The sequence below is a fragment of the Endozoicomonas sp. SCSIO W0465 genome, from assembly GCF_023716865.1.
GTDB lineage: Bacteria > Pseudomonadota > Gammaproteobacteria > Pseudomonadales > Endozoicomonadaceae > Endozoicomonas.
In genome coordinates this window covers 4183885-4241555 of record NZ_CP092417.1, presented here as the reverse complement: position 1 = coordinate 4241555, position 57671 = coordinate 4183885, and the positions used below count along the sequence as shown (strand labels likewise).

The window sequence follows — 57671 nt, the reverse complement described above, 5'->3', positions numbered from 1 at the left end:
CAAGTTCTGAAAATTCGATGTCAGGAAGGTGCTTCTGATGCACAGATTGATCAGGCATTTGCTCGTTTCAATAAATTTGATTACCAAAATAAGTTGGCGCATAAGTGTCTGTCAGTTGTTGCCAGAACCGTCAGGACCCACCATCCATCCATTGTCACTGCCTTTAATTATGTCAAAACAATGCCAATTCCCGGGACGCTCAAAAGTGAGTTAAAGGAGGTTTTGGAATCCTGGTTTTATCCCTGAGGTTAGGAAATGGAATACCTTTGGTTAGCTCACCGCAGCAAAGTCGCTTAGCATTGGGGCCGAAAGTTGAACAAATGGCGCCAGTCAATTACTCCCTGATCCCATGCAATAAAAGCTGTCAAAACCCTCTCAGTGGGTCCAGTTTTAAAAAAGTGCCAGTTGGGGTTAATCATCTTCAAAATCCTGAACAAAGGGTGCTGTCAGACCTATCAGTGAATCCCAGACTACACCAACACCCCAACCAAAATAATAGAATTATTTCCAATCAAGCAGAAACTCAATGGATCTCTCAAATAAGTTAACTTCATTCGATCCTTTCATTTCTGATTATTGCGCTGGCTCATTGGATTTATTAGAACAAACGTATGATTGTTGCTTAAGCGAACCCTGCATGACCTATAAGGGGTTGTCTGCACAGGCGTTGAACACTCCTGTTTCTGTTTACCATAACCAATCAGATAAGCTCGAAGATAACGATCATCCGTTTAATTTATTGCATGAATATGATGTCGAACCCCTAACACTTCCTGATACAGCAAACTTTTTCAGTACTGATATTCCTGACATGCCAAAATCAGTTCTTGATGAATATGTACCCTGGAGTTCTTGTGATGAATCCGTCGATGACGCGCTATCAATAATACCAGGCATTCCTTTTATTCAGCCGGTACGCTTATCAGGAAGCGAGCCTGAGATTAGCGAGCCCACACCAGCATACCATCAGAATCCAGGTGGTCAGTTAACTAATCTTACTGGCAGAATTTCTGACCCGGAAAATTACCGGACAGTTTCAGTAGTTAACCCACCAAACCTGCACCAAACGTCAAGTGATGTTCAAACGACTCCGGCAGAAGAAACAGTTGAAGGTAATTGTTCACGTTTTGGATACAAAAGAGAGCAATATAATGAAAAAAAACAAGACTTCGAAAAAAGAAAACTGATAAATCAGCACCGAAGGGAGCGTTATCGTGAAAGGATGAAAGATCCAGAGTAACTGTTCAGCACCCCCACATAAATCTGGAATTTTCTGATTTTTATACCATCCTCTTAAGCACCATTTTTCCACAATATTCGCCAGCATGATTCCAGAACTACCCGCAACTATGTCGGCTGAGATTCTCTTGAAAGAGAATGCAGAGCTGCGGATGAGAGTTGCCTGTCTGGAAGAGCGATGTCGAGAATTGGAAGAAAAGGTTGGCAAGAACAGTCAAAACAGCAGCAAGCCGCCATCGTCTGATGGTTATCAAAAACCTTGTAAAAACAGTAATTCTCCAGATCATTCTGACGACCTTTCCGCAGATAAAGGTACCGATCCATCGGATGAAAAACCCAATCCTAAAAGTCTGAGACAGTCTTCTGGTAATAAAGCCGGTGGAAAGAAAGGGCATCAGGGCACTTGTCTTAAACAGGTCGATATCCCTGACTATATTGAGTACCTTCCGGTTAAAGAATGCAATAAATGTCAGGCGTCTCTTCTTGATACTCGACTTTAGAGTCTGTATAAAACGATAATTCGGTCAGCTTTTTATAGTGAAGCAAGCCGAAATCAGTGAACTGTTTTTCCAAGTTCGTTATTACTTCCGTTTTTTGCCTAAAAGCCTTTAGTTATGCTGCTTCTGAATTATCCGGTATTAACTGGTCGATCAGATCGCGAAAATTGAACTCATATTTTTGCTTATATCTGTTCCAGCCCTTGCGAATAGAGAACCTCGGAATAATTCCTGAAAGAGCAATTTTCATCATGCCTGCAGTGGTTGTATCCGGGCTTCTCCAGGGTATCCGAGAAATATTCAGACATGCCTGATTTTTACAAACGGTTAATAACTGCAATAATGCATAGCCTGCCATTTTCAAATGCATCCATCGAAGCAGTGTTCGCAATTTCTGCTGCCATAAATGGCAACAGCCAAAAGCATGTTTGAGTTGGTGAAACATTGGCTCTACCGGCCATCTCCGGGAATAGGCACGAAGCACCTCCAGTCCCTCAAGTTCCGGATTGGTCGAGATGAATATTCTGCTTTCGGTCAGACCTTTGTCATTTTCAAAGCGACTCCAGACGACGCGTACTTCACGACCTTTAAGGAATCTGGCGCGACAGATCAGGGTACGATAACGTATTTTGCGAAATTTGCCGTACATCCATACTGTTGCTTTTTCTTCCGGCAGTTTCTTAACCTGTTCTGTCGTCATCTTGATGCCGTACTTTTTTGGGCGCCCTCGCTTCTTTACGGTGGGTGCTGGCGGCAAAGCATAGAGGGCCCGATTTGAAGGTATCTGACCAACAACTTCTATGTTCATTTCCAGAGCTGGCTTTATCAGTGTCCAGTTCATATACCAGCAATCGGTTAGCAGGCGTAGCACTCGATCCTTCACTTCATTGCGTACCACCCTGAGCATGGCCACGGCAATTTTCAGTTTGCTGGTGTTACCTGAAGCTGGTGTCGGAAATGAGATCACCGGTATGGCGGTAAATACTTCATCTGCAGCCCGCTCAAATATGATGGCCAGGGAAACCCAACACTGCCCCCAGATGTACGTCGGCCGATTGCGTTTCTTGCTGTGTTGATGATGTGTACGACAAGCAGGGGCTTTGTCGGAAAACCGTTCGATTACCCAGTCATCAAGCCCCAGGACCACAGGTTGATTCTCAGGAGCTTTGGAGCAGACCAGACGGATCAAGTGGCGTGCCAAGTTCTTCCATTGCCACTTGCCCTGAGATAGCCAGTGGTGGTAGCTGCTCCACACACAATGAAAATCAATTGTTAACAACGCCTGTGTAACAAAGCCGTCGGCTGAAAGCATGCAACCGAACAGCAGTTCGCAGAACGTTGGTACTGCAGTTGATGATAGCGCTCCAGCAAGAAAGGTTGTATATGAAGCGAGCTCCCTGAGGATTACTTGATGATCTGAAGTGAGCATGGCAACCATCTCGAATTTCGTCATTGGGGATGGTTGCTTTTAGCAGATTATGCGCCGGAACTATTGTGCTCTTAAAACTCTAAAGTCGAGATCCTGAAAACCCTTTAAATTTAAACTTTTTTCCAAAAGTTGGAAACTTATTAGCTTATTTCAATGCCCTTATGGATAATCTGATTGCTATTGTTATCATTTATGCACGTGGAAAACGTTTAAATCCTGAGTTTCACTACAAAAACCCGTTAGCTGTTGAAAATGTACAAGAATTTATAAAAGATATTCTGAAACATTTTATACAAGGGTATTATTCAACAACTGCGATAAGCTTACAGCAAGCACTCGGGTTAGATGATATAGATTTCGAGCGGTGGCTGCATAGAACGTCATTAGAGATACTCTATTGGTTGGCTATACAGCCATATGAAATGACTGATGCTTTTTATAATTCAAGACATGATCACAAAAACCAGAACGTCTGCACTCATGTTGGTCAGAATAAAAGGCCTGATCCTGACATAATGAAAACTTCCAGGAAAATTGAATATTTCTTACTATTTGCTAACTGTGAGGGTAGAAATCATAATATTGGAATTGCCCATTGCAATAGCTTTCCCCTGCAAACCCTTTTGAAAGGGTTGTGCAAATTATTCATAAATATCCTGGAGCAATAATCAACAATCTGTAAGTGCCGGTTTGACAGGCCAACACCACTCTTCAGCGTTTATGGGTGATTTTCTGCGTTACACGTTAAACGGCAAGAGCACCCAAAGAATTGCTGATGCTTTGGGACTGGAAATTTATCAGCTGACCGTGTGTGAAGGTCATATAGATCGTTTTAAATCCGCACTGCGGGAAAATCCGGATCTGCCCGGGAAGCTATTTACCGTCATTGCTCATGCGAGACCGAAAAGCTAATATTTCCCGCGTCGTATAGAAAGCAGGAAGTCGTCGCAAAGTTCAGGAAAAGTCGACGGGAATTGTTCGGCTTTATGGCATAATGGCAACCTTGTCCTTACTGGCTCTTTTGATACGAGTGGCAAAGTCCGCCCCTGGCATGCCGATGGCACCAAGAATGCGGGCAGAACTGGCAGAATAGATGTTTAGACCATTACCTTTTTTTATCGGTTTGCGCTATACCCGCGCAAAGCGAAGGAATCATTTTATCTCCTTCATCTCCGGAACCTCCATGGTGGGGCTGACGCTGGGCGTTTCTGTCCTGATTATTGTCCTGTCAGTGATGAATGGTTTCGACCGGGAGCTCAAGCAGAGAGTACTGGGTATGGTTCCCCATGCCACGATCACGGCTGCTGGCGGCGGTATTGAAGACTGGCAGTCGCTGGTGGATACCATCCCGGAAAAAGAAGGCATTGAGGCGGCGGCACCGTTTGTTGATGCCCAGGGTATGCTGACCAATGGCGATCAGGTGAGGGGAACACTGGTTTATGGTATTGACCCTGAGTATGAACGGAAAGTGTCGATTATCGCCGATCATATGAAGCAGGGGGTGCTGGAAGATCTGCAGCCCGGAGAATTCGGCATTCTTCTGGGTGAAATTCTGGCCAATTATCTGGGGGTGTCCGTTGGCGATAAAGTAACCATGGTTCTGCCTGAAGCCAGTGTTAACCTGGCAGGTGTTTTGCCTCGTCTTAAGCGATTTACCGTCGTTGGTACGTTCTCTGTCGGTGCCGATGTGGATGGTAACCTGGCCTATGCCCATCGGGAAGACCTGGCCCGTTTTCTCCGGGTGCCTGAAGGGGTGACGGGGATACGCCTGAAAATGGCTGATCTTTTTGCTGCGCCCGCACTGGCATGGGATGTGGCGGTTACCTTACCCGGGCGCTACTACGTTCAGGACTGGACCCGTACCCACGGCCGCCTGTTTCAGGCGATTCAAATGGAAAAGACCATGGTCGGCCTGCTGCTCACCCTGATTGTTGCTGTGGCTGCTTTTAATATTGTCTCTACCCTGGTGATGGTGGTAACTGATAAGCAGGGTGACATTGCCATCCTCAGAACATTTGGGGCGACCCCGAGAATGATCATGGGGATTTTTATGGTTCAGGGATCGCTGATTGGTGTTATCGGCACGCTTCTTGGGGTCGCTCTGGGGATTGCCGGTGCGCTGAATGTTTCCGAAATCGTGGGGGCCCTGGAGAAATTATTGGGCATTCACTTCCTGAGCCCGGATGTTTACTTTATCAGCTACCTGCCATCAGAGTTAATGTGGCAGGATGTTGCGGTGATCAGTGTGTCCGGTCTGCTGATGAGTTTCCTGGCCACCCTTTATCCGGCATGGCGAGCCTCCAAAACCCAGCCTGCGGAGGCGCTTCGTTATGAATAATCCCGAAAATCCTGTGGTTCTGGAGTGCCGCAGGCTGACCAAAGCGTTTTCAGAAGGGCCTGAACAACTTGAAGTGCTCAGAGGTATAGACCTGTTGGTATCACCTTCTGAAAGAGTAGCGATTGTCGGCACTTCAGGTTCAGGAAAAACTACGCTGCTGCAATTGTTGGCCGGATTGGATCACCCTTCCAGCGGTGAGGTCATGCTCTGTGGTCATCAGCTGATGAAGGTATCAGAACAACAACAGGGAGAATTGCGCAATCGTCACCTGGGTTTTGTTTACCAGTTCCATCATTTACTGCCAGAATTTACCGCCCTGGAAAATGTAGCCATGCCATTACTGCTGCGTAAAGAGGTATCCATTCAGCAGGCAAGAACGAGCGCTGAAAACATGCTGGATATGGTGGGGCTGGCAAAAAGAGCCGACCATAAGCCGGCCGAACTTTCCGGAGGTGAACGGCAGAGGGTGGCTATTGCCCGAGCGCTGGTTGCCAGGCCAGACCTGGTGCTGATGGATGAGCCGACGGGGAACCTGGACCCTCATACCGCCAGCAAGATTCATGAGCTGATGAAATCCCTCAGTACCAAGCTGACGACCAGTTTTATAGTGGTGACTCATGATATGGCATTTGCCCAACAGATGGATCGGGCATTGCGTCTGGAAGATGGGCACCTTGTTCCGGTAAGTGGGATTTTGTAAGAAGGGCAGGGGGCTAATCACTCCTGCCTTACCGCATATGCCCGGATCAACTACCGTGAATTAGCGGCAGTTCACCAAACTAAAGTAAACCTTTCTTGTAACTGTTCAGCACCCCCACATAAATCTGGAATTTTCTGATTTTTATACCATCCTCTTAAGCACCATTTTTCCACAATATTCGCCAGCATGATTCCAGAACTACCCGCAACTATGTCGGCTGAGATTCTCTTGAAAGAGAATGCAGAGCTGCGGATGAGAGTTGCCTGTCTGGAAGAGCGATGTCGAGAATTGGAAGAAAAGGTTGGCAAGAACAGTCAAAACAGCAGCAAGCCGCCATCGTCTGATGGTTATCAAAAACCTTGTAAAAACAGTAATTCTCCAGATCATTCTGACGACCTTTCCGCAGATAAAGGTACCGATCCATCGGATGAAAAACCCAATCCTAAAAGTCTGAGACAGTCTTCTGGTAATAAAGCCGGTGGAAAGAAAGGGCATCAGGGCACTTGTCTTAAACAGGTCGATATCCCTGACTATATTGAGTACCTTCCGGTTAAAGAATGCAATAAATGTCAGGCGTCTCTTCTTGATAGTGAGCCGGTCAAATATATTGAACGACAGGTGTTTGAACCAGGGAGACCGGGTGAATTTGAAGTAACGGCCCATAGAGCTGAAGTAAAAATCTGCACTTGTGGTTGTCGGAATCAGGCTGAATTCCCGGAAGGTGTTACCGCTGCCGCACAATATGGCTCAGCCACACAGGCTATGGCCGTCTATCTTAACCAATACCATTTCCTGCCTTTTAAGCGCGTGTCAGAGTATTTTAATACTCTCTATAAAATGAGTGTAAGTGCAGGCACTGTCGCCAATTTTGTGGCCAGAACCTATGAAAATCTGGCTTCTACTGAAGAGGTTATTCGTGACGCCTTGCGGGAATCGTCTGTTGCCGGAGCCGATGAAACGGGTATGCGGGCCGAGGGCTCTTTGCACTGGCTACACGTTATGCGGGATGAACAATGGACGCTCTACTACTTGTCTGAAAAGCGAGGTCGTGAGGCCATGGACACGATGGGCATACTGCTAACATTTGCAGGCGTTCTGGTTCATGATCATTGGAAATCCTATTTTGCATATGCGGCAACTCACGTACTTTGCAATGCCCATCACCTGAGGGAGCTTTTGGGTGTTGTTGATAGGGACAGCAATCAACTGGCGTTGCGATTGATGAAGCTACTGAGGCTTTCCTGGCATTACTGCAAGGGCTTTAAGACCATAGGTATGCTACAGATGCCAAGTGTTGTCTGTGAACGAATCGAGAAGATTTATGACCGGTTGCTTCAGCGGGCTCTAATGAAAGAAGTCGTCTATATGGAGAAGCAACGAGAGGAGCTTAAGCGCAAGAAAGTCAAGAATACTAAAGCTTACAATCTCTTCAAACGACTCACTGAGTTCAAGGCTGAGACACTGCGCTTCATGTCAGATTTTACCATTCCCTTCGATAACAATGGCAGTGAGCGGGATGTTCGAATGGCCAAGTTAAAGCAGAAAATCTCAGGCTGCTTCAGGAGTGCAGACGGTGGTTCTATGTTTGCACGGATTCGCAGCTATTTGTCGTCTGCCAGAAAACAGGGAATGGACATATATCAATCACTTCATAGAGCTGTTCGGAATTACTGTAATATGCCTTTGCTCAGTGCTGAATAGTTACCCTTTCTTTAACAAGGCTCGGACTATGCCGGGCATCTGCTGATCTTCACTCCCTGTCAGGCATCAGGATTATCAGAATCTCTCAGTCGTTCCTGCCGTTTCTGTTCTTCCGCAAGTACCGCCTTGATCTCTGCCAGCACCGAGTCCACATCGGCAGCGTGCTCTACTTCTGTGAACAGGCCGGTCAGTTCGGTTTCCGGTGTCAGCTCGCCATCTTCAAAGAGTGCCCACAGCTCTTTGGCATACTGACTGTTCAGCAGGTCTGGCGCAAACTGGCCGTAGTATTCCGTGATATTGTTGATGTCTCTGGCCAGCATGGAACGGGCATGGTTATTGGCAGAGGCATCCACGGCCTGGGGCAGATCGATAATCACCGGACCGTACTCATCCACTAGCACATTGAATTCCGAGAGGTCACCATGCACCAGGCCGGCGCAAAGCATCAGCATGACGTAATGCATCATGGTGGCATGGTCTTCACGAGCCTGTTCGGCAGACATGGTCACTTCTCCTAGGCGCGGGGCAACCTGGCCTTCGTCATCAGTGACCAGCTCCATCAGAAGCACGCCATCCAGGCAAATATAAGGCTGCGGGACTCTTACGCCAGCTCTTGCCAGACGAAACAGGGCATCAACCTCGGCACTTTGCCAGGTCTCCTCCTGCTGCTTGCGGCCATACCTGGAGCCTTTCTCAATAGCGCGCTGCCTGCGGCTGTTGCGCTCTTTACGGCCTTCCTGATACTGGGCGGCTTTTTTAAAGCTGCGCTTTGCCGCTTCCTTATAAACTTTGGCGCAGCGGATGTCATCTCCACAGCGCACTACAAAGACATCGGCTTCTTTACCACTCATTAGCTGGCGGAGTACTTCATCCACCAGTCCTTCATCAACCAGGGGTTGGATTCGTTTCGGGGTTCTCATAGGGCACTTTTACCTTATTTGCACCCGGGAGGGAATAGCGTTTTTGGTAATAAGCGTTGGGGAGTCAGCAGTATTGACCATTTCATATGAAGCAACCCAATGCAGGAAGCTATACACGGGTAGCCGGATGCTTGGAATTGGGTTTGAAAAAGCGTTATGGCAGCTATGATCATTCAGACTGAGAGGACGCTGAACAGGTGGCGAACCTCTTCAATTCTGGCAAAACGTTTGATGCCGTGTTGGCGACTGTCAAAACGGATTGAGAAATTACGGTCATTCACCTCAATCACTTCTCCACGACCAAAGATGGCATGATTAATGACTGCTTTGAGCTGCCATGGACCGTCGGCGGGTGTGTCCCCGGGACTGCTGGCTCCAGTGCTGTCTCTATTGCTGGCAGCGCGTGTCGATTCGCGGTTTGTCTCAATGTCGGGAATAGCCTTCAGTCGTTCGGTCAGTGCCGGGCGGGCTGAGCAGACGTATCTTCTTGATACCGGCGTAAGGCCTGTTTTATCGATGGCTTTGGCCAGGTCTTCATCTGCATCGTCATGGAGCAGGTTGCCTAGTGATAAGACGTGAGGCAGATTCATTTCCAGTAAAAAGGGGCTGATACGGTCCGGGTGCTCGCTGCCAGTGAGGGGTTGGCGGTTAGCTGACCATGACTGATTTCTGGAAGCTTTTTGGGGAAGACCGGTGAGGTCGCCCTGCGCTGTAAATAGGTGTAATTGTTGTTTTGCACGGGTCATTGCTACATAAAGCAGGCGACGCTCAGATTCAATGGCATTACTGGTCTTGTGGGCAGAAAGGTTGGCAATTTCATCTTCCCTGAGGAAAGGCCAGTATTGGCGGGTTAACCCCGGCAGTAACACAACCGGCCATTCCAACCCCTTGGCGCGGTGGCAGGAGCTGAGCGTAATACCGTGACCGGATCGCTGTCTCTGGTTTTTCTGCTGCTTCTGCTTCTCAATCAATGCCGCAATATGCTGGCAGCAGTGAGCCGTGTCTTCGTTCAGCTGTTTGAGGAAGCGATGAAAGCCTTTTACCGCCAGAATCTGTTCATCCGTTCTCTGCTCATTAAGGCTCATGGATCTCAGGCTGTCGTATAGTTCTGACCGTTGAATATACCCGGCGATCAGCGTATGGGCCTTGAGTTTGCTGGCACTGTGCTCCAGCCATGTGAAAAGCTCTGCTCTCTGTGTCAGTTTTCGCGCCTGAAAGTCACTGATGTCGTTGATTTTGGGGGCCAGCTTGCCCAGGGTTTTACCCAGTTGGTGACTTTCGTCTTTCAGCTGCTGGCAAAGCCAGTCAACAGGCTGTTGCTTCAGGCCGATATGGGGCAGCGTCAGCAGTCTTGCCAGCTTATGATAACGAACCTCGGGCAGCAGGTCGGCAAATCCGCCACTGGCCAGGGTCATTGCATCGATCAATGATTCAATTTCCGGCCTTTGAAACAGGGAGGGGCCGTCACTGCGGTAGGGAATGCCCATTTCCAGAAGGTTCAGTTCAATGGGTACAGCCTGCGCCCAGACGCGCACCAGAATGGCAATATCTTCCGGTGGTGTTCCTGATGCCAGGTACTCGGTGAGCGCCTCAACCACAAAACGGCTGTCGTCTGAACCGGGTTGACTCAGGCGAATCAGGGATGGCGCGTTTTCCGGATGGGCAATACAGAGTACATCTTTGCGGGACCGGTTCTGGCTGATCAAGTGGCTGGCTGCCAGGGCAATGCTGTGACCATAACGGAAGGTGTGGGGCATGGTGAGTTCTTTGACGTCGCCGGTATCGCCGTAGTCCTGCTGAAAATGGTTCAGAATGTTGTCGATATTGGCGCCGGCGAACTCGTAGATCGTCTGGTCAGGGTCACCAACGGCAATCATTCTGGCCCGCTGTCCGGCAATCAGACGGGTAAACTGGTGCTGTAGAGTGGACGTATCCTGGTATTCGTCGACGATGATAATGTCCATCTTATCAGCGACTTTGGGTACCAGTTCCGGGTGTGCCCGGATCAGTGTCACCGGATCGTACAGCATGTCGGTGAAGGTGATCGATCGCTGTTGATGGCGCCACTGCTCAAACTGATCAAACAGCTTGATGAAAAAGCGATAGTCATCGGTATAACCGGACTGTTCAAACCATTGCCCTGGACTGGTTAAATGGGCTTTGACCGATTCAATAAAGCTGATGGCTGCTTCGATCAGGCGGGGGGCATCCGAGCGCATACGGTCCTTAACGGTTTCCGGTGCCAGTTTCAGAATCAGTGCCCTTACCTGTAGCTCAATGACTTTCTCCGATAACGGTTGTTTGTTGTAGGGGGTTCGGATCTGCCAGCCTTCCAGTGTTCTGAGCAGTTTCAGTCCTGTGGCATGGTAGGTTCTGATTTCGGGGAGCTGCCGCTGGTTTTCCAGAAAGCCTGCCAACTGAGCACTGGCCAGGGTTCGAAGCTTTTTGCCAAAATCGATCTGGGCCGCTTTATTGAACATCATCACCATCAATCGACGGGGATTAGCCCCTTTGTGCAACAGGTTGCTCACCAATTGTGCCAGCGTTGAGGTTTTTCCCGAGCCAGCCACAGCAATGCAGAGGGCATGGTCTTTATCATGGTTGGCAACGGCTTGTTGATGGGGCGTCAGTTTCATTCAGTCTGGTGATGCTATTAGGGAAGAGAAAGGCTAGCAAAATTCCTGTGGTTGATATAGTTGCTCCAGGTGTCAACTTCCGAAGCAAGGGTACGGAAATTTCGGTGGAGATAAAGCGACAATGACGGAATAATGAGGCCATCGACAACAAGGACCACCGTGTAATGGCTTCACTGTATTTCTATTTTTCTTCCATGGATTCGGGAAAGAGTACCTACCTTCTGCAATCAGCCCATAATTATGAGAGTGCCGGCAAGCGGGTGTTGTTGCTGGCTCCGGTGATTGATGACCGTTTTGGTGTCGGCAAAATAACCTCAAGAATTGGCCTGCAAAGTGAAGCGGTGGCTATTTCTCAAAGTGATGACCTGAAGCAGCAAATCGCCAGGGAACACAGTGAAGAGTATATCGCCTGTGTGATGGTCGATGAAGCACAGTTTCTGACACCGGAACAGGTTTGGCAGCTTTCCGATGTTGTTGATGTACTGGGCATTCCGGTACTTTGCTTTGGCCTGCGCACGGATGCTTTTGGCAAGGCATTTGCGGGCAGTGAAGTGTTGCTCAGTATTGCGGATGAGCTTACGGAGCTGAAAAGCATCTGCAAGTGCTGTGAGAAAAAGGCCAATATGCAGCTGCGTCTTGACGGAGATGGTAAGCCGGTCAAAAGTGGCAGCCAGGTGCAGATCGGGGGCAATGACAGCTATCTGTCCGTTTGCCGGAAGCACTATAAGTTGATGATGGGGTTTGGGAGCTGAGACATTGTTTCTGAATTTCCCGTTGCCCGTTGCCCGTAAAAGACAAGCCGCTTATGCTTTTGCGGGTAACGGGTAACGGGTAACGGGTAACGGGTAACGGACAACGAACAGCGCTTATCATCCCTAACTCATCCAGCGCTGAACCCCAAGGGCTGTCATCACCAGTTCTACCGACAGAGCGGCCAGTATCATGCCCATGACCCGGATGATAATGGCTGAGCCATTGTGGCCAATCACCCGAAAGATACGGTCTGCAAACAGCATCAGGCCACAGGTGACCAGGATCACCAGCGTCATGGCACCGGCGGTCATGGCCTGCTGGCTGAACGTTTTGGCGTGGTTGTCGGTCAGTACAATCACCGCCATGATGGCCCCCGGGCTGGCGATGGAAGGAACCGCCAGGGGAAACACGGCAAGCTGATGACCGGGTTCCCTTGATCCGGAACTTTCTTCCGGGTCAGAAAAAATCATTTGCAGGCCAAACAGGAACAGGATAACCCCTCCTGCCAGCTGGAGAGAGATCAGCTGGATGTTCATCGCTTTTAAAATAACCTGACCAAGAACCAGTGCCGAAAGGAGGATGACAAAGGCGTAAGTGGTTGCTTTCAGAGCGACCCGGCGTTTTTGTGTTTTTGACAATCGAGCCGTCAGTCCAGTGAACAGTGCCAGAGTGCCCACGGGGTCAATGGTCGACCAGAGCATAATAAAGTCTTTGAAGAAAAGCTCCATAATGATACCTGCCCATGCTGGTTATGGGTGTTAGGGACATGTAGGATGAAGCCGGGCAGCCATTACCATGGAAACATGGGAAGAGCGGTCAAACTGCGAAAATACCTGACGACATCTGTTCTTTATTTCGTTCTCTATTTCATGGCTCCCATGCACATCAATATCTGAAAAAACGAAAACCATGGCTGCATAAAAAATATTCCTTCTTCTTCTATTAAATAAGACAAACGTCAATTGTCCAGTTATTTAGGGCTTGATACGCTGGGGACGCCATGAAATCTCAATCCACCCCCGGAACCTGGCTGGGAAAAATCACCAGTACGTATATTTTGACTGAAATTATCTAGATATAATTTGTTCAAATTTTTTTATTCGAAAAAATAATATATCAGGGGCTGAGGAAAATTCTAAGGCCTTTGCTGGATATCGTTGCATGGAACTGTCACTTCTGCAGGTTGTTGCCGCCATGGGAGTTGTTGGCCTGGGAGCTATTGTCCAGGGAACCATCGGCTTTGGCATGGCAGTGGTTGCCGCACCTTTTCTTTATCAAATTGATCCTGCCCTGGTGCCGGGGCCGCTGATTTTTTCCGGAATGGCGCTCGGTGCACTGTCTGCCCGACGTTATGCCAGTGAGATCGATGTTGCCATTCTGGGTTATTCTCTGTTGGGTCGGGTGCCCGGATCCATGATTGGGGTTTTGATTCTGACACTGGTCAGTATCCAGCACCTGAGCCTGGTGCTGGGAGGAACGGTACTGCTGGCGGTGGTCGGCAGTATTCTTCCTTATCAGTTGAAAATGACACCATTCACCCTGTTCAGTGCGGGCCTATGCTCGGGGGTGATGGGAACTTCAGCCTCTATAGGCGGCCCACCCATGGCGTTGTTGTTACAAAATGAGAGCGGTAACCGGATCAGGGCCAACCTGTCTGTCTTTTTTGTGGTTGGCAGCGGTATTTCATTGATTATGCTGGCTGTTAATGATCTTTTATCAAAAGAGCAGCTTATTTATGGTGTGTGCCTTTTTCCTGCGGTGTTAACCGGCCACTGGATAGCCGGCAAAGTTGTTGAGAAGGTTGAAAAGGAAAGGTTCCGCCAGATAATGCTGGTTATCTGCAGTCTTTCAGGAATAACCGCTATTCTGTCTGCGGTTTAATGCTGCCTGCCGGGATAGACCGGGGGGAGTGTTGACAGAAATCACTATTTTGGATAGTTTGTTACTCCATGCGCTGATTTGACCTTGGCTTGCGGGCGCATTACAAATTCCGCTAAAAGAAGGGTTTCAATAAAGAATTTCTTATGAAACCACTCTGTTAGCAGCAGGGTGGTTTTTTTTTTGCACCACTGCCGGGACGCAGAAGCCAGAGCTGTTACCAGTGAGCATTTTCAGGGAATACCTCCTGAACTGGAACTATCTAACAACTACTCTATCTGTTTTAACAGATGTAAAAAAATTGCGACTCATCATCCAGCGCAGTTGTAGGCAGGAGCTGTAATGATCGAATTGAACAACCTGACCAAGGTGTTTGCCGCTGGTGGCACCGAGGTCAAGGCCATCGATGGAGTAAACCTCTCGGTACCTGAGGGTGCCATCTACGGTGTGATTGGCTCCAGCGGTGCCGGGAAAAGCACACTGATTCGCTGCGTGAACCTGCTGGAAAAACCGACCTCAGGACAGGTCCTGGTCGATGGTCAGGATCTGACCCGGCTATCCGAGAAATCATTGCGGCAGGCCCGTCACAACATGGGTATGATTTTTCAGCATTTCAATCTGCTGTCCAGTCGCACAGTGTATGATAATGTCGCGCTGCCTCTTGAATTGGCGGGAGCCAGTAAATCAGAGATAGAGCAGGCTGTTTTGCCATTGCTGGCACTGACCGGACTGGACTCGAAAAGAAACAGTTATCCTGCCCAGTTGTCCGGTGGCCAGAAACAGCGGGTAGCCATCGCCCGGGCCCTGGCCAGTAAGCCGAAAGTGCTGTTGTGCGATGAAGCAACCTCAGCGCTGGATCCTCAGACAACCCGTTCCATTCTTGCCCTGCTCAAAGACATTAACCGTCAGCTTAAGATTACCATTCTGATCATCACCCATGAGATGGATGTGGTGAAAACCATCTGTGATCGAGTGGCCATCATGAGCTTCGGAAAAATCATTGAAGAGAATGAGGTGGAGCAGTTCTTTCTCAACCCCAGGACGGAGCTGGCCAAAGAGTTTGTTCGCAGCGCTATTCATGAAAAACCACTGGCTGAAATTGAAGCCCGGTTCCAGTCCGGGCATTCCGAAGGTGCCAGGCCGGTGGTGCGCATTACCTTCGTCGGGCAGGGGGTTGTGCAGCCGCTGATTACCCGGGCGGCAAGACAATTCAATACGGACTTTAATATCCTGCAGGCGGATATTGAAACGGTTAATGAAAAAGCCATGGGCTTTTTGATGGTAGAAATCATGGGTGAGCCTGAAGGCATTGAGCAGTCTCTGCAGTTTCTCAAAGGCTTGCATAACTCACCGGAAAATACGGTCCAGGTAGAGGTGATTGGTTATGTCAGCTGATTCATGGTCACTGTTGTTTAAGGCGCTCTGGGAAACCCTCTATATGGTGGCATTTTCCGGTGGTATCAGCTTTCTTCTTGGCATCCCGCTGGGTGTACTGCTCTACGTGACCCGGGAAGGGCGTATTCTGGAAAACCGGGTTGCTAACCTGGTCCTGGGGGGGATTGTGAATGCCGGGCGCTCTGTCCCTTTTATTATTCTGATGGTGGCCATCATACCACTGACACGACTGCTGACGGGTACTTCCATCGGGACTACGGCAGCGATTGTGCCGCTGACCGTGGCAGCGATTCCCTTTGTTGCCCGCATTGCCGAAGGGGCCTTGAATGAGGTGCCTTCCGGACTGGTGGAAGCGGCTCAATCCATGGGCGCCAGTCCGTTGCAGATTGTTACCCGGGTGTTGCTGCCTGAGGCCCGACCCGGGCTGATTAATGGCATGACCATTACGCTGGTGACGCTGGTCAGCTACTCGGCCATGGCCGGTGCCATTGGTGGTGGCGGCCTTGGTGACCTGGGTATCCGTTATGGCTACCAGCGGTTTGATGGTGTCATCATGCTGGCCACGGTGGTGGTATTGATTGCTCTTGTGCAATTGCTGCAGATGGTGGGTGATCGCCTGCAGCAGCACTATGATCGCAGTCACTGAAAAATTAGTAATAGATTAGTGGGAATCCATCAATGTTATTCATGGTTTACCGAGTCATGGTTGGCTGAATTGATGGCGTGTTGTTAAAGTCTGGGAGTAAAAAATGACCGTTAATATTCTAAAAACAGTAAAAATCCTGGCCAGTTCAGCGGTATTAGCATCAGCTGCACTGCTGGTTGGCTGTGGTCAGTCTGACGATGAAAACGGCCCCCTGAAGGTGGGTGTGATGGCGGGGCCTGAGGCCGATGTGATGAAAGTGGCCGTAGATATCGCCAGCAAAGACCACAATGTGGCTGTGGAGCTGGTTGAGTTCTCTGACTATGTGTCGCCAAACGTAGCGCTGTCGGATGGCAGTATTGATGCCAATGCATTCCAGCATCGTCCCTACCTGGACAGTATGGTTCGTGACCGGGGCTTCAAGCTGGTTGCCGTTGGTAATACCTTTGTTTATCCCATTGCCGCCTATTCCAAAACGCTGAAAGCCATCAGTGAGCTGAAAGATGGTGCCACAATCGCTATTCCGAACGATCCCAGTAATGAAGGCCGCACACTGATTCTTCTCCATCAGCGTGGTTTCATTAAGCTGAACGATGTGAATAATCTGGAAGCAACGCCGGCAGATATCATTGAGAATCCACGCAACTTCCGGTTTATTGAGCTGGATGCGGCTCAGCTGCCCCGCTCACTGGATGATGTGGATATGGCCTTTATCAATAACACCTATGCAGTACCTGCGGGCTACACCCCAACCCGTGATGCCCTGCTGGTGGAAGATAAGGATTCTCCTTATGTGAACATCATCGTTACCCGTGAAGATAATCAGGAAGACCCTCGGGTGCTGGCCCTGGTTAAGTCTTATCAGACGGATGCTGTTGAAGCGAAAGCTGCAGAACTGTTTAAAGGAAGTTCTGTTGCCGGCTGGAAGTAAATTTTCCAAATGGCTGGAAGCGGTTAGCTTCCAGCCTTACTTATTTTTTGTGGCTTGGAGGCCATTAATCAGGGTTAATCCTTCATTCAAGGTTAATATCATCCGTCTCTTCTGCGATTCAGATACCATTGGCTGCCTGGTTCGCGCTTGTTCTTGCTGTAAAACCCCGCTTTGGTTTCGGTCCGTGTAAGCGCTATTGTTTTCTATGCTTGGCTGAAACGGCAGATAGTTTGAAACCTGTCGAGCGGAACGATAAATCCAGCTTTTGATTTTGTGGTTGACAAGGAATCTGAAATAGTTTGGAAATACAAGTTAATCTATGGAATACCCAAACGCAGCAGAAGGTCCTCCCTTACCCTTCTACCAGGTGGGTAAATGCCGCTAAAGCCTCCGGGTCCCCATGTTTGATTTTATTGGCAATGACATAATGGAAAAAGTAATGGAAATCTTTATGATCCTGAGCAGCAAACAGGCATTCATCGCCCGGTAGAACCGGAGTGTTTTCAACCTTCTTGTCATCGGCCACCATGGCCATAACCCGACCATCGTTGTATAGACGCCAGCTGGTCACATGAACCAGAACAATCGTTTTAAACTGGTCGTCGGTCAGAATGGCATGGGTACCAATGGTGTCAGGGATTTCCTGAATAATAACCGCTTCATCAGATTCTAATGGTGGGTAGTAATTGGCTGTGTTTTCCAGCTCCGCAACCTTGTGTTCCGGTACGTCAAAAAAAGCATGGTCGTGTATCTTGTCAAAGTAACCTTCCCAGTGGCCATTCAATGGATCATTGAGCTCCCGTGCGGGCACCACCTTATTTAGCCAGGGGATAAGGGCGTCTACTGTACCGTCTTTCATTAGTGCCCAGCAGAGAATTTTCATGCTGAACAGCTTGCCCGGATTGGCATCATTGCTGTAGAGCATTTCCATACCATCCAGTTCCGGAGCAATGCGGATGATCTGATGAAGGTTAACCTCGTCCAGAGGCTTACGGGTGAACATATCGATGACATTGCCACTATTATCATCGGGCTGATTGTTATCTTCAGGTGCTTTGGCCATGAACAATCCCGGGTAAAGCTCAGTTGTGTAAAAATGAAGGAGTTCATAGCCCATATCGGCATGGTCGCACCATCCTGCACTATTCTGCACTATGGGTTGAAGCGGGTGGGACTGTGTTATGAGATGAGAAAGGGGGGGGGGGGAGCAAAGCAGCAGAGGGAACGACGTAGAGTGACAAAGCAAGCTTTCCCCGATACGATCTGTTGTACTAAAGGCTCCGTAAAACGGGGTTGTCATGTAGATAATCGGCCAAAAACTACACGGTTCAGACTACCTGCCTGAAACTGGTTCAAAAATAAGGTTCCTGCTGGCTACATTGTTAAGGAGTGTTCCATGACAGAATTGAAGCTGGATTCATTTGATGAAGGTCTGAACGTTGCCGTCATTGGAGCTTCCGGTGCCATTGGCAAGGCCATGATTCATTTACTGGATCAGGTGGCAAAAGTTAACCGGATTTATGCTTTTTCACGCAGCGGTGTTGCCCTGGACCCAGCAAACAAAACCGATTTTCAGTACATGGACCTTCTGGATGAAAGCAGTATTGCCAATGGCGCAGAGCAAATCGCAGACCCGTTGGATCTGGTGATAATCACCACCGGTATTCTCCATGAAGGGGAGAGCCTTAAGCCAGAAAAATGTATCAAAGATTTCCAGCCCGATCACTTTGCCAGAATCTTTGCCATCAATACCACCGGGCCTGCCATGGTTGCTAAATACTTCCTTCCCAAGGTGGCCAGAAACCGCAAGAATGTGTTCGCGGTGTTATCCGGCAGAGTGGGCAGCATTTCTGATAACCAATTGGGCGGCTGGTATGCCTATCGGGCTTCAAAGGCAGCGCTGAATATGATCATCAAGACGTTGGCCATCGAAATCGCCAGGAAAAACAAATCATCGATTATTGTTGGATTGCATCCGGGAACAGTTGATAGTCGCTTGTCAATGCCGTTTCAGTCCGGAGTGCCTGAAGGCAAACTCTTTTCGGCGGACTTTGCGGCAGAACAGCTCCTGAAAGTGATAGACCAGCTGTCACCAGGTGACAGTGGACACATGGTTGCCTGGGATGGAGAGAGACTGCCTTTCTGATGATTGTTTGTTAACGCTGATATCATGGCGACAGTAATACCTAAAGGAGATGAGATGGTTATTATTCACTGGTTTCGTCAGGATCTCAGGTTGTCTGATAACCCCTCCCTGTTCGAGGCCGCTGGAAATGGTCAGGTGCTTCCTGTCTTTATCCTGGATGATCATTCTGCCGGTCAATGGGCTCCCGGCAGGGCCAGCCGCTGGTGGCTGCACCACTCACTTGAAGCATTGAACGACGCTCTCAATGGTCAGTTACTGGTTCTTCAGGGGGATGCAAGGAAAGTACTCCGTGAAGTGGCGCAGGAATATAAGGTCGATGCCGTTTACTGGAATCGTTGCTATGAACCCTGGAGGATCCAGCGGGATCAGCACATCAAGCAAACACTGCGAAATGACGGCCTGGAAGTCAAAAGCTTCAATGGTTCCCTGCTCTGGGAACCGTGGACCGTGCTAAAAAAGGATGGCACCCCCTACAAGGTATTTACGCCCTATTATCGCAAAGGGTGTTTGGTGTCTGAGCCACCACGTGAACCGTTGCCGGTACCTCCAAAAATCAGGTGGGTTGCTAAAACCTCAAACAATGATCTTGATGGTTTGGACCTTTTGCCCTCAGAAGGTCTGGTATCCGGGCAAAATCATGACTCTCCGGGTGGGCGAAAGCCGGTACGCTGGGATCACAAATTGTATGCCCACTGGTGTGAACAGGGCAGAGGGATTGGTGAGCTTGCTGCACAAATCAAACTTCAGGATTTTCTGGGTATAGGCCTGAATGGGTATAAAGAAGGGCGTGATTTTCCTGCAAGACAGAGCATTTCAAAACTGTCTGCCCATCTGCACTTTGGTGAGGTATCTCCTAATCAGGTCTGGCACGCATCAGCTGTTGCGGCAAACGATGGCAATGTGGAGACAGATCTGGACTGTTTTCACTCAGAGCTGGGCTGGCGTGAGTTTTCGCACTACCTGCTTTACCACTTTCCAACACTGCCGGAGCAAAATTTTCAGCCAAAGTTTGACGGTTTTCCCTGGCAGGATGACCCGAAAATACTCAAGCGATGGCAGAAGGGGCTGACCGGTATTCCCATTGTGGATGCCGGCATGCGGGAATTGTGGCAAACCGGTTTTATGCACAACCGGGTGAGAATGATTGTGGGCTCGTTTCTGGTCAAAAACCTGCTACAGCAATGGCGGCATGGGGAAGCCTGGTTCTGGGACTGTCTGGTGGATGCCGATCTGGCCAGCAACTCGGCAAGCTGGCAGTGGGTGGCCGGTTCTGGAGCGGATGCAGCCCCCTATTTCCGAATTTTTAATCCCGTTACCCAGGGGCAAAAGTTTGATCCCGATGGCGATTACATAAGGCAATATGTGCCTGAGCTTTCCGGGTTACCGAATAAGTTCTTGTTTGCTCCCTGGGAGGCACCGTCCAGTGTGTTGGAGCAATCGGGTGTTGTCCTGGGGGATCATTACCCTGAACCGGTTGTTGATCTGAAATTTTCCCGGGGCAGAGCTCTGGACGGTTGGCAGGCAATAAAATAATTGCAGGCTCGTTATGCACAAGATAGTGAAAGGGAACAAAATCATCAAAGATCGGAAACAGTGAAGGGCCATTTTCCTCCTGAAGCGGTAAGGCAACAGTCAGCCTCCTAGTGCAAAAAAAGCGCTAATACCCATACAGCCAGACCCCTCGTTCCCATGCTCTGCGTGGGAATGCATACCGGAGCCTGCCAGATGCAAAACAATCTATTTATGCCCGGAATCATGAGAGTTTAATGGAGACCCACAGTTCCACAGAGGCCCGGTATGCATTCCCACGGGGGACCGTGGGAACGAGGTGCTTGTGTATGTATAACAACGCTTGGCTGCACTAGTGGTCTGCTCTACCGGACTTCAGTCAACGTCGATATTGGCAGAGAGGCATCAATCACTGTCCTGTCACAAGCTTTTGGTCCAAAATGTTCCTTAAGCAACAGGTTGCACTGATGCTGGTTGTTTTTATGTTTTTCCATGTTAGCGGTAAAGTCATCCAGCCAATTTTTCTCTGTGTCGTTTTCCGCCAGAAATTTCATAAACTCCACTGTGGTCAAGTGGCTAACAGCTACATTATGATGACTCAAACAGTGTCTGGCTATGGTTAACTTGCCTTCTTCTGAGCATTCTCCCCAGAATTTATGCACATAATCCCGGAGCTCTTTCAGGAATTCTCTATAAAAATAAGCTCTGTAAGTTTTCATATTATTCAGAGCCAGTTCATCCGATTCAGGGCATGCTGTTGAATTATCTTTTGTATCCGAATCCGTCTTGCCGCAATCGTCATGTTTATCCTCGTTGTTGCTATTGACCCCGAAATCTATGTAGTGATTATCGGGTTGCGGGAACATAACAAGGTTCATAACATTTAAAATCAACGCCACAACCGCTTCCCGGGGAAAATCCTTGTGCACGCGGTAACTGAGATTAAATAACCTTTCAAATGGATTACCTTGTTGCCCCGGATATCTTCCTTCTTGCAGAAAGATGGTTCTGAAATCAAGATATAAATCTCTGAAATCTTTGATTTTGTGATCATAAAATTCCGGATTGTTTCTGACAAAACTTATTGCATTGCCAATATTTGTCAATCTAATACCAAAGAGTCCATTAACTATCTTACAAAGTAGATGTGGATAAGTCCTGATGATTTCTTCAATATTTTTGGACAGAATATCTCGGGTTAAATCATCCAAAGGTGTCTTGGAGTAGCGCAGATAATGAGATTTCTCCATCACCCTAAGCCATTGTGCCAGGTTGAACTCATTCTGCTGATTAATGCATGACTGATATATGATTCGGGAAAGTCGACGTGTACTGTCAAATATTGTGCCATCAAGGTCATTTTCAGGGCAAAAGCGAATAGTATCTAATACCGATGATGGAAACCGCTGGCCTTCAAAAGAACAATAAGTGAAAAAAACATTGTCAATAGTGGCGTTACATAACAACTCTACATTGAGTTTACAATTTTTGAATGAAACGCGTTCCAACACTGTACCATTCATTGAGCAGTCGCTGAGATCAAAACCCTTTATTCTATATTGCAACCCCTTGAGCTTCAAACCATCCAGTGAATTCAGCTTTCCCTCGAACAGTTGTGGGTTTTTCTCAAATAGAAATTGAATGTTCTTTTCACCACAAAGGCTGACGAGTTTTTTGATGTTTTTATCAACCTTGCTGTATTCATCGGTTAATTCATAGAAACGGAATGACCAGGAGTGCGGAAAAAGCTGTTCCAATGGGCGTCCGTTCGGCCAGTGGCTATAGCGCTTACTCAGTGTATGCAACAGAAGTTGCTGATCTTTGGGGGAACTGATCTTGAATTTATCCAACTCATCAAGCAAGGAAAGAGGATTCAAGAAACGAATCTCCTGTTTCTCATTTCCCTCAATCACTCTGTGGTAATCCTGCGCTGATTGCGCAATGATTTTCTGATTGCGCGTGTGGGCATCCACTTCGGGGCATAACTCAAAAAGATGCTCGAGATCTGGAAAAATACTGCCATCCAGACGACCGAGTGCTTCAGGTTTAAACACCATAGCAATGGGCCCTGCATATTCTCTCTCGCACTCCATCTGATTGTTCACCATAAGTCGGGAAAATACACATTGAGTGTCGTAATTCATTCTGTATTCCATACCTACGATGTTTCCAGAAGGCTCCACCCCCATCTGAGAACGTCGCTCAAAAGAGCTCAGAGCCGCTTCATTTTTCAAACTATTGATCAGAACCTGTGTACTGTCCCGGTCCTGGTCGGGAATAAAGTTTATATTGTGCCCGGGGCAGAACCGTTGAGCTGGATTTGTCCTAATGTTATGGGGCAACCCGGGAAGGTAATGCACCAGGCGTCCTGTGCGAATACGACAATGGACCTCCCAATCGAATGGGTCATCGTCACTGAGGTTCAGAAGCGTTTTTAAAAACTTCTTTTTGCTGGTATTTACCGGAGTATTGATATCCGCAGCCACGGCAAGGTTCATATCCCCCAGGCAACCGTGATAGTCGGCCAGGGCGTCCAGCCATTGCTCTTCAAGGTCGCCGGCATTGGGTCGCCCCCCCTCAATGCCCAGCCCTGACAGTTCATTGAACAATGCCTCAACCACTGCTTTACTGTGACCGGGAAGGGTGATGATCAGTTGATGTTCAAAGGTAAGGGCATAAGGCAGCTTGGGAGGAAAAAACAGAATACTGCCAGTCTTTACAGTGGCCGTTTCGAGCTCAACCCCTTGTATCGGTGAGTCAGCCAGGTAGGAAGCTTTAAGGTGTTGCGGATTCAAATAATTGACACTCTGGCCGGTCAGCCTGGCAAAACCGTGGCTGAATTCAGCCAAATGTACTTTTGCTTCAACCTCTTCACCCAATCTTGAACTGACTCGCGCGGGAAAACCAGGAGCAGGCAGGGTGGGATTAATGGTTGGTAATTCTTCAATAGACGGCAGGTCAGTGGCTAGCGACGTCCGGCACTTTTTAACAATATCCTGCAGGGTCATCACGGTCAGATCAATAACAGGGTGATCACCTTTGTGCCATCTTTCTTTATCGCGGGTTAACTGCGCTGCCATGCCGTTGCACTGAGAGGCCAGGGTGGTCAGGTCACCGCGCCAGTCGCGGTAATCGTCGTTCAGGGTGTTCAGGGTCATGTTGGTATATTTAACCCTCCTGGCCAGATGGTGCAATCCCCGTTCCAGAGCCAGGTTATCGGCCAGTTGGTTGCCAGCCTCCCGGGACAGCTTGAGAGACATCCGGGTGATGGGTTGACCATCGGCATCCAGTAACTGGTTAACGCAGATCTGGTCGCCCTGGATATCCCGACCTTTGACCGGCAGCCAACCGCCCCGGATACCCGCCGCCTCTATCGCCTTGTATTCCGCCATGGAGACCCGCTCACCCGCCTCCAGGCTGTTGGGCAGGCGGGTGGTAAGCCAGGCAATACGGTCATGAACGGTCTGCCGTAACCAGCTGCGGTCACCGGGCAGAAAACCGCTGTGTTCAATGAGTCGGTTCAGGGCTTGCCAGTCAACCTGGCGCAGGATTTTTTTCAGGGTATGGCCCAAAAAGTCATCATCCAATTGCGCAAGAATATCGATGCAGGGGTTGTCAATCGGGAAGGAGTTCATTGGTGGAGCCAGCGGGTCCCGCAGTTTTTTTAGCAGCACGGGCATGGAGGAAAAATCATCCGCTTCGGGCGCAGGCTCCGGTTTGTCAGAACAGGGGTAGCGAGTAGCCAGCCCGGCACAATCCCAGTGGAACATTACCGGCTCCCCTTCCGGGGTCAGTTCAATGCCCTCCCAGGCGCTGTTAACCATATTTTCATTGCCGACAATGACATTAACCAGCAATAATCTGGCCCACTGCTCCGAAGACAAAGAGCGTAGCGCTTCCTCCCCGCCTTTGAGCTTACCCTGCCATTTGACGGGGACATGGCTGACCACATAAAAGCAACCCTGTTCCTGATGGATAAAGCTTTCGGGTACGGTGATGCCCAGCAGCCGGGCGAGCCTGGCCATCAGTAGCTGGTTTTGCGCACTTAACTCACAGCTCGTCTGTTTGAGGTAATAAACCTGTTGGGTAACGGGGTCGTTATACAGCCCCGTCTGCCAGCTACCCTGGCATCCTTCCATACCCGCACTGTGCGGGACCAGTTTTGCCAGGGAGAAGGCCGGTTCCGATGGTTCTGTCAAGTGTTCGGTAAAGGGCGTGATTAACCCCCGGATAACAGCGGACTGCCTGGCTATGCTAAAAAGCTGATAACTGAATGGTGAAGGATGATGCTCCCACTGCTTTTTAGTGTGCTCACAACAGCTGGCGGTACCGATGCGGAAGAAATGTTCGCGGTTTGCGTCACTATCCAGTAAATCTATTGGATACCAAAGGTCACCCTGCCCGGCAATCACCCGGCAGGCCTCTTTGGCCAGCTTGCGCCAGTCTTGCCGATGGTTATCATCCTGACAGCCGGCAAAACACTCCAGCCGGTCCATATAAAAGCGGGGTCTTACCCGCATAACATCCAGTGTATCCGCATCGTGGAGGAGACTGCGCAGGGTCTGTATTGCCTCTGGTAGATGCTGGCAGCTTCTGGGGTTATCCTTGTGGCGAATCGCTTCACCACACTGCCAGGCCAGGGACTGCTCCGTGCCACAGTTGCGCAGGTGTTCACTCAGGTTGTCACCACTGGCCTGTTCCCACTCCACCGTGTCTTCCCCATCGCCTTCACGGCCAGTGTCATGAAACAGGCAGGCTTTGATCAGCAGTGGTACCATGTGGTCGGGGAAGGCCAGCGCCTGGGGATCGTTCTGCTGTTTACGCAGCTGCAATAGGCATAATGCCCAGATCGCCGTTCGACAACTGTGCTGGAGACCATGGACAGGCCGGGCAATGGCCTGATCGTGAGGCGCAAAACCTGATGGGAGATAGTTCTGAAGCAAGGCAGTTTTCACCACCTTAGTAGATTCGATCAATGATCGATCAATTACCCGCAAGTTGGGCAATTCAGTTGCGACTTTAGTGATTTTCAGCTTCTTTTTTGCAGGCTCAAAGGTCCCCGTTGCCTGTGCTGATTTGGTGATTTTAATAGCTTCTAGCTTATGCCCGGGCTTGCCGTTGAAATCAGGGTTGACTGGCAAAGATCGCTTCAAAGTAGCAATACCTGGCATCATGACATCCTCATTACTACCAACTTCTCTGGCAAAAGCAGTGACTGTCATAACAGACTGGCCAGTTAAACCAGCACAATCTTCAAAAGACGTTTTATTGGTTCCATCTACAGACTTGATTCCGATCGGGTCCATGTTTGATGCCTCTCCTGGCTGTCCATGCAGAACAGATGTACATGATAAAAATGAATTAACGCATCTTTAGATTGTTTATCGCATAGTTAGTTCCATTCCCTGCCATTATTGGCGGTTGAAACCGCAAGTGCAGAGCTTATACATCAGCCTGAAAAGTCCACGGTCTACTGCTTTTGGTGGAAATGATATGGTTGCACGTTTGTTCAGTTGCAGTAATAGATTATTATTCGAATCAAAGGGCGGGAGCTGCCCAGAGTTTCCTCAACAGAGCAGGCAGGCGTTGCTGCTACCTGTCCGTCAAAGCTGTCAGAGTATGCTATTTCGTTTAATCAACCCTGATATAAATACTGAGTGGGTTGTGTTTAGAGAGGAACTTTTATCAGCAAGAATACTCATAATTTATAACTTCTCAGAATTCTGAAGCTCTGAACTCCGTCCGGGCTGAGCGGTCGAAGCCTTGGAGCTCCATCCGCCTCTTCGACTGCGCTCAAGATGTAAAGAAATGAGAAATTATTTCGCTGCAGCCGCCGCTTGAATTGAGGAAGCTTGCTGAGGTGTAATGCCAGCTAAAGCATTCTCTGGCACAAAATCATGAAAATCCAGCAATGATTGTAGTGTATCAGCGAATATTTTTGCATCCCCACTGCCTATGAATTCCTTCAGTACCAGTCTGCTCAGACTTGCCTCAGACCGTTGGTCATAATAGTTTTTTTGAATCGCATACTTTAAGTAATTAATCGAGATGGATTTATCCGGACGTATCTGGCAAAGTTTATCAAGAAATCGATTTAACTTACCGTCTACACCCTCACTGTCTCCACCCTCTGCAATCGCCAGACTCGTATTTGACATATCGCTGAATCTGGAATCGATACACTCTTCACACAGGATCTTAATAGCTGCCTTCCACTGGATATTTCGTTTCGACAGTTCCGGTTTTTCATAACCCCAAGAATCTGTTACTACATGCTCTGAATTAATATCCGCACCAAATTTACACATTTCTTTTGCAAATTGTTTGGCAAGAGGATTGCCATCACACATTTTAAAACGAGAATGAATGCTATTAAATGCTTTAATCATATTGTTCAAATCAACTGCCAGATTAAAACAATTACTTTTCTCCATGATTCTTTGAATTTGATTTTCTTGCGGACAAATGGATGCTTGTCTTTCACAAACCGGATTTTCTGTGCCGGTGCCAACAGCGTTGGGGAATTTCCCCTTCAGATAATTTTCCACTTTAACTGCAACTACAGAGCCTTCCTCATGGGAAAGGTTATCCACCATTAATTTAAAAGCAGTGAAAACTGCATTATTAATTGATACATCATTATTTCCATGCATTTTTTTAATTTCCTCATTATTGTTAGGAGTTTTGTGGTATTAGGGCTTACTTAAGACTAACTCAGCAGATAATGCGCTCATCTTGACTGGCAGGAAAAAATGTCCACTAATCACGCCTGAATTTACAGCAAAATAGATTGGATAAAATGCAATTTAGCCTTAATAACTCCCAGTCCTCATATATTGACCAGCAAAATAAAAACAAGTTCATTTTTCTAAGCGGCCCTGCAAGGGTCAATCCATTAAGTGAAATGGATATCTCTTGGATACATTAGTAATATCTCGACTTTAGAGTTTTAAGAGCACAATAGTTCCGGCGCATAATCTGCTAAAAGCAACCATCCCCAATGACGAAATTCGAGATGGTTGCCATGCTCACTTCAGATCATCAAGTAATCCTCAGGGAGCTCGCTTCATATACAACCTTTCTTGCTGGAGCGCTATCATCAACTGCAGTACCAACGTTCTGCGAACTGCTGTTCGGTTGCATGCTTTCAGCCGACGGCTTTGTTACACAGGCGTTGTTAACAATTGATTTTCATTGTGTGTGGAGCAGCTACCACCACTGGCTATCTCAGGGCAAGTGGCAATGGAAGAACTTGGCACGCCACTTGATCCGTCTGGTCTGCTCCAAAGCTCCTGAGAATCAACCTGTGGTCCTGGGGCTTGATGACTGGGTAATCGAACGGTTTTCCGACAAAGCCCCTGCTTGTCGTACACATCATCAACACAGCAAGAAACGCAATCGGCCGACGTACATCTGGGGGCAGTGTTGGGTTTCCCTGGCCATCATATTTGAGCGGGCTGCAGATGAAGTATTTACCGCCATACCGGTGATCTCATTTCCGACACCAGCTTCAGGTAACACCAGCAAACTGAAAATTGCCGTGGCCATGCTCAGGGTGGTACGCAATGAAGTGAAGGATCGAGTGCTACGCCTGCTAACCGATTGCTGGTATATGAACTGGACACTGATAAAGCCAGCTCTGGAAATGAACATAGAAGTTGTTGGTCAGATACCTTCAAATCGGGCCCTCTATGCTTTGCCGCCAGCACCCACCGTAAAGAAGCGAGGGCGCCCAAAAAAGTACGGCATCAAGATGACGACAGAACAGGTTAAGAAACTGCCGGAAGAAAAAGCAACAGTATGGATGTACGGCAAATTTCGCAAAATACGTTATCGTACCCTGATCTGTCGCGCCAGATTCCTTAAAGGTCGTGAAGTACGCGTCGTCTGGAGTCGCTTTGAAAATGACAAAGGTCTGACCGAAAGCAGAATATTCATCTCGACCAATCCGGAACTTGAGGGACTGGAGGTGCTTCGTGCCTATTCCCGGAGATGGCCGGTAGAGCCAATGTTTCACCAACTCAAACATGCTTTTGGCTGTTGCCATTTATGGCAGCAGAAATTGCGAACACTGCTTCGATGGATGCATTTGAAAATGGCAGGCTATGCATTATTGCAGTTATTAACCGTTTGTAAAAATCAGGCATGTCTGAATATTTCTCGGATACCCTGGAGAAGCCCGGATACAACCACTGCAGGCATGATGAAAATTGCTCTTTCAGGAATTATTCCGAGGTTCTCTATTCGCAAGGGCTGGAACAGATATAAGCAAAAATATGAGTTCAATTTTCGCGATCTGATCGACCAGTTAATACCGGATAATTCAGAAGCAGCATAACTAGTTCTCGTCCAAAAACGCATCAGGCAATCATAATTAGATTGTACGTGCGTTTTGATATTTCCTGAAATTCCAGAGAGCCGCAAAAACTCTTCCCTTTTTTTCTCTAATCTGGGACGGATATTGGAGAAAAACGCGAAAAGCAGGCAGAAAACATCCTCCCACCATGCTGGAAAGGTACTTTCATGTAGCGTGGAGGTGGCTATCAGGATGGTGCCGGGTGTCTGGCCAGAATCACCAGGTTGTAACAGACCACCGATATAACCAGCAATGAGAATCAAAACGCTCAGAACCCTTGCAGTGGCAACGTGATAGCCCAAAACATCTCTTTAGCCACGAAATTCCCGCTTCAATACCTGCCCGGAAGCGAAAGAGCGTTTTATACACATACTGACTTTTAGTCATCTCTTCGACTTCAAGTCCGCGCTTCTTATTAAAAGCTACATCGCTGATTCCCATGGCCTTGGCTTTTTCCAAATTAGCGCGACACGCGTATCCGCCGTCACCGCTTGTCTGGCGAGGTACACGACCATAAATTTCTTTTTGTCTTTCCATCATCGGAATGAATTGGTCCGAATCCGCTGGGTTACCTTCCTCAATAACCAGGTCCAGGATCAATCGACTTTTTCCCTGAACCAGGTTCAGTTTATGGCCATACTGTACTTGCCGCCTGTCTTTTACGATGATATCCGTATGGGGTTCATACAGGCTAACCACTTTTTCCTGGGCTGGCACCTTTTCACCCTTAAAGACCCTGCGCTCTGTCTGGGAGACTATTGCATCCACCAGGGGTAACAGGTGATCCACATCGGCCTGCCACTTGTCGGCATCATCAGCCAGGAGACACTGCCCCTGCTGACGGGCGTTTGCTAGCGTGACAGTAGCTTCGATAAGTACCTTCCGGGATTTTCGGGTCAACTGCAGCAGTTTTTTATAATGCTGATGCCGCTCTTCTTTGCCAGCGTAGATGCATTTTCTGGCCGCATCTTTTACGGCTCGGTTGTGATGGGTATATTCATAAAGCGGTGTCGCTGTCAGTGTTTGTCCCCGTTCCAGCAGCCGACAAATTTCTTTAACGGAACTGGCTAAAAGATCACTGTCGCAAGGAGGTTTGATATCCGATTCGGTGACTGTGCTGTCAATAGCCACAGTGCGCCCTTTTTCAATACCCTGATCTTTAGCGGTCATTAGCTGACAGTTATTAATCCGTTCCCATGTAGATGCAGTAAGAAGGCTGATGAGCCCATGCAAACTGGAGCGACTGGGGCGCTGGTTTGGTTCGAGGCGACAAAAGTCTCGAAAGAGCATGGAGTCCATCAAACAAACGACAAGTAGTCATAATCACAATTCAAATACTGTTTCAGGAGTGCCGCACGAAGAACGGATTCTGCTGATAGTCCGTTCCGCCCAGTGTTCTGTTTATCACCAGAACTTAAGTCCTCATAAATCCAGTCATTGAACTGTGGATGGGCGTCAAGCCATTGCGAGATACCGGAAAGCTGGGAGCAGATTTCATGAGGTACGTAATGGAGTTCCATACTACACTGCGGGTTGCGTTTTTTGCGCATTTGGAGTCCTCTGTTTTTGGCAATCCCTTATGTTTCTTGCTCTTGGGAAGTTTAGTCGCCAGATAGCAGTAGGGCTCCACTTAATTTTTCAGGATAAAATCTACAGTTTTCAATTGGTTGTGTTTTTGGACGAGAACTAACTAAAGGCTTTTAGGCAAAAAACGGAAGTAATAACGAACTTGGAAAAACAGTTCACTGATTTCGGCTTGCTTCACTATAAAAAGCTGACCGAATTATCGTTTTATACAGACTCTAAAGTCGAGTTAGTAATATGAAACGAAACAGAAAAACAAAAGGCAGGGAAATCAATAGGCTAGACTGGAATTTTGGTCTGTCCAGTATCAAGGTCGGGAAACGATTCGAGCAAAGACAACAGGCTCTGAAGCCATAGGTTATTGTCAAGGGTTTGTACCGTTCTGCCTTCAAACAGAAGAGTCATCATCTGTTGTTCATTTTCAGAGAGATGTGTTGGGTCAAAGGGACGATCAGGATTATTAAACGGAAGATCAACAGCACTTGATCCTTTGTTATTGCCCTGATGCAATCTGAACTCGACAACGCAATAATTTGCCTCATTGATTGCTGTCAGTTCATAGAGAAAATAATAGTTGTCATTACGCTGAGCCAGAACAAAGTTTTGCAAGAAATCAGCTGTCTTGCCAGGATCAGGCAGTATCAGTTTTTCGTTATCCTTGGTGACAATATAAGGGGTTGGTGAAAAAGGGTTATAAACATGATGTTTACCATGCTGATATCTTATTTTGAGGACTTTGAACAGTTCCTGCACTTCATGAAACAGCCATTGCTCCAGCTTGTCATAGGCAACGCGCTGTGAACGAAGTTCCTTCCTGTTTTCATAGTTCACGAATATCTGCAGTAAGAACTCGTAAAGGTAGTTGTCCTGATCTTTATTAATGCTTGTGACCAGCTCTTTAACGGTCTCATCTGATAGCAGTTCAAGCACCGCCTGAAACGAGCCCACTCGAATGCTCAACGGCACATGACGCACGACCCTTTGACCACCGAACGATTCGGTCTTAAAACCATAGTTAATTATTTTCAGACAGTTGTACGACCAGTGCATAAAGACGGGAATAGTATTTTCATGTTCAGTTTTTATTCCAAATTCCTTAAGCAGAGATGTAGCGATATCTCTTGCTTCATGCCACCAGACTGCATCAAGCAGTGAGTAGAGTTCTGTTTGCCAGGGGATATCCGCAAGTTGTCTGATATTTTTAAACTCGACAAAAAAACTGGTCTGTTTGTAATAATTCCAGCCTGCCGGTCGATTGGGTATCTTCACTAATGTCAGAGGTCCTTTGCCGGTCGAGGTGCTGGTCTCCGTTTTATTCAACTGGGCACAGTTAATACCCTGGTCGTGCCTGAGGGAGATCGGTCCATTGACAGCTGCCAGCTGTAAAACGGGGCAGGTGTGCTCGTCAAGCCACTCAAGGTTGTTCAGCCATTGGTTGTACTGGTTGAGCAGTGCTTCCAGCGCCATGCCGGTACCTAAGGGGATGGCTGCCAGAATAGCAAACAATTTTTCCACCATGTCACATAAGCGCAGTTGGGACAGGGTTTCTGGTGACAACGGCGCCAGCACCGTTTCCAGTACTGGCAACTCGCCCTGGTTTTCAATGGTCAGACTCATTAATGGGTAGCCAAAGTGACATCCCCGGGTTTCCGCCAGTATTGTACCTTTTCTGAGGGCGATGCCAGGAGCTGTGACACTCACTTTGCTGGACTCATACTCCATACCTATTAATCTGGTATTGTTTACCACCGGTGGCAGATCCAGTATTCGGCTAATGTCCCTATTGAAATACCGGCCCTGAACGGCACGGTCTACGTCAGGAGGTCTGCTACTGGCAGTGTTCGTGATCACTGGCGGTGTCGGTAACATAGGCAATGGCTGCAATTGCGCTTTGTTAGACTAAGTGTGTCGTTTTTTTTGGCTCAACAAAAAAATAAAATAGTATTTATCTTCTTGCTCTGGCAATAGACAGGATGAAAAGTTCATCGAGTAGTGCATCGGTTGGATGTGAATTGATCCGTAAAAACCGTATTTGACTCAATCCAATGAAATCTCTATATTTCACCTCCGTTGACACCGGGCGCTCGTAGCTCAGCTGGATAGAGTACCTGGCTACGAACCAGGCGGTCGGAGGTTCGAATCCTCCCGAGCGCGCCAAGTCAATAGAAAGATTGACGAATTGAAATGATTCAAATATCTTTCATCCCGCTTCAAACAAGACGCTCATAGTTCGGCTGGTCAATACACTGGTTAAAACTTCAGGCGGTTGAAGTATTTGAGTTCGTCACTTGAATTGGTGAGGTGGCCGAGAGGCTGAAGGCGCTCCCCTGCTAAGGGAGTATACGGTTTGTAGCCGTATCGAGGGTTCGAATCCCTCCCTCACCGCCATATATCCTTCCTGATTTCCTTCCTGCTTATTGATTTACCTTGTCTTTATTTTTCCCGCATGTTGCATGTCATGCCGTATGCTCTGAGTCATAGTCCAGAGAGGTGTACTGACTCTCCTGGTCTGAGTGGTGTGAGAGTATCCCGAGTCTGGTTTACAGCTCCACTATCACATTTTCAATGCCGCTAACGGCAACTCTGTCGTTATATGACTGCCCATAACCTACCTCCGATTTTCCTTGAATAGGGATCCATAGCCACAGCCAGATACAGCTAGCCCTCCAGTGTTTAAATATAAGTAATATTTGTCGTATAGTTTTTCCTGATTACCACTGATCGTACGTCATGACACAGGGAAAGATAATTTAAGAATATACGTGCAGCTTTTCATTCTTTATGTCTATAACCCGGTAAAGAAATAATAGAACCTCTCCAGTATTACCGGTGGAGCAGGCATCATGACGGCTTGTTCTCCAGATTATCAACTAAATTCGGTTTCATAACCGCTCCGAACAAGCAAAGACCCACATCATCATTCGAAATAATGATATTAATACGTCAACTGACTTTCAATTATCGGTTGATGGCTAACCCGGTTTCCACTGGACGTCTGGCAGTTTGAGAAGTCGATCCGGCATCGGTGCTGTATTGACTGCAGCCCGACCTAGCCTTGAGATCATTGAAGGCATATCAAAACGCCGGTTAAACCGATAGTTGAACTCTGATAGATAACGGCCCAGATGCTTGGGGTCGAGCTTATGGTAAGTACCGGTAATCGCTGTTTTCACGTTTCCCAGCATGGTATTTACCCAGGTGAACAACTCATTCTCCATGGATGCATGCCCACCACCGGTAATGATGGCTGTGTGCTGGCATCCGGCATCTTCAATACCCCGGAAACAGGACAAGCCATCGCTGACGGCCCGGACACCCTTTTTCAGGGCATGTTCTGCCCACTCCTGAATGGTTTTTCGCCGGAAGTTATCAACGGCATTGAACTTCATGTAGATAGTTCTCGTCCAAAAACGCATCAGGCAATCATAATTAGATTGTACGTTCGTTTTTATATTTCCTGAAATTCCAGAGAGCCGCAAAAACTCTTCCCTTTTTTTCTCTAATCTGGGACGGATATTGGAGAAAAACGCGAAAAGCAGGCAGAAAACATCCTCCCACCATGCTGGAAAGGTACTTTCATGTAGCGTGGAGGTGGCTATCAGGATGGTGCCGGGTGTCTGGCCAGAATCACCAGGTTGTAACAGACCACCGATAACCAGCAATGAGAATCAAAACGCTCAGAACCCTTGCAGTGGCAACGTGATAGCCCAAAACATCTCTTTAGCCACGAAATTCCCGCTTCAATACCTGCCCGGAAGCGAAAGAGCGTTTTATACACATACTGACTTTTAGTCATCTCTTCGACTTCAAGTCCGCGCTTCTTATTAACTGAAGTTACGCAGCTAACAGCTCTCTCAGCTGCCCCAACGAAGCTTTCAGCCCTGCCATATAGATTTTGGCTCTGAGCTGAAAGTGATTCAGATTTACTTTCAATGACAATACTTCCAACCTGAAGGCTGAGTAAATTGAAAGAAAGATATGATTACTCTGTGTTCTCACAGTATGCGCCGGTGACTTGGCCATTGACGCATTCGATTTCAGCGTTTTATGGAAGACCTCGACTTTCCACCGTTTCTCGTAGATTGCCTTGAGAGTCTCGGCATCACAGTCAAGATCGCTGCAAACCAGATAGAGAATGCCTGTGCTTCCGTCTTTGTTTTTAAAGACCTGACGGTATAGCAGAACAGGGAAATCGACACCTGCTATCCACCCTTGTACAGGCTTATCTTCTGAAAAATCAACAGTATCTATACGCTGTGAACGGCCTTGTAATTTGTCGTCCAGACTGAGGGATACCTTGCGGTTTGACTTCATCGCCATCAGGAAATGTTTATTACAGTCGTGTCGAATAAACATCATATTGTCGTTTGAGCAAAACCAGCTATCTGCAAGGACATAGCGGAACATAAGCTGGTTATGGCAGCAAATCATCAGCATCTCCCGCATCATTTCATTTTTGGTTTGCTCTGCATATCGTCTTACCTTTTTTGTCTTCAAGTCGGTGTACAGGATGGTTTTCTCGATCAATTTATAGGCGACAGGAATCGACGCATCTCCGGCATGGTAGTGTGCATTGAGCAGATTTATACCTTTCACGGTGCGATTTTTTGTATGATCAAAATGCCAGGTGTTCAGGGCATTCTCTTTGCTGAACTGCTTTTCCTGAATCGTATCGTCAAAGATCAAAACCCCATCACTGCACTCAACCTGTCGCACGACGGGTTTAACGTAAAGCCATAAGTCACGACTGGTAAACTCATTGTTTGAAAGCAATCGGGTGAATTGGTCATGACTGTAGACATTATCCAAAAGCTCTGACACTCCCGTTGCAGTGGTCTTCCCAGACGACGACAACAGGTAGTCAGAATAAAGTTCTATGAGATCATTTTTCATGCCACCAATAATGGCTGATTTTCAGCAAGGTGCGTAACTTGAGTTATTAAAAGCTACATCGCTGATTCCCATGGCCTTGGCTTTTTCCAAATTAGCGCGACACGCGTATCCGCCGTCACCGCTTGTCTGGCGAGGTACACGACCATAAATTTCTTTTTGTCTTTCCATCATCGGAATGAATTGGTCCGAATCCGCTGGGTTACCTTCCTCAATAACCAGGTCCAGGATCAATCGACTTTTTCCCTGAACCAGGTTCAGTTTATGGCCATACTGTACTTGCCGCCTGTCTTTTACGATGATATCCGTATGGGGTTCATACAGGCTAACCACTTTTTCCTGGGCTGGCACCTTTTCACCCTTAAAGACCCTGCGCTCTGTCTGGGAGACTATTGCATCCACCAGGGGTAACCTGTCTCTTGATCACAAATAGCTACCTTGTTCTATCATTTCTCACTGATAAAACAGGTCATGCTTCCACTTTCTCCTAAACCATGGTCAGAACTAACTTTTGGATGTGCTGATTTGGGCGATACTCGACGTACAAAACGACTTGTCAAAGTTGCTGCCGAGCTTTCAGCTCATACCGGTAATTCTTTGTCATCTTCATGCGAAGGTTATACCGCACTGGTAACTGGAGCTTACCGGCTGATTGAGAATGAGGCCGTAAAGCCTGAAGCAATAGCTGAGGCAGGCTTTCAGGCAACTGCCAAAATAGCGAGACAGTCTCGCCTACTTCTGGCTCTCGAAGATACAACAACCCTGGGTTATAAACATGCTGTCAGATCCGAGCTTGGTGATCTTGGAGGTCCTGAAGGCTCTAAAACCAGAGGATTCCACGTCCACTCTGTCTTCTTGGTTGATGCGGATACAGAGCGAAGCATTGGGCTTATTGATCAAGAACGATGGGTTAGAGAGGACGTTCAGCGGGGGAAAAAGAACCAACGTCGTCAGCTACCTTACGAGGGAAAGGAAAGCTTTAAGTGGCAAAGAGCCTCTGAAAACACAGAACAAAGGATGGGGGGTAAAATGCCTGACATCATCAGTGTTTGCGACCGGGAGGCGGATATATACGAATATATGCACTACAAACTGGATAACCGACAGCGGTTTGTTGTAAGAGCTACACAAAACAGAATCCTGGTGGATGGCGAACTCTTATTATTTGATTCCTTAGCTCAGACTGAAGTGTTGGGGAAATATACGATAGTGGTTCCTCAAAAAGGAGGTAGAAAGAAGCGAAAGGCAACGCTGCAGGTCAAAAGAAAGAAGATGACAATACAGGCGCCGCAAAGGCCAGGCGGCAGGCCGGAACCGGTAACTATGAATATTGTGTCGGCTGAAGAGATTGGCAATGACTCCGAAGACCGTTTGCACTGGGTACTATTGACAACTGAAGATATTGAAACATTCGAAGACTGTCGCTCTATCATTCGATTTTACGAGCTCCGATGGCGAATAGAAGAGTTCCATAAGGCTTGGAAATCGGGAGCAGGAGTAGAAAGGCTTCGTCTGCAATCTCCGGATAACATTGAACGACTTGCGGTCATATTAATGTTTGTCGCTGTCAGACTAATGCAAATCCGTGAAGCATTAATGTTACCGAATGACAGGCAGCACAAAGACAGAAAGCTTTGGAGTGAAAAAACACTCGCGAATGAGGTGGTCAGTGATGATGAATGGCAGGTTCTCTGGCTAACCTATGAAAAAAAAGCGTTGCCCGATAAGCCGCCAACAGTCACTTGGCTGCTTCAAACGATTGCTCGGCTTGGTGGTTGGGGTGATTCAAAGCATACAGGGCAGCCCGGCTGGTTAGTGGTATGGGAAGGCTGGGCGAAATTGCAGGATCGGGTAAAAACCTGGCAGATAGCCCGGCAGTTCAGCGCTGGAGAGATGTGATCAAGAGTCAGCAGGGGTAACAGGTGATCCACATCTGCCTGCCACTTGTCGGCATCATCAGCCAGGAGACACTGCCCCTGCTGACGGGCGTTTGCTAGCGTGACAGTAGCTTCGATAAGTACCTTCCGGGATTTTCGGGTCAACTGCAGCAGTTTTTTATAATGCTGATGCCGCTCTTCTTTGCCAGCGTAGATGCATTTTCTGGCCGCATCTTTTACGGCTCGGTTGTGATGGGTATATTCATAAAGCGGTGTCGCTGTCAGTGTTTGTCCCCGTTCCAGCAGCCGACAAATTTCTTTAACGGAACTGGCTAAAAGATCACTGTCGCAAGGAGGTTTGATATCCGATTCGGTGACTGTGCTGTCAATAGCCACAGTGCGCCCTTTTTCAATACCCTGATCTTTAGCGGTCATTAGCTGACAGTTATTAATCCGTTCCCATGTAGATGCAGTAAGAAGGCTGATGAGCCCATGCAAACTGGAGCGACTGGGGCGCTGGTTTGGTTCGAGGCGACAAAAGTCTCGAAAGAGCATGGAGTCCATCAAAACAAACGACAAGTAGTCATAATCACAATTCAAATACTGTTTCAGGAGTGCCGCACGAAGAACGGATTCTGCTGATAGTCCGTTCCGCCCAGTGTTCTGTTTATCACCAGAACTTAAGTCCTCATAAATCCAGTCATTGAACTGTGGATGGGCGTCAAGCCATTGCGAGATACCGGAAAGCTGGGAGCAGATTTCATGAGGTACGTAATGGAGTTCCATACTACACTGCGGGTTGCGTTTTTTGCGCATTTGGAGTCCTCTGTTTTTGGCAATCCCTTATGTTTCTTGCTCTTGGGAAGTTTAGTCGCCAGATAGCAGTAGGGCTCCACTTAATTTTTCAGGATAAAATCTACAGTTTTCAATTGGTTGTGTTTTTGGACGAGAACTAGATAGGGTGGTTATCAGCATCTGTCTGAACTGCGGCCACGAAGGGGGCTTTGTTCTCTGAGCCTCTGCCCCGGCGGCCTCCGTGGCGCTCTCCGCCCCAATAGGCGTCATCAATCTGAACAAAACCACTCAACTGCCAGCTGTTATCTCTTTCCATCATGACCTGCATGAGTTTGTGTTTCATGCGCAATGCGGCATTGTAGGAAATGCCAAGTTGTCGATGAAGCGTCAGGCAAGAAATCCCCGCTTTATTCTGGGTGACGAGATAGATACCCAGAAACCAGGTAGCTAGAGGCAGCTTTGTTGAGTCAAAGATAGTGTTACTGGTAAGCGAGGTTTGGCAACGGCAGCAATTGCACTGGAATTCAGCTTTCCGGTGAAGCTTGCAGAAACTGCGGGAGCCACACTTCGGGCATTGGAAGCCATCTGGCCAGCGCCAAGAGGACAGCGCGTTCTCACACTGCTCTTCACTGCCGTAATTAGCCAGAAATTGCATAATGCCAAGGCCTTTTTGGAACTGAATGGTGTTTTTACACATCAGTTTTACCTCCAAAACACATGACTATCGACGTTTATTATAGCAGCTGGCTCACGACGTAGGGTCGGTGGTAATCAGGTAGTTTTTTGCCTGCTTCACGCTGAAGACATCAATAAGAAAATAGTATAACGGTTGTAGTTCACATAAAGATGCGACATGCTGATATTTATTGCATTGATGAACTCCTGATGTGAGAAAAAGCTGATATGTTAAAAAAACTGGTGTCAATGGTTGCTGGAGTATTAACCATGGTTTCAATAACAGGTTGTTCAATGACGACGGAGAGAGAAGCCCTCGTGACCCCGCAAGACGTGATAAAAAGCCCTGCTGATGACCGGGATTATCGCTATATAACCTTGGACAATGGTCTTAAGGTGCTACTGATTTCGGACCCGGATACCGATAAGTCCGCTGCCGCAGTCGATGTTAATGTTGGTAGCTACCAGGATCCTGATGAACGTCTTGGGCTTGCCCATTTTCTCGAGCATATGCTGTTTATGGGGACGGAAAAGTACCCGGATGTAGACAGTTACTCGGAATTTATCCGTGCCAATGGCGGCAACAGTAACGCTTATACTACGGATGTACGGACTAATTACTATTTTGACATTAACAGCGACCAGTTGCAGCCAGCGCTGGACCGCCTTGCCCAGTTTTTTATCGCCCCCAGGCTGGACCCGAACTATGTAGAGCGGGAAAAAAATGCAGTAGATTCAGAGTACCGTCTGCATGCCAGAGAGGATGGGTGGCGTCTCTTTATGGCACTTAATGCAACGTCGAATCCGGGGCACCCGAAGAGCCGGTTTAATATAGGCAGTCTTGACACTCTGCATAATCGTGACGGTCAGCTCTGGCGGTCGTTAAAGGATTTTCATGACCAATATTATGTTGCTGCCAATATGGGGGTTGTTGTTTATGGAAAAGAACCGCTGAACACGCTTGAGCATTGGGTTAATAGCGCTTTTTCAGCGGTACCATCAGGAGCAAAGCCCGACTTGACCATTGGCAAACAGCCCTACACCCGGGATGAGCTTCAGGTCCGGATCAATATTGTGCCATTAAAGGATACCCGGGTTCTGTCTTTAAGTTTTCCGGTGCCCAGTGCCCAGCCTTTTTACCATATCAAGCCGCTGGGCTACCTTGCCCGAATCATCGGTTATGAGGGCAAAGGCAGTTTGCACAGTTTGTTAAAAGAACGCGGCCTGATTGATTCCCTGGCTGCCTACAGCAGTGACCTTCCCAATGAGTACAGTGAGTTTACCGTGCGCATGGAGTTGACCCCTGAAGGATTGACTCAGGTGGATGAGATCACAGCAATGGTGTTTGACTATCTTGACCTTATTAGTAAAAAAGGTCTCCAGCCATGGCTTTATGAGGAGAGCAAACAAATTGCCGAGTTGGCCTTTCGCTTTCAGGAAGACCGTAATCCGCAGCAGACAGTCTCAGGGCTGGCAGCCAGAATGCACTATTTGCCACCGGAGCATCTGCTTGAAGCAAATTATCTCTACGACGCCTATGATCCTGAGCTGATCTCTGGTTATCTGGCCAGCATGACTCCGGAAAATCTGCGTCAGGTGGTCATTGCCGGGGATCTGTTTACTGATAAGGTTGAGCCGTATTTTGAGACGAAATACAGCATTCAGCCCCTGTCAGATCAGCTGGTCAAACGGCTGAAGTCCCCAATTGAACGACAATCACTGACGATACCTGAGCCTAACCCTTTTATCGCGAATAACCTTGAACTGCATGAAAGCGGTCAGGCTAGCAAGCCATCGGTTATTCTTGAAGAGCAGGGGTTACGGGTATGGAGCCTGACCGATACCAGTTTCAATATGCCCCGCGGGAATGTGCGGGTGATGATTTCTACACCGGCTGCTTCAGCCACCCCTGACGATAATGTATTGATCCAGATTTACAAATCCCTGCTGTCCAGAAGTCTCAATGAATATGGCTATCCGGCCAGGGAGGCGGGTCTTAACTACAGCATTACTGCCGGTCGGCGGGGACTGTTAATCAGCCTTGCCGGATATCAGGACAAACAGGCCGTTCTGCTGAAAGATATTCTCAAGGCAATAGCAACGTTCAAGCCTGAGAAAAGTGCTTTTGAACAGGAAAAGGCAGTGCTGGTCAGAGGGCTGAAAAATAAGAAATTCCATGCGCCTTACCGATTGGGAATGGATGCGCTTAGCCAGGCAACCTATCCTTCTTATCCTGAAGATGAAGTTCTGTTGAACGCGGCTGAAAATGTCACTTATGAGCAATTGATCCAGTATGCTCATGCCTTTTATCAGCAGATTCATATAGAAATGCTGGTTTATGGCAACCACAGTAAGCAGGAGGCGTTAACACTGTCTTCCATGGTGGAATCGGTATTACTGAATGAGCATAACCGTCGGGACCGCTTTGACTTGCCTTTCCATCTGCTGGGAGAGACAAACCGTGTTCTGAACAGGGATATTGAGCACGATGACTCAATGCTGATCAGTTATTACCAGATTCCCGAGACTGATAATCGGGAGCGGGCCCGGTATGCCTTGTTGGGCCGTCTTCTGGCAAATCCTTTTTTTAACAGTCTGCGTACTGAGCAGCAGCTGGGTTATGTGGTGTTTGCCGGACCCCGGCCATTTGAAAAACACCCTGGTGTCATTTTTGTTGTGCAATCGCCAATGCTCGACCCTATCGGCATCGAAGGTCGTGTAGAGCAATTTTTAACGGATCAAAAAGTCATGTTGGCAGAACTGACCGATCAGGAGTTGGAGCAGTATCGTCAGGGACTGATCGGTGACTTGCTGAAGAAAGACGACAATATGGATGAACGTAACGGTCGTTTCTGGCAGGGCATTACCAGTGGCGAGCTGGATTTTGACAATAGAGTGAAGATTGCCGATGAAATTGGCAAACTCAAGCCTGTGGATATGGAGTCTGCACTGGCAAGGCTGATGGAAAACAACGGAAAGCTGGTTATCCGTTCGTTTGGTGAACCGCACAAAAAAACGTACCGGAAGGAGACGGGCAGAATCGAATGCAATACCATTGATTGTCTGAAGGATCTACCGGTCAGCGAGTAGTTTTCATTGATAATCAAGACTTCGTTACATATGCTTTTCCCAACGGATATGGAGGGGTAATTTATATGGCCGCTGACGTTCTGTTTTCCGAACTGAGTGCCCGGGATAATAAAAAGATAGGTCTGATCACGCTGAATGCTGAAAAAGCATTGAATGCATTAAATCAATCCATGATTGACTTACTGCTAAGCCAATTATCTTACTGGCGTGATAATGATGATATTGTTGCCCTGTTTATGCAGGGTAGCGGCGAAAAGGCATTTTGTGCCGGTGGTGATGTGCGGGCGCTGAGGCAGGCTGTGATTGATGGCAAGCCTGAGGTTCCTGCTCATTTTTTTGCAACCGAGTATCGTGTTGACTACATGATTCACGCCTATCCCAAGCCCGTTATCTGCTGGGGAAATGGCATAGTCATGGGGGGCGGTATTGGTCTGATGGCGGGTGCTGATTTCAGGATAGTGACCGATACCTCAATGCTGGCCATGCCTGAAATCAGTATCGGCCTTTATCCGGACGTTGCCGGAAGCTGGATTCTCAACCATCTGCCTGCCGGGCTGGGCCTGTTCATGGCACTGACCGGGTGTCGGCTTAACGCGGCTGATGCGATCTATGTTGACCTTGCTAACCGTTTTATTGACCATGCCTTTCGTGACAATGTTCTGGAGTCTCTGCAGCAGGCTGACTGGAACACCTCTGAAGCTCACACTGTTGTCTATAGGGTTATACAGAAATACAGGGAAAAAAGTGCAGGGTGGTTGCCATATTCCAAGGTTCGTGAGCACAGGGACTTAATTGCCGGGTTGATGGATCAGCCATCACTGGCCGGTGTGATATCTGCCCTTGCTACTCTTGAGACCGAAGATGACTGGTTGCTGGCGGCCAGAAAGACGGCACTTAATGGTTCTCCACTGTCAGCGGCTATTGGCTACCGACAGTTACAGGAAGCCAGGTACATGTCGCTTAAAGAGGTATTTCAGAGTGAGTTGGCTCTGTCGGTGAATACTGTACTCAATGGTGATTTCTGCGAAGGGGTTCGGTCTCTACTGGTAGAGAAGGATAAGAATCCGCAGTGGAAATACAAAGCCGTTGATCAGATCGATGAACAAACATTGAATCAATTGTTCAGTTCACCCTGGCCTGAGAATCCGCTTCACGATCTCTGATGGATAAACACTGCCACGCAGGTGGCAGTCTGATATCTGATAATAATCACAGTTGCATTTGCTGGTAATTCCGTTGCCACACATCACTATGACTCTAACCAGTGACTCACTGACCGTGTTCCTGCTTAGCCGCTGCGTTTTTCTATTCAAGGTCAATACCAATTTCCTGAAGCCTCAAGACAGACTGCCTTTGATATGAGTTCCCGGTTTTTTATTTTTCGGCTCGGGTTGTCAGGTAAAGTCGATCAAAAAGCAAGTTGTCGGAATGCTTGTTAACCTGGTAAAGGGTTGCAGGCCTGTTGCTACCGTACCGTTTTTTGCCCGTGTCCTGAAGCAGGTCAGAGTTAAGAAATCGGTTCCTGATAGAACGCATAGGTGGTGCCTTGCCGAGGATAACGGAAAAGACATTTGGGATATCTGATAACGTGAACGCCTTCGGAAGCAGGTAAATAGGTAGCGCACTGTACTGTATTTTATTTCTTAATCGTTCCAGCGCTTCCATTACCAGTTGAGTGTGGTCGTAAGCCAGTGGCGTTGCAGGTTGACCATTTTCAATATCAATCCACGTAGCTCCGGATTGTAATGATTGCTCATCAGCCGGGCGAAGCAGCACATAGTAAACGACGGTTAATGACCAGCCTCTGGAATCCCGCCTGTTGTCACCAATAGTAATCACCTGCTCGAAATAAGTAGCAGGCTCGGTAGTTAGCCTGCTCAGCTGTCGTTTTGCGGTATCTTCCAGGCAGTTGTCATGCTCGGGCTCAATTCTGCCTGCCGGAAGTTGAGGGTGTTCGTTTTCCGGTAACTGATGGACAAGGACCTGAAGTCTGTTGTTCTGACTGAGCTGAAACGCAACCAGGTCGACAGAGATAAGTGCCGTATTCAGGTTTTTTATTGACTGATGGCCTTTTACCGGCTGAAGGCTCTTTACCGGCTGAAGGCTCTTTACCGGCTGAAGGCTCTTTATTGGCTGAAAGCTCATTGCCGGATCCTTATTGGTAATGCTCTGGTTGACAGGTTAGGGAACATAATTCACTATGTTAGTGAACCAGATTCCTTTTGTCACGGTGAAAATAATGTATTCCATTGGGTCGAGGGAGACCGTTGCCGCTTTTGATGTGGATGCCCAGAAGTGTTTCACCCCACTTTGCCCGGATGAGTTGCCGGTTCCGGATGGTCACCAGATTGCTGGAGAGCTGAATCGTCAGGCCCGGTTGGCTGGTATTCGTGTGGGGTCCAAGGACGCTCATCCGGCCAATGCGGTGTGGGTAGCGATGAAAGAGTACCCACAGTTGACGCCGATAACTGGCTATAAAAATGTTGACTTGCGCTGGAATCGACACGCCGTCCCCGGGACAGAAGGTTTTGAGCTGGTGGATGGGCTTCCCGATGTTACGGATTATGATTATTTCGTCTGGAAGGGCGTTGAGGCAGATATTCACCCATACGGTGCCTGCTTTCATGATCTGGAAGAGAAGCTGAGTACGGGCGTTATCGAATTTTTAAAGCATAAAGGCGTTGCCACTGTCGTCGTTGGTGGGCTGGCACTTGACTTCTGTGTGAAAACCACGGCGTTGCAGCTCCAGCGAGCGGGGTTTCAGGTGTATGTCAATCGTGCTGCCACCCGTGGCCTGGCTGAATCCTCGGTTGCAGGCGCTATTGCCGAGCTGCAAGCCGCCGGTATTATACTGGTAGAAAGTTCCAGCGACCTGACTATTGCTGACACGATCAGTCATGCCAACGCTATCTGAAGGAAAGATCTATGGATAGCCCGATTATTCCCTCCCTTCTTGATACTGACTTGTATAAGTACACCATGCAGCAGTCGATGGTGCATCGCTATCCGGATGCCTGGGCGCGTATGGAGTTTCATTCCCGGACTGACAGTCCGTTGGCAGTATCCAAAAAACAGCTGAAAAGGCAGTGCGGGTTTCTGGGTGAGCTGCGCCTGAGTTCAGAAGAGCTTGAATGGCTGTCTACTCTGCCATTTATTACTGATGATTTTATCGAGTACCTTGAACGCTTTCGGCTTGACCCGCGCGCGGTCACCATTGAACAGCGTAATGGTCAATTGTCACTGGTGGTTGAAGGACTCTGGAGTGAAATAACGCATTTCGAAATTTTTCTTCTGGCGATTATCAGTGAGCTTCATGGTCACAGCTTTTATGGTCAGGGCGATCAGGTTGATGTTGTTGCCCGGGGTCAGCACCGTCTTGATGTGAAGCTGAATCAGCTTCCGGATGATAGTGGGTTTGCCCTGGTTGACTTTGGTACCCGTCGGCGGTTTTCAAGGAACTGGCATTACCATGTGGTGGAAAGCCTGAAGCATCGGCTGCCAGATAATTTTATGGGTACCAGCAATCTGAATCTGGCAAGAACGCTTGGATTAAAACCGGTGGGAACCATGGCTCACGAGTGGTTGCAGTCCCATCAGGTGCTGGGCAAGAGCCTGCGAACCAGTCAGAAGGATGCCTTGAAGGTCTGGTTGGATGAATACAAAGGCCAGCTCGGTATCGCACTGACTGATACGATCAGTATGGAAGCCTTTCTGAAGGATTTTGATGTTGAGTTGGCCAATGCCTACCAGGGGATGCGGCATGATTCCGGTGACCCTTTTGCCTGGGGAGAGCTGGCTCTTGACCACTACCGCCGACTGGGCATTGACCCGCGCACCAAACATCTGGTGTTCAGTGACAAACTGAACTTCGATAAGGCGTTGGCTATCCATCAGTGGTTTGCCGGCAACATCAATGTCAGCTTTGGGATCGGTACCTATCTCACCAATGATATGGGCTTTCAGGCACCCAATATTGTCCTGAAATTAACGGAGTTGAATGGGGCTCCCGTTGCCAAGCTTTCAGACAGTCCTGGCAAGACACTGTGCCGTGATAAGGCCTATATAGAGCGGTTAAAGAAAACCTTTGGCTATCAGCTCAGTGCTGCCTGATGTTCGGTTAGCCGGATTTGATTTTTCTTTTTACCCAGTAAAATGATGGTCAGGTGTACGCTGGCAGTTGACGTTAGATCGGGTTTTATGCAGAATGCCCTGCATCGGGACGCGAAGTTCCGGCTTTTGTGGTGGACCTTGCCGGTCCCCCCGCAATAATCAGCTACGAATCCCGCCAGGCCCGGAAGGGAGCAACGGTAGTAGTGACATTATGTGCCGGGGTGTGGCTGGCAGGGTTTGCCCCCATCTTTTCCGGATTCACGGATTATCGCTTCAAAGTCACTTCCAAACTCAACTTAAACACTTCCTGATCGTGCAATTTCAAGGCTTCTTGGTTAGCATAGATACTCTTTATTCTGACATCAGGTATTGACGCTACTCACATGAGCTATCAGGTTCTTGCACGCAAATGGCGACCCCGTTCTTTCAAAGAGCTGGTAGGGCAGTCTCATGTTCTTCAGGCACTGGTTAATGCCCTGGATCAGGATCGTCTTCATCATGCTTACCTGTTTACCGGTACCCGTGGTGTCGGTAAGACGACCATTGCCCGTATTTTTGCCAGGTGTCTGAATTGTGAACAGGGTGTCAGTTCAACCCCCTGCGGTCAGTGTTCAGCCTGTAAAGAGATTGATGATGGCCGTTTTGTCGATCTGATTGAAGTGGACGCGGCCTCCAGAACCAAGGTGGAGGATACCCGGGAATTGCTGGATAATGTCCAGTATGCGCCGACCCGTGGGCGCTATAAGGTGTATCTGATTGATGAGGTGCACATGCTGTCGGCGCACAGTTTTAATGCGCTGTTGAAAACGCTGGAAGAGCCGCCCCCCCATGTGAAATTCCTGCTGGCAACCACCGATCCTCAGAAGTTACCAGTGACTATTTTGTCCCGCTGTCTGCAGTTCAGCCTGAAGAACATGACCCCAGAGCGCATTGTCGGTCATCTGGAAAACATCCTTGGACAGGAGCAGGTCGCCTGTGATGTTGCGGCCCTGTGGCAGCTGGCTCGTGCTGCCGATGGCAGTATGCGTGATGCCCTGAGCCTGACGGATCAGGCCATTGCCTTTGGCAATGGTCGTGTCAGCGAGGCTGAAGTTGGGGCCATGCTGGGTACCATTGACCAGGGGCAGGTGATGAAAATGGTAATGGCGCTGTCGACGGCAGATGCGGCCCATATTCTGAGTTCTGTTTCCTCTCTGGCAGAACATTCACCGGATTATCTGGCGGTACTGGATGACATGCTGTCTCTGTTGCACCGGGTAGCTATTGCCCAGGCGGTACCGGATGCCGTTGATAACAGTCAGGGTGATCGTGAGCAGGTCATTGAGCTGGCATCTTCAATGACAGCAGAGGATGTGCAACTGTATTACCAGATTGGCCTGGTTGGCAAGAAAGACCTGCCTCTGGCCCCGGATCCTCGTGGTGGCTTTGAAATGGCCCTGTTACGTATGCTGGCGTTCAGACCGGACGGAGCACCAGCGGCTGGCAGTTCACTTAATATTTCAGGTGGCAAGCATGATGAAGGTGCTTCTGATCCGGAGCCTGTTGTTCAACCAATTGATGTCCCTGTTGACGTCCATCAAGCGGATGTGCCAGAAAATCATTCAGCACAAGTCGGTGGCTGCAGGGATACCTTTGAGCTGCCAGTGATAACAGAAGAGCGACCAACGTCATCACTAGCGGAACCAGTGTCTCAGCCTGTAGTCGCTGAAGATGCGCAGCCGACCCCGGTGGTCGTGCCATTGTCAGTTGATGATCAGGCTGCCACTATACCGCCAGTTGATGATGATCAGGCTCATGATGCTGGCCCCTCACTGAATGATTTGCAGGCACACTGGACGTCAGGCGCTGATTATTCGGAAGCTGAAGGCGTTGCGGATATCCCTGCCGACCAATTCCTGAGCCTGCAAGTGACTGTCGGGGCTCCGGGTGTTGAACCTGAAGCATCGGTCAGAGCCGTGGTGGAATTGCCAGCAAAAAAAGACAGGGTGCTATTTGCACAACTGGATGCTGTGAGCTGGGTCCGGGTTTTTCGGGGCCTTCCGCTGGGTGGGGTGACTGGCACCATTGGCTCCCACTGTGAGTTTGTTGTGAGTGAGCAAGATGCTATCCGGTTGCGACTTGATGAAGAGCGGAGCACGCTCTACAACGATACCCATCGACAGCGTATGGAAAAGGCATTGTGTGATTATTTTGAGCAGTCCGTTAAACTGTTAATTGACACTGGTCGTATTGTTAATGAAACTCCAGCCGCCTGGCGCGAGCGGAAAATTGCTGAGCGTCTCCAGGAAGCAAGAGAGAGTATCTATTCAGATACCAGGATAAAAGCGTTGGTTGAAACCTTTTCTGCCACAGTGTTGGATGAATCGATTCAGCCAGTAGATAATATCATCAAGTAAAACGCCCGGACGGGATTGTCGGTGAATTCTGGCGATTCTTCTGTGGTGTTTTTTGTGCAGAGGTCAATATGTTTAAAGGTGGCATGGGCAATCTGATGAAGCAGGCCCAGAAAATGCAGGAAGATATGCAAAAACTCCAAGAGGAGTTGGCCAATGCAGAAGTCACTGGCGAGGCCGGTGCCGGGCTGGTTAAGGTGATCATGACCGGTCGTTATGATGTTCGTAAGGTGGAAATTGATCCCAGTCTGCTTGAAGAAGACAAGGAGATGTTGGAAGATCTGGTGGCTGCTGCCATGAATGATGCGGTTCGTAAAGTAGAAGAGAGCAATAAGGAGAAAATGGGTGAGCTTACCTCAGGACTTGGTCTTCCAGCCGGTATGAAATTGCCATTCTAGGTTTCTTATGCCCGGCGCTGATTTATCGACATAATCGTTGCCGGGCAGGTTTATCATTTTTATTCAGGTTCGTTTATGTTCAGCCCCATGATCAGGGAATTGATGGAGTCATTGCGCTGTCTGCCGGGCGTTGGGCCGCGATCGGCTCAGCGAATGGCGTTGCACCTGTTGGAGAGAGACCGTGATGGCGCTGTGCGCTTGTCTGCTGCTCTCCACCGGGCTGCCGAAGGGGTGGGGCGATGCAGGCATTGCCGTACCCTGACGGAAGAGCCTGTCTGTCAGATTTGTGCTAATCCCGGCAGGGATGAAAAACTGTTATGTATTGTTGAGAATCCTTCCGATGTTATGGCTTTTGAGCAGGCAGGTGGTTTCTCGGGACGATACTTTGTATTGATGGGGCATTTGTCGCCTATTGATGGTATCGGGCCGGAAGATATTGGCATTGAACAGATGCTGAAAACGGTATCGGAAAACCGGGTTGAAGAAGTGATTCTGGCGACCAATCCCACTGTTGAAGGAGAGGCCACGGCCCACTACATTGCCGAAGAGCTGAAATCGCTCGGGGTGACGGCCACTCGCATTGCCCATGGTGTGCCTCTGGGAGGTGAGCTTGAGTTCGTGGATGGTGGTACCCTGGCTCATGCCCTGGCAGGACGCAAAAAGATTGAAATCTGACTCAGTCATTGGGCAGACTATTCTCGGTCAGCCTCCCAGGAGCCTGACCGGGGCATTGCTAATTCAGGAAGGACAGCTGTCTCATGGAAGGCCAATTATTCTCTCTGGCAATGGAGAGGCAGGTTGGGTTTCCCGGCTAACGGTTAAGAATCTGTTTGCTCTCTCCAGAGCGGTTAGTAAAACCATGACATTAACGTTACCGGATAGCCGACAGTATTCCGTTATTTTTGATCGTTCAAATGGGGCTCCCGTAGAGGTACAGCAGGCCATGCCGTTTGCCTATCCAGAGGGAAGTGATCAATACTTTCTTACCCTTCAATTATTGACTTTATAGTCAACCATAGAGGCGGAGGGGGGAGGAGAAATGGATATTGATTCAAGCTCACTATTCTTGGCTTTATTCGATTCTCTTATAAAAGCGCTAGCTTGCTTACCAGCAATTTTTGCCTGTTCTCTATCACCGGTATTCTTGAAAACTTCATGGTAAGCCTTCTGGTAAGCCTTCTGGTAAGCTTTCCGTTTCTCGGACTGTTCGTAGGCCTTCCTTTTGTCGGATTCACGGTAAGCCTTGCGGTAGGCCTTCCGTTTCTCGGACTGTTCGTAAACCTTCTGGTATGCCTTCCCTTTCTCTGATTCACGGTAAGCCTTCCGGTATGCCTTCCCTTTCTCGGATTCACGGTAAGCCTTCAAGTAAGCCTTCCGTTTCTCGGACTGTTGGTAATCCTTCAGGTAAGCCTTCAGGTAAGCCTTCCGTTTCTCGGACTGTTCGTAAGCCTTCTGGTAAGCCCTCCGGACAGCCTTCCCTTTCTCAGATTCACGGTAAGCTTTGCGGTAAGCCTTTCGTTTCTCGGACTGTTCGTAAGCCTTCTGGTAAACCTTCCGTTTCTCAGACTGTTTGCAAGCCTTCCGGGAAGCCTTCCGTTTTTTGGATTCAAGGTAAGCCTTTTGGGAGGCCTTGTCAGGAGAGCTAGTCAGAGATTCACCAGAAACGGAAGCAGAAGCATTAAAATCAAACTCATTGTCTTTTAATGTTACATCAAGTGGAGGATGATTAGCACCAATGGAGTGTGACTGTGAATCCGCTTCAAAGACCATACTCCCGGCGCGATCGATTCTTAATCCTGATTGACTGGTATAAAGAATATTTTCGTCACTTTTCTGTGGTTGTGCCTTGGTTTTATCTGATAGGCCTAACGGCCCACTTTGCCCAGTTTCTTGATGATAAATAACCCTCACCAGCGCTTTTGGAAAGCGGTAATCGCTGAATGGGTTGTGGAAGCTTTCACCATATGTATTCAAGATGTTTAAGTAATTGTTTGGCGTAGTTTGTTGAACTTCCAGCCCGAATATCACGCCATTGCGCTGCAGAGAGTCATTCAAAACTGAAGCACTTCCTGGCATGGCAGGTTCATACGCTTTTTGAACATCTGGATACAAGAAGTGTGAGTTAAAATATGGATTATCCATTGAATTATTGAATAATTGAATAATTGAATAATTGAATAATTGAATTATAGCTAGGACCACACCTTTTTATAAAAGTTCCCCCCTTTCGGGATTCATTCTTCATTTATTTATGTCAACAACGCATAAGGACTTGCTATGGCGATTACGCACGATGACGCTAAGCTATTTGAAAGCCAGCGCCTCACGACATGACTCTTATATTTTACTGAAGTTTTCCTGATGGTCTCTGATGAACTGAAATCTCAGAGGCTTTCTCTTGCGGGGCTTTGATATTTAGCCGAGTCTGTGTGCCCGGAAAACTATAACCACTTCAATATCTTCATACCCTTCGATTATCGACTTTTCAGTCAATCTGAGAGGCAGGAGGTTGGAAGAGGAGAAATGAATATTGATTCAAGCTCACTCTTCTTGGCTTTATTCGATTCCTTTATAAGAGCAACAGCTTGCTTACCTGCTGTTTTTGCTTGTTCTCTATCATCGGTATTCTTTAAAACTTCATGGTAAGCCTTCTGGTAAGCCTTCGCTTTATCGGATTCACGGTAAGCCTTGCGGTAAGCCTTCCGTTTTTCGGAATGTGCGTAAGCCTTCTGGTAAGCTTTACGTTTCTCGGATTCAAGGTAAGCCTTTTGGGAGGCCTTATCAGGAGAGCTAGTCAGAGATTCACCAGAAACGGAAGCAGAAGCAGAAGCATTAAAATCAAACTCATTGTCTTTTAATGTTGAATCAAGTGGAGGATGATTAGCATTAATACTTAAGGTAGACATTAAGCCCCACCCACCGCACAAAGGCCTAATCTTGTACGCCCTGAACAACCATCCCGTGCAGGGTGTTCTCGTTTCGCATTATTTCCCCAGAAGTCCAGTAGCTTTTTAATGCATGAGACCAATGACTTTCCTGCATTCATCAACGATGAAATCACATTACCAAACAGGTGAGTCCCACTTTTCATCACCTTGTGCGTCGAGATTTCCTCAATGCTCCCACTTTCACAGAGGTTCGCCTGTGCAGCATGGGCAAGGTACCTTTTCAACGTCACAACCACAAAGGACATCAGAATCAGGCTAAACACCAGTGTCGCTGATTTGGTGTTAAAACGATGCCACCCTGAATAGGATTTGATCTCTTTGAAAATCAGCTCTATCTGCCACCGTAGACGATAGGCCTGGAGCACATCACTCAAGGTGAACTCCACCCGGTTCAGGTTGGTCACAACGAAAACCCACTTCTGTTTTTTGTCATTCCAGCGGACAACCAAGCGGAATGGCCAGGCTTTGAATCCCGGCCATTCTACATCCAGGTCGAGGCACTGGTCTTTGGGGAAGCCAGACAGTACATCCTTCAGTTTTTGTCCTTTGTAGCGATTGAGATTCTTGCCATCCTCCCGTACCGCGCTGAGTATCGTCGGGTTGATACTCTGAGGTGCCTTGCAGATAAAAGAACCCTCCCTGTCATCAATAGCGGCAAAGAGTTCCAGCTCAAAATAACCGGCATCCATTAGCATCAGGATATAGGCCATGGATGTTGGTAGTGGTGGCAGACAGTCTCTTTCTGAACGGGTATCTTCAGTCAGCTGCACCCGCACCAGGTTGTTGGTGAGAAGATCCATTGTCGTATGAAGCTCGACGGCAGCAGGACTGACCGTTGAGAACCTGCCGGGAAATGCTTCTTTCAGGGCATCATAGACAGCTTGTGACGAACCGTCCTGAATCAGAATGTGCTCAAACTCTGAAAATGGACTGTCTTCATCAAACGCCATGACTTTGCGGGAAAATATTTCCAGACACTGCACCCATAGCCACAGGATAAGAGTAGGCAGCGCGTCCTTTTTAGCTTGATTTGCCCAAGAACGATAAGAGACATTCAGCCCCGTCAACTCGTTAAATTTACGGTGTAGATCCGCCTGGGTATCGCAGTTTCCATCACCAGCGAGGGCATCGATCAGTGAGAGGATAAAATCCAAAGGACGGATATCTCGCTGTCGTATAGTAAAACCAAGCTGTTCCGCCATACTTAGGAGTTCTGACCGGTCGAAACAGGTCAACAGTTTTTTTCAACTAATCTACTATTTGCAGTACTCATCTTGTTCAGCCATTGATAATGGTTTCGAAGCTTTATTGTGGCTGTTCAAGGTGGGTTCTGCCGCCGGAAACGAACCTTTTTTGAGCTTAATGTCTACCCTAAGAGCATTAATAGAGTGTGAACGAGCATCCGCTTTAACGGCCATACTCCAAACGCGATCAATTCTTAATCCTGATTGACTGGTATAAAGAATGTTTTCGTCGCTTTGTTGCGCCTTGGTTTTATCTGATAGGTCTAACGGCTCGCTTTGCTCAGGTTCTTGATGATAAATAATCCTCACTAGCACTTTTGTAAAACGATAATCACTGAACGGGTTATGGAAGCTTTCACCGTACGGATTTAAGACGTTTAAAGATTGTTTGGTGCAGCTTGTTGAACTTCCAGTCCGAATACTACGCTATTACGCTGCAGACAGTCATTCAAAACTGAACCACTGCTCGATATAGCAGGTTCATATGCTTTCTGAACATCCGGATACAAGAAGTGTGAGTTAAAATATGGATTATCCATTGAATTATTGAGTTATAGCTAAGACCACACCTTCTTATATAAAGTTCCTCCCTTTCGAAATTCATTTTTCATTTATTTATGTCAACCACGCATAAGGACTTGCTACGGCGATTACCAACGACAACATTAAGCTATTTGCAAGCCATGAACAGGGCGAGACTAATAACAGAGCGTTTGCCCGGCAAGCAGGGAGTGCTGCTAAAACTATGGGCTTGCTACATCAGCAGGACTTGAATCGGCTAACGCCATTGTTTCAGCCAAACAGCCCAGCAGGTTATGCCGTTTGCCTATCCAGAGGGCAGCGACCATTACCTTCTTGCCTTCGATTATTGACTTTCCAGTCAACCTCAGAGACGGAGGGGGAGATGAGAAATGGATATTGATTTAAGCTCACTATTCTTGGCTCTATTCGATTCTCTTATAAAAGCGGTAGCATGCTTACCAGCAATTTTTGCTTGTTCTCTATCACCGGTATTCTTGAAAACTTCATGGTAAGCCTTCTGGTAAGCCCTCTGATAAGCCTTCCCTTTCTCAGATTCACGGTAAGCCTTGAGGTAATCCTTCCGTTTCTCGGACTGTTCGTAAGCCTTCTGGGAAGCTTTCCGTTTCTCGGACTGTTTGTAAGCCTTCCGTTTCTCGGACTGTTCGTAAGCCTTCCGGGAAGCCTTCCCTTTCTCAGACTGTTCGTAAGCCTTCCGGGAAGCCTTCCCTTTCTCGGACTGTTCGTAAGCCTTCCGGGAAACCTTCCGGAAAGCCTTCCCTTTTTCAGACTGTCCGTAAGCCTTCTTGTAAGCCTTCCGTTTCTCGGACTGTTCGTAAGCCTTCAGGTAAGCCTTCCCTTTTTCGGACTGTCGGTAAGCCTTCCGGTAAGCCTTCCGTTTCTCGGACTGTTCGTAAGCCTTCCGGTAAGCCTTCCCTTTATCAGATTCAGGGTAAGCCTTGTGGGAGGCCCTATCAGGAGAGATAGTCAGAGATTCACCAGAAACGGAAGCAGAAGCATTAAAATCAAACTCATTTTCAGAAGATGTATTTTTTTCTCGACTTTAGAGTCTGTATAAAACGATAATTCGGTCAGCTTTTTATAGTGAAGCAAGCCGAAATCAGTGAACTGTTTTTCCAAGTTCGTTATTACTTCCGTTTTTTGCCTAAAAGCCTTTAGTTATGCTGCTTCTGAATTATCCGGTATTAACTGGTCGATCAGATCGCGAAAATTGAACTCATATTTTTGCTTATATCTGTTCCAGCCCTTGCGAATAGAGAACCTCGGAATAATTCCTGAAAGAGCAATTTTCATCATGCCTGCAGTGGTTGTATCCGGGCTTCTCCAGGGTATCCGAGAAATATTCAGACATGCCTGATTTTTACAAACGGTTAATAACTGCAATAATGCATAGCCTGCCATTTTCAAATGCATCCATCGAAGCAGTGTTCGCAATTTCTGCTGCCATAAATGGCAACAGCCAAAAGCATGTTTGAGTTGGTGAAACATTGGCTCTACCGGCCATCTCCGGGAATAGGCACGAAGCACCTCCAGTCCCTCAAGTTCCGGATTGGTCGAGATGAATATTCTGCTTTCGGTCAGACCTTTGTCATTTTCAAAGCGACTCCAGACGACGCGTACTTCACGACCTTTAAGGAATCTGGCGCGACAGATCAGGGTACGATAACGTATTTTGCGAAATTTGCCGTACATCCATACTGTTGCTTTTTCTTCCGGCAGTTTCTTAACCTGTTCTGTCGTCATCTTGATGCCGTACTTTTTTGGGCGCCCTCGCTTCTTTACGGTGGGTGCTGGCGGCAAAGCATAGAGGGCCCGATTTGAAGGTATCTGACCAACAACTTCTATGTTCATTTCCAGAGCTGGCTTTATCAGTGTCCAGTTCATATACCAGCAATCGGTTAGCAGGCGTAGCACTCGATCCTTCACTTCATTGCGTACCACCCTGAGCATGGCCACGGCAATTTTCAGTTTGCTGGTGTTACCTGAAGCTGGTGTCGGAAATGAGATCACCGGTATGGCGGTAAATACTTCATCTGCAGCCCGCTCAAATATGATGGCCAGGGAAACCCAACACTGCCCCCAGATGTACGTCGGCCGATTGCGTTTCTTGCTGTGTTGATGATGTGTACGACAAGCAGGGGCTTTGTCGGAAAACCGTTCGATTACCCAGTCATCAAGCCCCAGGACCACAGGTTGATTCTCAGGAGCTTTGGAGCAGACCAGACGGATCAAGTGGCGTGCCAAGTTCTTCCATTGCCACTTGCCCTGAGATAGCCAGTGGTGGTAGCTGCTCCACACACAATGAAAATCAATTGTTAACAACGCCTGTGTAACAAAGCCGTCGGCTGAAAGCATGCAACCGAACAGCAGTTCGCAGAACGTTGGTACTGCAGTTGATGATAGCGCTCCAGCAAGAAAGGTTGTATATGAAGCGAGCTCCCTGAGGATTACTTGATGATCTGAAGTGAGCATGGCAACCATCTCGAATTTCGTCATTGGGGATGGTTGCTTTTAGCAGATGTAACTATTCAGCACTGAGCAAAGGCATATTACAGTAATTCCGAACAGCTCTATGAAGTGATTGATATATGTCCATTCCCTGTTTTCTGGCAGACGACAAATAGCTGCGAATCCGTGCAAACATAGAACCACCGTCTGCACTCCTGAAGCAGCCTGAGATTTTCTGCTTTAACTTGGCCATTCGAACATCCCGCTCACTGCCATTGTTATCGAAGGGAATGGTAAAATCTGACATGAAGCGCAGTGTCTCAGCCTTGAACTCAGTGAGTCGTTTGAAGAGATTGTAAGCTTTAGTATTCTTGACTTTCTTGCGCTTAAGCTCCTCTCGTTGCTTCTCCATATAGACGACTTCTTTCATTAGAGCCCGCTGAAGCAACCGGTCATAAATCTTCTCGATTCGTTCACAGACAACACTTGGCATCTGTAGCATACCTATGGTCTTAAAGCCCTTGCAGTAATGCCAGGAAAGCCTCAGTAGCTTCATCAATCGCAACGCCAGTTGATTGCTGTCCCTATCAACAACACCCAAAAGCTCCCTCAGGTGATGGGCATTGCAAAGTACGTGAGTTGCCGCATATGCAAAATAGGATTTCCAATGATCATGAACCAGAACGCCTGCAAATGTTAGCAGTATGCCCATCGTGTCCATGGCCTCACGACCTCGCTTTTCAGACAAGTAGTAGAGCGTCCATTGTTCATCCCGCATAACGTGTAGCCAGTGCAAAGAGCCCTCGGCCCGCATACCCGTTTCATCGGCTCCGGCAACAGACGATTCCCGCAAGGCGTCACGAATAACCTCTTCAGTAGAAGCCAGATTTTCATAGGTTCTGGCCACAAAATTGGCGACAGTGCCTGCACTTACACTCATTTTATAGAGAGTATTAAAATACTCTGACACGCGCTTAAAAGGCAGGAAATGGTATTGGTTAAGATAGACGGCCATAGCCTGTGTGGCTGAGCCATATTGTGCGGCAGCGGTAACACCTTCCGGGAATTCAGCCTGATTCCGACAACCACAAGTGCAGATTTTTACTTCAGCTCTATGGGCCGTTACTTCAAATTCACCCGGTCTCCCTGGTTCAAACACCTGTCGTTCAATATATTTGACCGGCTCACTATCAAGAAGAGACGCCTGACATTTATTGCATTCTTTAACCGGAAGGTACTCAATATAGTCAGGGATATCGACCTGTTTAAGACAAGTGCCCTGATGCCCTTTCTTTCCACCGGCTTTATTACCAGAAGACTGTCTCAGACTTTTAGGATTGGGTTTTTCATCCGATGGATCGGTACCTTTATCTGCGGAAAGGTCGTCAGAATGATCTGGAGAATTACTGTTTTTACAAGGTTTTTGATAACCATCAGACGATGGCGGCTTGCTGCTGTTTTGACTGTTCTTGCCAACCTTTTCTTCCAATTCTCGACATCGCTCTTCCAGACAGGCAACTCTCATCCGCAGCTCTGCATTCTCTTTCAAGAGAATCTCAGCCGACATAGTTGCGGGTAGTTCTGGAATCATGCTGGCGAATATTGTGG

At 48.0% G+C, this 57671-nt stretch carries 48 protein-coding genes, 2 tRNA genes, 1 other RNA gene, 2 pseudogenes and 1 riboswitch (2 of these 54 only partly in view); of the genes and pseudogenes, 31 read left to right on the top strand and 22 right to left on the bottom strand.

All coding sequences use genetic code 11. The features are described from left to right. The 3 genes from MJO57_RS19165 to MJO57_RS19155 form a co-directional block, all read left to right on the top strand. Positions 1-246, top strand: partial view of an ankyrin repeat domain-containing protein gene (locus tag MJO57_RS19165; RefSeq protein ID WP_371924645.1) — the end only. Its footprint begins 3528 nt before the window's first position; 246 of the gene's 3774 nt are visible here — the last part of the coding sequence; its start codon lies off the left edge, out of view; its stop codon occupies positions 244-246. Positions 247-526: 280 nt separating this feature from the next. Then, a complete protein-coding gene (locus tag MJO57_RS19160) occupies positions 527-1240 on the top strand; it encodes a hypothetical protein (RefSeq protein ID WP_252017961.1) in 714 nt (237 codons plus the stop codon). Between the two features lie 85 nt (positions 1241-1325). Further along, complete coding sequence (locus MJO57_RS19155) at positions 1326-1739, top strand: DUF6444 domain-containing protein (RefSeq protein WP_252017959.1); 414 nt, start codon at positions 1326-1328, stop codon at positions 1737-1739. Between the two features lie 112 nt (positions 1740-1851). Here MJO57_RS19155 and MJO57_RS19150 read toward each other — a convergent pair whose 3' ends face one another. Further along, positions 1852-3189, bottom strand: coding sequence for a transposase (locus tag MJO57_RS19150; protein ID WP_252017304.1), 1338 nt, complete (start codon positions 3187-3189; stop codon positions 1852-1854). A gap of 137 nt (positions 3190-3326) precedes the next feature. Between MJO57_RS19150 and MJO57_RS19145 the strand changes: the two genes are divergently transcribed. From MJO57_RS19145 to MJO57_RS19125, 5 genes are all read left to right on the top strand, one after another. Next, entirely contained in the window at positions 3327-3833 is a 507-nt protein-coding gene (locus MJO57_RS19145; RefSeq protein ID WP_252017957.1) for a hypothetical protein, read from the top strand. 52 nt (positions 3834-3885) lie between these two features. Then, positions 3886-4077 (top strand): hypothetical protein, encoded by a 192-nt coding sequence (locus MJO57_RS19140; RefSeq protein ID WP_252017955.1) that lies wholly within the window; start codon positions 3886-3888, stop codon positions 4075-4077. A gap of 181 nt (positions 4078-4258) precedes the next feature. After that, positions 4259-5503, top strand: coding sequence for a lipoprotein-releasing ABC transporter permease subunit (locus MJO57_RS19135; protein WP_252017953.1), 1245 nt, complete (start codon positions 4259-4261; stop codon positions 5501-5503). Beyond that, a complete protein-coding gene (gene lolD, locus MJO57_RS19130; protein ID WP_252017951.1) occupies positions 5496-6203 on the top strand; it encodes a lipoprotein-releasing ABC transporter ATP-binding protein LolD in 708 nt (235 codons plus the stop codon). Before MJO57_RS19135 ends, lolD begins: the two co-directional genes overlap by 8 nt. 186 nt (positions 6204-6389) lie before the next feature. Continuing rightward, the gene (locus MJO57_RS19125; protein WP_252017330.1) at positions 6390-7904 is read left to right on the top strand and encodes an IS66 family transposase; all 1515 of its coding nucleotides are present in this window, start codon (positions 6390-6392) and stop codon (positions 7902-7904) included. Between the two features lie 59 nt (positions 7905-7963). Here the strand turns inward: MJO57_RS19125 and MJO57_RS19120 are convergent, their stop codons facing one another. Together MJO57_RS19120 and MJO57_RS19115 are read right to left on the bottom strand one after the other, a co-directional pair. Further along, a complete protein-coding gene (locus MJO57_RS19120) occupies positions 7964-8824 on the bottom strand; it encodes a PA4780 family RIO1-like protein kinase (protein WP_252017949.1) in 861 nt (286 codons plus the stop codon). Between the two features lie 173 nt (positions 8825-8997). Then, complete coding sequence (locus MJO57_RS19115) at positions 8998-11460, bottom strand: ATP-dependent helicase (RefSeq protein WP_252017947.1); 2463 nt, start codon at positions 11458-11460, stop codon at positions 8998-9000. Between the two features lie 164 nt (positions 11461-11624). Here MJO57_RS19115 and MJO57_RS19110 point away from each other — a divergent pair, with 164 nt between their 5' ends. After that, positions 11625-12212: a thymidine kinase gene (locus MJO57_RS19110; RefSeq protein WP_252017945.1), complete on the top strand. Its 588-nt coding sequence runs from the start codon at positions 11625-11627 to the stop codon at positions 12210-12212. Between the two features lie 123 nt (positions 12213-12335). Here MJO57_RS19110 and MJO57_RS19105 read toward each other — a convergent pair whose 3' ends face one another. Then, positions 12336-12941 (bottom strand): MarC family protein, encoded by a 606-nt coding sequence (locus MJO57_RS19105; protein WP_252017943.1) that lies wholly within the window; start codon positions 12939-12941, stop codon positions 12336-12338. A gap of 433 nt (positions 12942-13374) precedes the next feature. On the opposite strand from MJO57_RS19105, the gene MJO57_RS19100 reads away from it, so the two are divergent. The 4 genes from MJO57_RS19100 to MJO57_RS19085 all read left to right on the top strand — a co-directional run bounded on the left by MJO57_RS19100 (position 13375) and on the right by MJO57_RS19085 (position 17060). Continuing rightward, positions 13375-14094 carry a sulfite exporter TauE/SafE family protein gene (locus tag MJO57_RS19100; RefSeq protein WP_252017941.1) on the top strand — a complete coding sequence of 240 codons (720 nt, stop codon included), beginning with the start codon at positions 13375-13377 and terminating at the stop codon, positions 14092-14094. Positions 14095-14154: 60 nt separating this feature from the next. Beyond that, positions 14155-14230, top strand: a riboswitch (SAM riboswitch). A 203-nt stretch (positions 14231-14433) separates the two neighbouring features. Beyond that, complete coding sequence (locus MJO57_RS19095) at positions 14434-15486, top strand: methionine ABC transporter ATP-binding protein (protein WP_252017939.1); 1053 nt, start codon at positions 14434-14436, stop codon at positions 15484-15486. Further along, positions 15476-16132, top strand: coding sequence for a methionine ABC transporter permease (locus MJO57_RS19090; RefSeq protein ID WP_252017937.1), 657 nt, complete (start codon positions 15476-15478; stop codon positions 16130-16132). Before MJO57_RS19095 ends, MJO57_RS19090 begins: the two co-directional genes overlap by 11 nt. A 103-nt stretch (positions 16133-16235) precedes the next feature. Beyond that, positions 16236-17060 (top strand): MetQ/NlpA family ABC transporter substrate-binding protein, encoded by an 825-nt coding sequence (locus tag MJO57_RS19085; RefSeq protein ID WP_252017935.1) that lies wholly within the window; start codon positions 16236-16238, stop codon positions 17058-17060. A gap of 352 nt (positions 17061-17412) precedes the next feature. Here MJO57_RS19085 and MJO57_RS19080 read toward each other — a convergent pair whose 3' ends face one another. Beyond that, entirely contained in the window at positions 17413-18177 is a 765-nt protein-coding gene (locus MJO57_RS19080) for a hypothetical protein (protein WP_252017933.1), read from the bottom strand. 279 nt (positions 18178-18456) lie between these two features. Here MJO57_RS19080 and MJO57_RS19075 point away from each other — a divergent pair, with 279 nt between their 5' ends. Both MJO57_RS19075 and MJO57_RS19070 read left to right on the top strand, forming a co-directional pair. Beyond that, positions 18457-19206: an SDR family NAD(P)-dependent oxidoreductase gene (locus MJO57_RS19075; RefSeq protein WP_252017931.1), complete on the top strand. Its 750-nt coding sequence runs from the start codon at positions 18457-18459 to the stop codon at positions 19204-19206. Positions 19207-19230: 24 nt separating this feature from the next. Beyond that, complete coding sequence (locus tag MJO57_RS19070) at positions 19231-20739, top strand: deoxyribodipyrimidine photo-lyase (protein WP_252017929.1); 1509 nt, start codon at positions 19231-19233, stop codon at positions 20737-20739. Positions 20740-21080: 341 nt separating this feature from the next. Here MJO57_RS19070 and MJO57_RS19065 read toward each other — a convergent pair whose 3' ends face one another. Then, positions 21081-25127 (bottom strand): hypothetical protein, encoded by a 4047-nt coding sequence (locus MJO57_RS19065; protein WP_252017927.1) that lies wholly within the window; start codon positions 25125-25127, stop codon positions 21081-21083. Positions 25128-25295: 168 nt separating this feature from the next. Here MJO57_RS19065 and MJO57_RS19060 point away from each other — a divergent pair, with 168 nt between their 5' ends. Both MJO57_RS19060 and MJO57_RS19055 read left to right on the top strand, forming a co-directional pair. Then, positions 25296-25550, top strand: a complete 255-nt coding sequence (locus tag MJO57_RS19060) for a hypothetical protein (protein ID WP_252017925.1) — start codon at positions 25296-25298, stop codon at positions 25548-25550. 163 nt (positions 25551-25713) lie between these two features. Then, positions 25714-26091 (top strand): hypothetical protein, encoded by a 378-nt coding sequence (locus MJO57_RS19055; protein ID WP_252017924.1) that lies wholly within the window; start codon positions 25714-25716, stop codon positions 26089-26091. 440 nt (positions 26092-26531) lie between these two features. On the opposite strand, the gene MJO57_RS19050 is transcribed toward MJO57_RS19055, so the two are convergent. After that, positions 26532-27368, bottom strand: coding sequence for a hypothetical protein (locus MJO57_RS19050; RefSeq protein ID WP_252017923.1), 837 nt, complete (start codon positions 27366-27368; stop codon positions 26532-26534). A gap of 347 nt (positions 27369-27715) precedes the next feature. Here MJO57_RS19050 and MJO57_RS19045 point away from each other — a divergent pair, with 347 nt between their 5' ends. Continuing rightward, positions 27716-29053 carry a transposase gene (locus MJO57_RS19045; RefSeq protein WP_252017304.1) on the top strand — a complete coding sequence of 446 codons (1338 nt, stop codon included), beginning with the start codon at positions 27716-27718 and terminating at the stop codon, positions 29051-29053. A 234-nt stretch (positions 29054-29287) separates the two neighbouring features. Here the strand turns inward: MJO57_RS19045 and MJO57_RS19040 are convergent, their stop codons facing one another. The 3 genes from MJO57_RS19040 to MJO57_RS19030 form a co-directional block, all read right to left on the bottom strand. Further along, positions 29288-30370, bottom strand: coding sequence for an ISNCY family transposase (locus MJO57_RS19040; protein ID WP_252027065.1), 1083 nt, complete (start codon positions 30368-30370; stop codon positions 29288-29290). After that, the gene (locus tag MJO57_RS19035; RefSeq protein WP_252017922.1) at positions 30370-30621 is read right to left on the bottom strand and encodes a hypothetical protein; all 252 of its coding nucleotides are present in this window, start codon (positions 30619-30621) and stop codon (positions 30370-30372) included. Before MJO57_RS19035 ends, MJO57_RS19040 begins: the two co-directional genes overlap by 1 nt. A gap of 313 nt (positions 30622-30934) precedes the next feature. Next, positions 30935-32377 carry a hypothetical protein gene (locus tag MJO57_RS19030; protein WP_252017921.1) on the bottom strand — a complete coding sequence of 481 codons (1443 nt, stop codon included), beginning with the start codon at positions 32375-32377 and terminating at the stop codon, positions 30935-30937. 358 nt (positions 32378-32735) lie between these two features. On the opposite strand from MJO57_RS19030, the gene MJO57_RS19025 reads away from it, so the two are divergent. Both MJO57_RS19025 and MJO57_RS19020 read left to right on the top strand, forming a co-directional pair. Continuing rightward, a tRNA-Arg gene (locus MJO57_RS19025) sits at positions 32736-32812 on the top strand. A 138-nt stretch (positions 32813-32950) separates the two neighbouring features. Then, a tRNA-Ser gene (locus MJO57_RS19020) sits at positions 32951-33043 on the top strand. 584 nt (positions 33044-33627) lie between these two features. On the opposite strand, the gene MJO57_RS19015 is transcribed toward MJO57_RS19020, so the two are convergent. The 4 genes and pseudogenes from MJO57_RS19015 to MJO57_RS19000 all read right to left on the bottom strand — a co-directional run. Continuing rightward, positions 33628-34071 (bottom strand): IS1595 family transposase, encoded by a 444-nt coding sequence (locus MJO57_RS19015; protein WP_371924644.1) that lies wholly within the window; start codon positions 34069-34071, stop codon positions 33628-33630. Between the two features lie 182 nt (positions 34072-34253). After that, a pseudogene (locus MJO57_RS19010) lies at positions 34254-34478 on the bottom strand (transposase); the annotation flags it as partial. 11 nt (positions 34479-34489) lie between these two features. Then, a complete protein-coding gene (locus tag MJO57_RS19005) occupies positions 34490-35548 on the bottom strand; it encodes a transposase (protein ID WP_252017920.1) in 1059 nt (352 codons plus the stop codon). Between the two features lie 45 nt (positions 35549-35593). Beyond that, positions 35594-35953 (bottom strand): annotated as a pseudogene (locus tag MJO57_RS19000) (transposase); the annotation flags it as partial. A 63-nt stretch (positions 35954-36016) separates the two neighbouring features. Here MJO57_RS19000 and MJO57_RS18995 point away from each other — a divergent pair. Further along, positions 36017-37444 (top strand): IS4 family transposase, encoded by a 1428-nt coding sequence (locus tag MJO57_RS18995; RefSeq protein ID WP_252017676.1) that lies wholly within the window; start codon positions 36017-36019, stop codon positions 37442-37444. A gap of 930 nt (positions 37445-38374) precedes the next feature. On the opposite strand, the gene MJO57_RS18990 is transcribed toward MJO57_RS18995, so the two are convergent. Continuing rightward, positions 38375-38914 carry an IS1595 family transposase gene (locus tag MJO57_RS18990; protein ID WP_371924643.1) on the bottom strand — a complete coding sequence of 180 codons (540 nt, stop codon included), beginning with the start codon at positions 38912-38914 and terminating at the stop codon, positions 38375-38377. A gap of 272 nt (positions 38915-39186) precedes the next feature. On the opposite strand from MJO57_RS18990, the gene MJO57_RS18985 reads away from it, so the two are divergent. Both MJO57_RS18985 and MJO57_RS18980 read left to right on the top strand, forming a co-directional pair. Beyond that, complete coding sequence (locus MJO57_RS18985; RefSeq protein ID WP_252017919.1) at positions 39187-41982, top strand: insulinase family protein; 2796 nt, start codon at positions 39187-39189, stop codon at positions 41980-41982. Positions 41983-42047: 65 nt separating this feature from the next. Beyond that, on the top strand, positions 42048-43145 hold the full coding sequence (locus MJO57_RS18980; RefSeq protein WP_252017918.1) for an enoyl-CoA hydratase/isomerase family protein: 1098 nt from the start codon (positions 42048-42050) through the stop codon (positions 43143-43145). 211 nt (positions 43146-43356) lie between these two features. Here the strand turns inward: MJO57_RS18980 and MJO57_RS18975 are convergent, their stop codons facing one another. Beyond that, positions 43357-44127, bottom strand: a complete 771-nt coding sequence (locus tag MJO57_RS18975) for a hypothetical protein (RefSeq protein ID WP_252017917.1) — start codon at positions 44125-44127, stop codon at positions 43357-43359. Positions 44128-44221: 94 nt separating this feature from the next. Here MJO57_RS18975 and MJO57_RS18970 point away from each other — a divergent pair, with 94 nt between their 5' ends. From MJO57_RS18970 to recR, 6 genes are all read left to right on the top strand, one after another. Then, a complete protein-coding gene (locus MJO57_RS18970) occupies positions 44222-44896 on the top strand; it encodes an isochorismatase family protein (RefSeq protein WP_252027064.1) in 675 nt (224 codons plus the stop codon). A gap of 11 nt (positions 44897-44907) precedes the next feature. Then, the gene (gene pncB / locus MJO57_RS18965; protein ID WP_252017916.1) at positions 44908-46092 is read left to right on the top strand and encodes a nicotinate phosphoribosyltransferase; all 1185 of its coding nucleotides are present in this window, start codon (positions 44908-44910) and stop codon (positions 46090-46092) included. Between the two features lie 139 nt (positions 46093-46231). Then, an RNA gene (gene ffs, locus MJO57_RS18960) (signal recognition particle sRNA small type) lies at positions 46232-46328 on the top strand. Positions 46329-46475: 147 nt separating this feature from the next. Continuing rightward, complete coding sequence (gene dnaX / locus MJO57_RS18955) at positions 46476-48488, top strand: DNA polymerase III subunit gamma/tau (protein ID WP_252017915.1); 2013 nt, start codon at positions 46476-46478, stop codon at positions 48486-48488. Between the two features lie 68 nt (positions 48489-48556). After that, entirely contained in the window at positions 48557-48883 is a 327-nt protein-coding gene (locus MJO57_RS18950) for a YbaB/EbfC family nucleoid-associated protein (protein ID WP_252017913.1), read from the top strand. Between the two features lie 75 nt (positions 48884-48958). Beyond that, the gene (gene recR, locus MJO57_RS18945) at positions 48959-49558 is read left to right on the top strand and encodes a recombination mediator RecR (protein WP_252017911.1); all 600 of its coding nucleotides are present in this window, start codon (positions 48959-48961) and stop codon (positions 49556-49558) included. 315 nt (positions 49559-49873) lie between these two features. On the opposite strand, the gene MJO57_RS18940 is transcribed toward recR, so the two are convergent. The 4 genes from MJO57_RS18940 to MJO57_RS18925 all read right to left on the bottom strand — a co-directional run bounded on the left by MJO57_RS18940 (position 49874) and on the right by MJO57_RS18925 (position 53384). Continuing rightward, positions 49874-50857, bottom strand: coding sequence for a hypothetical protein (locus MJO57_RS18940; protein WP_252017909.1), 984 nt, complete (start codon positions 50855-50857; stop codon positions 49874-49876). A gap of 515 nt (positions 50858-51372) precedes the next feature. Then, positions 51373-51789, bottom strand: a complete 417-nt coding sequence (locus tag MJO57_RS18935; protein WP_252017907.1) for a hypothetical protein — start codon at positions 51787-51789, stop codon at positions 51373-51375. Then, positions 51789-53066 carry an IS4 family transposase gene (locus tag MJO57_RS18930; protein ID WP_256491693.1) on the bottom strand — a complete coding sequence of 426 codons (1278 nt, stop codon included), beginning with the start codon at positions 53064-53066 and terminating at the stop codon, positions 51789-51791. Before MJO57_RS18930 ends, MJO57_RS18935 begins: the two co-directional genes overlap by 1 nt. A gap of 21 nt (positions 53067-53087) precedes the next feature. Further along, complete coding sequence (locus MJO57_RS18925; RefSeq protein ID WP_252017905.1) at positions 53088-53384, bottom strand: hypothetical protein; 297 nt, start codon at positions 53382-53384, stop codon at positions 53088-53090. Positions 53385-54069: 685 nt separating this feature from the next. On the opposite strand from MJO57_RS18925, the gene MJO57_RS18920 reads away from it, so the two are divergent. Then, a complete protein-coding gene (locus tag MJO57_RS18920; protein ID WP_252017903.1) occupies positions 54070-54672 on the top strand; it encodes a hypothetical protein in 603 nt (200 codons plus the stop codon). Between the two features lie 101 nt (positions 54673-54773). Here MJO57_RS18920 and MJO57_RS18915 read toward each other — a convergent pair whose 3' ends face one another. Both MJO57_RS18915 and MJO57_RS18910 read right to left on the bottom strand, forming a co-directional pair. Further along, on the bottom strand, positions 54774-56111 hold the full coding sequence (locus MJO57_RS18915; RefSeq protein WP_252017304.1) for a transposase: 1338 nt from the start codon (positions 56109-56111) through the stop codon (positions 54774-54776). Positions 56112-56139: 28 nt separating this feature from the next. Further along, the gene (locus tag MJO57_RS18910) at positions 56140-57654 is read right to left on the bottom strand and encodes an IS66 family transposase (protein ID WP_252017330.1); all 1515 of its coding nucleotides are present in this window, start codon (positions 57652-57654) and stop codon (positions 56140-56142) included. Between MJO57_RS18910 and MJO57_RS32845 the strand changes: the two genes are divergently transcribed. Next, a protein-coding gene (locus MJO57_RS32845; RefSeq protein WP_256491711.1) for a hypothetical protein crosses the window boundary here: on the top strand, positions 57653-57671 show its beginning. It continues 107 nt past the right edge of the window; the window shows 19 of its 126 coding nt (coding positions 1-19); its start codon is at positions 57653-57655; its stop codon lies off the right edge, out of view. The two genes, MJO57_RS18910 and MJO57_RS32845, sit on opposite strands and share 2 nt — an antisense overlap.

What these genes read in the sequence shown, in the direction of transcription:
- MJO57_RS19160 (WP_252017961.1), top strand. Translation starts at nt 527, where the DNA reads ATGGATCTCTCAAATAAGTTAACTTCATTCGATCCTTTCATTTCTGAT.
- MJO57_RS19155 (WP_252017959.1), top strand. Translation starts at nt 1,326, where the DNA reads ATGATTCCAGAACTACCCGCAACTATGTCGGCTGAGATTCTCTTGAAA.
- MJO57_RS19150 (WP_252017304.1), bottom strand. Translation starts at nt 3,189, where the DNA reads ATGACGAAATTCGAGATGGTTGCCATGCTCACTTCAGATCATCAAGTA.
- MJO57_RS19145 (WP_252017957.1), top strand. Translation starts at nt 3,327, where the DNA reads ATGGATAATCTGATTGCTATTGTTATCATTTATGCACGTGGAAAACGT.
- MJO57_RS19140 (WP_252017955.1), top strand. Translation starts at nt 3,886, where the DNA reads ATGGGTGATTTTCTGCGTTACACGTTAAACGGCAAGAGCACCCAAAGA.
- MJO57_RS19135 (WP_252017953.1), top strand. Translation starts at nt 4,259, where the DNA reads ATGTTTAGACCATTACCTTTTTTTATCGGTTTGCGCTATACCCGCGCA.
- lolD (WP_252017951.1), top strand. Translation starts at nt 5,496, where the DNA reads ATGAATAATCCCGAAAATCCTGTGGTTCTGGAGTGCCGCAGGCTGACC.
- MJO57_RS19125 (WP_252017330.1), top strand. Translation starts at nt 6,390, where the DNA reads ATGATTCCAGAACTACCCGCAACTATGTCGGCTGAGATTCTCTTGAAA.
- MJO57_RS19120 (WP_252017949.1), bottom strand. Translation starts at nt 8,824, where the DNA reads ATGAGAACCCCGAAACGAATCCAACCCCTGGTTGATGAAGGACTGGTG.
- MJO57_RS19115 (WP_252017947.1), bottom strand. Translation starts at nt 11,460, where the DNA reads ATGAAACTGACGCCCCATCAACAAGCCGTTGCCAACCATGATAAAGAC.
- MJO57_RS19110 (WP_252017945.1), top strand. Translation starts at nt 11,625, where the DNA reads ATGGCTTCACTGTATTTCTATTTTTCTTCCATGGATTCGGGAAAGAGT.
- MJO57_RS19105 (WP_252017943.1), bottom strand. Translation starts at nt 12,941, where the DNA reads ATGGAGCTTTTCTTCAAAGACTTTATTATGCTCTGGTCGACCATTGAC.
- MJO57_RS19100 (WP_252017941.1), top strand. Translation starts at nt 13,375, where the DNA reads ATGGAACTGTCACTTCTGCAGGTTGTTGCCGCCATGGGAGTTGTTGGC.
- MJO57_RS19095 (WP_252017939.1), top strand. Translation starts at nt 14,434, where the DNA reads ATGATCGAATTGAACAACCTGACCAAGGTGTTTGCCGCTGGTGGCACC.
- MJO57_RS19090 (WP_252017937.1), top strand. Translation starts at nt 15,476, where the DNA reads ATGTCAGCTGATTCATGGTCACTGTTGTTTAAGGCGCTCTGGGAAACC.
- MJO57_RS19085 (WP_252017935.1), top strand. Translation starts at nt 16,236, where the DNA reads ATGACCGTTAATATTCTAAAAACAGTAAAAATCCTGGCCAGTTCAGCG.
- MJO57_RS19080 (WP_252017933.1), bottom strand. Translation starts at nt 18,177, where the DNA reads ATGGGCTATGAACTCCTTCATTTTTACACAACTGAGCTTTACCCGGGA.
- MJO57_RS19075 (WP_252017931.1), top strand. Translation starts at nt 18,457, where the DNA reads ATGACAGAATTGAAGCTGGATTCATTTGATGAAGGTCTGAACGTTGCC.
- MJO57_RS19070 (WP_252017929.1), top strand. Translation starts at nt 19,231, where the DNA reads ATGGCGACAGTAATACCTAAAGGAGATGAGATGGTTATTATTCACTGG.
- MJO57_RS19060 (WP_252017925.1), top strand. Translation starts at nt 25,296, where the DNA reads ATGCTGGCAGCTTCTGGGGTTATCCTTGTGGCGAATCGCTTCACCACA.
- MJO57_RS19050 (WP_252017923.1), bottom strand. Translation starts at nt 27,368, where the DNA reads ATGCATGGAAATAATGATGTATCAATTAATAATGCAGTTTTCACTGCT.
- MJO57_RS19045 (WP_252017304.1), top strand. Translation starts at nt 27,716, where the DNA reads ATGACGAAATTCGAGATGGTTGCCATGCTCACTTCAGATCATCAAGTA.
- MJO57_RS19040 (WP_252027065.1), bottom strand. Translation starts at nt 30,370, where the DNA reads ATGGACTCCATGCTCTTTCGAGACTTTTGTCGCCTCGAACCAAACCAG.
- MJO57_RS19035 (WP_252017922.1), bottom strand. Translation starts at nt 30,621, where the DNA reads ATGCGCAAAAAACGCAACCCGCAGTGTAGTATGGAACTCCATTACGTA.
- MJO57_RS19030 (WP_252017921.1), bottom strand. Translation starts at nt 32,377, where the DNA reads ATGGAGTATGAGTCCAGCAAAGTGAGTGTCACAGCTCCTGGCATCGCC.
- MJO57_RS19015 (WP_371924644.1), bottom strand. Translation starts at nt 34,071, where the DNA reads ATGCGTTTTTGGACGAGAACTATCTACATGAAGTTCAATGCCGTTGAT.
- MJO57_RS19005 (WP_252017920.1), bottom strand. Translation starts at nt 35,548, where the DNA reads ATGAAAAATGATCTCATAGAACTTTATTCTGACTACCTGTTGTCGTCG.
- MJO57_RS18995 (WP_252017676.1), top strand. Translation starts at nt 36,017, where the DNA reads ATGCTTCCACTTTCTCCTAAACCATGGTCAGAACTAACTTTTGGATGT.
- MJO57_RS18990 (WP_371924643.1), bottom strand. Translation starts at nt 38,914, where the DNA reads ATGTGTAAAAACACCATTCAGTTCCAAAAAGGCCTTGGCATTATGCAA.
- MJO57_RS18985 (WP_252017919.1), top strand. Translation starts at nt 39,187, where the DNA reads ATGACGACGGAGAGAGAAGCCCTCGTGACCCCGCAAGACGTGATAAAA.
- MJO57_RS18980 (WP_252017918.1), top strand. Translation starts at nt 42,048, where the DNA reads ATGGCCGCTGACGTTCTGTTTTCCGAACTGAGTGCCCGGGATAATAAA.
- MJO57_RS18975 (WP_252017917.1), bottom strand. Translation starts at nt 44,127, where the DNA reads ATGAGCTTTCAGCCAATAAAGAGCCTTCAGCCGGTAAAGAGCCTTCAG.
- MJO57_RS18970 (WP_252027064.1), top strand. Translation starts at nt 44,222, where the DNA reads ATGTATTCCATTGGGTCGAGGGAGACCGTTGCCGCTTTTGATGTGGAT.
- pncB (WP_252017916.1), top strand. Translation starts at nt 44,908, where the DNA reads ATGGATAGCCCGATTATTCCCTCCCTTCTTGATACTGACTTGTATAAG.
- dnaX (WP_252017915.1), top strand. Translation starts at nt 46,476, where the DNA reads ATGAGCTATCAGGTTCTTGCACGCAAATGGCGACCCCGTTCTTTCAAA.
- MJO57_RS18950 (WP_252017913.1), top strand. Translation starts at nt 48,557, where the DNA reads ATGTTTAAAGGTGGCATGGGCAATCTGATGAAGCAGGCCCAGAAAATG.
- recR (WP_252017911.1), top strand. Translation starts at nt 48,959, where the DNA reads ATGTTCAGCCCCATGATCAGGGAATTGATGGAGTCATTGCGCTGTCTG.
- MJO57_RS18935 (WP_252017907.1), bottom strand. Translation starts at nt 51,789, where the DNA reads ATGTCTACCTTAAGTATTAATGCTAATCATCCTCCACTTGATTCAACA.
- MJO57_RS18915 (WP_252017304.1), bottom strand. Translation starts at nt 56,111, where the DNA reads ATGACGAAATTCGAGATGGTTGCCATGCTCACTTCAGATCATCAAGTA.
- MJO57_RS18910 (WP_252017330.1), bottom strand. Translation starts at nt 57,654, where the DNA reads ATGATTCCAGAACTACCCGCAACTATGTCGGCTGAGATTCTCTTGAAA.